The organism is Mesorhizobium sp. LSJC285A00 (assembly GCF_000503155.1).
In the GTDB taxonomy this organism is placed as follows: Bacteria; Pseudomonadota; Alphaproteobacteria; order Rhizobiales; family Rhizobiaceae; genus Mesorhizobium.
Genome location: NZ_AYVK01000048.1, coordinates 1 through 45988, shown reverse-complemented (window position 1 = coordinate 45988; position 45988 = coordinate 1). Strand labels below are relative to the sequence as shown.

Genomic DNA, 45988 nt, shown 5'->3' with positions numbered 1-45988 from the left:
GTTGGGTGGCCGCCGGCCGAGCCGGCCGCGCCCGTCCTGGCGGGCTCGCCGACGGCTGTGGTGCGGCCATTTTACGATCAGGTGGGACTGGAGATCGATCCGGCGCAGCGCAGCCACTTCATCGACCCGGCAAAAACCGTTCTCGACAAGAGCGACGCGTTGCGCACATCCGGGCAGGGAGAATGTCTCGACCCCAACATGGCGCTCGACAATGCCGACTATGACAAGACCGAGATCGATAAGAGCCTGAAGACACTCGAAGCGATCAATGGCGACCAGGCCAAGGTCATTGTCGCCTTCGTCGTCGCCGGCAACCCGCATCGCCTTGAATGGAAATTCAGGAAAGTCGACGGCGACTGGAAGATATCCGATCTGCTTTCGGTGACCGGTGAATGGGCGCTCAGCCAGTACCAGTGCGAATAATGTTGATTGAGGATCCGCGCCTGCGATCCTTCGCGCCCCTCTCTGTCCTGCCGGACATCTCCCCCACGGGTGGGGAGATCAGCAGTTCCAGCGTCTCGCCCGCTCCGCATCATTTGAGATTAGCTAAAGCCGGCGTAGCGGCCAATCTCCCCCCGTGTGGGGGAGATGTCCGGCAGGACAGAGGGGGGCGCTGTCCCGCTAAAGTTCCGCAAAATAGCTTCAGCCCCTTCCGCGATAGGGGGCAACGCCGGTGTCGGGCAACCAGGCGCCTTCGGGCGGAGCGCCGGTCTGCCAGAAGACATCGATCGGAATGCCGCCGCGCGGATACCAATAGCCGCCTATGCGCAACCACAGCGGCTTCGTTGCCGCCACAATGCGGCGGCCGATCATCACCGTGCAGTCTTCATGGAAAGCGCCATGGTTGCGAAACGAGGTCATGAACAGTTTGAGCGACTTCGATTCCACGAGCGTGGTATCGGGTGCGTAGTCGATGACGATATGGGCGAAATCCGGCTGTCCGGTGACCGGGCAGAGCGAGGTGAATTCCGGGCAGGTGAAGCGCACGATCGCCGGCGGTCCGTCGCCGCGCTGGAACGGCACGGTCTCCAGGACCGCGGTCTCCGGGCTCTGTGGCGTCTCGACGTGGGCGCCGAGCTGGGTGAGGGTTTTGGTATCGATCATCGCGGTTTTCCTGGGGATTTTCCGCGCTCATTAGCACCGGACCGAAAAGTGTGCAGCGATTTTCGAATAAATTCGATGCTTAAGACAAGAACTGGAGCAGCACGCGCTGCTCCGACACAAACTGGAATGGCAGGAAGATGATGACCAGCAACGACCCGCTTCTCCAGCCTTACCAGCTCAAACACCTGACGCTGAAAAACAGGGTGATGTCGACCAGCCACGAGCCGGCCTATTCCGAGGACGGCATGCCGAAACAGCGCTACCGGCTCTACCACGCCGAAAAGGCCAAGGGCGGCATGGCGCTGACCATGACGGCGGGCTCGGCGATCGTCTCGCGCGACAGCCCGGCCGCCTTTGGCAATCTGCATGTCTATGACGACCGCATCGTGCCGTGGCTGGCCGAACTGGCGGACGCCTGCCATGAGTATGACTGCAAGGTGATGATCCAGATCACCCATCTTGGTCGCCGCACCGGCTGGAACAAGGCCGACTGGCTGCCGGTGCTGTCGGCCTCGCCGGTGCGTGAGCCGGCGCACCGCGCGTTCCCGAAAACCATCGAGGACTGGGACATCGAGCGCATCGTGGCCGACTATGCGTCCGCTGCGCAGCGCTGCCAGGCGGCCGGCCTCGACGGCATCGAGTTCGAATCCTACGGCCATCTGATGGACGGGTTCTGGTCGCCGGCCACCAACCATCGCGACGACGAGTTCGGCGGTTCGCTCGACAACCGGCTGCGCTTCACCGACATGGTGCTGGATGCCGTGCGGGCGGCGGTCGGCGAAAAATTCGTCGTCGGCATCCGTATGGTCGCCGATGAGGATTTTGACAAAGGCCTGTCGAAGGAGGAGGGCGTTGAGATCGCCCGGCGATTGGCCGGTTCCGGCAAGGTCGATTTCCTCAACATCATTCGCGGCTCGATCGAGAGCGATGCGGCACTAACCAAGGTCATCCCGGTCGCCGGCATGCGCTCTTCGCCGCATCTCGATTTTGCCGGCGAGGTGAGGGCGGCGACGAAGTTCCCGACCTTCCATGCGGCGCGGATTTCCGATGTCGCCACGGCGCGCCACGCCATCGCCACCGGCAAGCTCGATATGGTCGGCATGACCCGCGCCCATATCGCCGATCCGCACATCATCAAGAAGGTCATGGAAGGCCGCGAGCACGAGATCCGGCCTTGCGTCGGCGCCACCTATTGCCTCGATCGTATCTATGAAGGCGGCGAGGCGCTGTGCGTCCACAATGCCGCGACCGGCCGCGAGGCCGAGATTCCGCATATCATCGTCATGACCGAAGGGCCTAGGCGGAAAGTCGTCGTCGTTGGCGCTGGCGCCGGCGGGCTCGAGGCAGCTCGCGTCATGGCCGAACGCGGCCACCATGTCACGGTGCTCGAAGCCTCCGGTCAGGCCGGCGGCCAGATTCGGCTGGCGACGCAGAACCCGCGCCGCAAGGAGCTGATCGGCATCATCGACTGGCGGCTGGCGGAACTCGACCGGCTCGGCGTCCAGATCCGCTACGACACATGGGCCGAGCAGGACGATGTGCTGGCGCTGTCGCCCGATGTGGTGGTGATCGCCACCGGCGGCCTGCCGCAGAACCCGCCGCTGACATCGGGCGACAATCTCGTCACGTCGAGCTGGGACATCATGGCCGGCAGCGTCAAGCCGGCGGAGAACGTGCTGCTCTTCGACGACAATGGCGGCCATCAGGGCATGGGCGCGGCGGAGCTGATCGCCAATGCCGGTTCGAAGCTGGACCTGGTTTCGCCGGAGCGCTTCTTCGCCCCCGAAATGGGCGGCATGAACCACGTGCCCTATATGCGCGCCTTCCAGGAGAAGGGCGTCACCATCACCATCAACACCAGGCTGCGCTCGGTACGGCGCGAGGGCAACCAGCTGGTCGCCGAACTCGCCTCCGACTTTGCCGACGGCTGGCGCGGCGAGAGGCGGGTCGACCAGGTGGTGGTCGAGCACGGCACGGCGCCGCTCGACGATCTCTATCTCCAGCTGAAACCGCTGTCGAAGAATGGTGGCGCGGTCGACTATGAGCGGCTGGTCGGCGGCGGCGATATTTTTCCTTCACGCAATCCCGAAGGCGGCTTCGTGCTGTTGCGCATCGGCGATGCAGTCGCCTCGCGCAACATCCATGCCGCCATCTATGACGGCATCAGGTTCGGCTTGCGGGTTTGAGCCTACAAGCCGGCCTACGGCTTGTTCCAAAGCTCGATCTCACCCTTCCGGCGGGCGCATCTCGATCGATCAAAGTGATGGGTGGCGCGCAGCCAAACCTCTGTGCGGAGAGCCACCTTGCACATCCGTCCGAACTGCGCGCCGCGTACGCCACCAGCCGAGAGCCAGGCGACGCACGATGCGGAATGGTCTTCAACCGGGAGGCGACGCGCGGCAGGGCTCAAATCATCCTGGCGGTCGCCATGCAAAGCACGGTGAGCACCAGCAGCCAGGCGGCGATGCGCTCGCCGCGGGCCATTTTGGTGCGCAGCGCCGCTTCCGTTGCGACGTCCGCGCCGGCAAGCTGCCGGCTGGTCTTGCGGACGACGACGCTGAGAACGCCGGCAGCGGCGAAGGCGGCCAGGATGCCTAGCGCCAGCACCATTTCCATCGAGCCGAAATAGGCGCCGTGGAAGAAATACCAGAGCAGGGCGCCGGTCACGAACACCATGCCGGCCGAGCCCATTTGCGGTCCGATAAAGCGCTCCGCCCTGATCTCGGGGTCGCGGGCAAGCGTGATGGTGGTGCCGGCCCAGAACACACCGGCCATGACGTGAAGGCCGATAACGACGATGTAGACATATTGCATGACCGCTTCCTCCTTGCCCGCCGCCCGTCCTCGGATCCCTGTCGAATGCAGGATGATACGAACTCGGTAGATCGACACCCATGATAGTTAGGTATCAAATGGTTCGATGTCAATGTATAATGCCGCGTTCCATCGCTCGGCGCCTTGTTCTACTGTCGGCGCATGACTCCCTTTGACCGTCCGCCAATCGGCATGAATCTCGCGCGCACCTCCAAGCTGGTGGCGCAGGCATTTGACGCCGCTTTGGTCGAGGCCGGGGGCACGCTGCCGGTGTGGCTGACCTTGCTTTCGGTCAAGTCGAGCGAGCTTGCCAACCAACGCGAACTTGCCGGCATGATCGGCATCCAGGGCGCCACGCTCACCCACCATCTCAACGCCATGGAGGCGCAAGGCTTGCTGACGCGCCGCCGCGATCCGGACAACCGCCGGGTTCATCTGGTCGAGCTGACGCAGGCGGGCGAAACGATGTTCCTGAAGCTGCGGGCGGCGGCTCTCATCTTCGACAAGCGGCTGCGCGCGGGATTGCCGGACGACAGGCTGGCGGAGTTCGCCGAGGTGCTGGCGGCATTGCGGGCGAATGTCGCGCCGGCCAAATGACCGGCACCGGTGGGCAATAGTCTAGGCTAAATTGCCCTGAAGCACCTTCAGCTTGGCTTTCTTCGGGCTGCGCGCCAGCAGCCATTCGCGCGCTTTGTCCTGCGGCATCGGGAAGGCGATGGAATAGCCCTGCACCTGATCGCAGCCGATTGCCATCAGCGAATCGAGCTCGGCTTCGGTTTCCGCGCCCTCGGCGACGATCGAAATGCCGAGACCGCGCGCCAGCTCGGTGATGGCGCGCACGATCTTGGTGTTGTCGCCATTCTCGTTGATGTTCTGGACGAAGCGGCGGTCGATCTTCAGCCGGTCGATCTCGTTGGGATTGACGTGGCTGAGCGAGGCATAGCCGGTGCCGAAATCGTCGAGCTCAAGATGGACGCCGGCAGCGCGGATGTGGCGCAGCTTCGCCGCGATGCCCGTCTTCTCGTCGTCGAGAATGACGGATTCGACGATTTCCAGCGACAGTTTCTGCGGAGCAAGGCCGGCCTTTTCCAGCGTCGCGAACAGGAAGCGGTCGAAGTCGGGTTCGCGCAGCTCGGTGCCGGACACGTTGACGGCAAGCCGGCCGAAAGCGATGCCGGCGCGATCCCATTCGGCTGCTTGCTCGATCGCCTTGGTAAAGACGATGCGGCCGATCTCGGGCATGAAGCCGCATTTTTCGGCGACCGGAATGAACTCGCCCGGCGCAATCATGCCGCGCTCGGCATGCTTCCAGCGCACCAGCGCCTCGATGCCGCTGATGGCGCCGTTGCTCAGCGACACCTGCGGCTGGAAATAGACTTGGAAGGCGTTCTCCGAAATCGCGACCTTGATGTCGTGCTCGAGCTGCTTGCGGTAGTCTAGCTCGCGCCTGAGTTCCTCGGAGAAGAACGAGAAGCTGCCGCCGCCGAGCTTTTTGGCGGAATAGAGCGCGAGGTCGGCGTGGACGAGCAGATCCTCGGCATTGTCGGCGTCGATGGGATAGACGGCAATGCCGGCGCTGGCCCCTGGAAGGATGGTCGTGCCCTGGAAGGTAATCGGCTCGTTGATCTCCTCCAGGATGCGCCGGGCCAGCATGTTGATGTCCTCAGGGCCGCCGGCGCCATTGAGGATCATCACGAATTCGTCGCCGCCAAGGCGCGCGCAGAGATCCGACGCACGGCAGGAATCGCGCATGCGCTGCGCGGTGACGACCAGCACATAGTCGCCGGCGGCGTGGCCGAGTGTGTCGTTGATCTGCTTGAACCGGTCGAGGTCGAGCTGGATGACCGCCAGCCTCTCGCGCCGGCGATGCGCGCCCTTGATCAGCGTTTCGAAGTGGTCGGTCAGGAAGGTGCGGTTGTGCAGGCCGGTCAGCCCGTCATGTACGGCGATGAAGGCCATCGAGTTGCGGGCATCGACAAGCTCGTGCGTCTTGCGCAGGATCGCCTTCGACATCGGCCGGAAGATGAAAAGCGCCACCAGGACGATGACGCCGATGGTGGCGTAGAACAAGGTGCGATGGAGATCGAGGAGCTTTTCCGACCGCTCGTCTGCGAATGCGGCGATGCGTTGGCCGAGCGCGGCATAACCCGACAGCGTCGCATTGGCGACGGAAGCATCGAGATTGACGCGCTCGCCGCCGCCCTTGTAGGCGGCATTGCCGGAGAGCTGGGATTCGAAGGACGAGATCAGCCTTTCGCCATTGGCGACCAGCCCGACCGAGAAATAGTCGAGGTGGAACGGCTTGCCGTAAAGGACGCTCTCGATCGACTTTGGATCGGACAATGCTGGCGACAGTGGGTCGGCTCCCGTCTGTTTGAGCAGCAGGTCGTAGTTCGTCTCGAACTCGGCGGTCGCCTGTTTCAGCGCGGCAACCAGGGCCGGCTGCTTGTCACGCGCGGCGGAGCCGGTTGCGCTGGTCAAAAAGACAATGCGCTGCGACAGCGCCTTCTGGGTGCTGACGATGTCGAGCAGAGTATGGTTGTGCTGTTGCGCCGCCATCATCTGCTGCAGCAGGATGAAGGAGGCCATCACCATGGCGGCGATGATCAGCAGCGCCAGCCAGTAGCCGCTCTTGATCAGCAGGATGAGTTTGCCCGAGACGGTTTGCGCCGGCTGCTGCGACATATTCTAGGTGACCCCTCGGTCGACGGATTTCTGCCACCGATTCGTGGCAAGAACACCATTGCCTTGAAAGGGTTAACAGGTTTGGAAGCCGGCGGAACTGCTGCTTCCGCAGTAAACGAAAGCTGCCGAGATGGTTATCATGTTCTTTCGCGGCATGGCCGTATTCGCGTGCCTGCTACTCTAGCATGCTGGCCATGCGATCGGATCGCGCCAGGGTTGAGGCAGCCGCGCCACCGAAGCGGTCGCTTTTGCGGTGGATTTTTAGTGCGCGTAGCGCGACAGTCGCGCCAATCTCAACAGGACCTGATCATGAGCGCGGCATTCCTCTCCCATATCGACAACGAACTGCAAGGGCTGAAATCCGCCGGGCTCTACAAATCCGAGCGGGTGATCACCTCGACCCAGTCGGCTGAGATCGAAGTCGGCGGCGACAAGGTGCTGAACTTCTGCGCCAACAACTATCTCGGCCTCGCCGACAGCGCCGAGTTGCGCACCGCGGCCAAAGGCGCGCTCGACCGCTACGGTTACGGCATGGCCTCGGTGCGCTTCATCTGCGGCACGCAGGAAGAGCACAAGCAGCTTGAATCAACGATTTCATCCTTCCTCGGCCTGGACGACACCATCCTTTACGGCTCCTGCTTCGACGCCAATGGCGGCCTGTTCGAAACGCTGCTCGGCGAGGAGGATGCGATCATCTCCGATGCGCTGAACCATGCCTCGATCATCGACGGCGTGCGGCTGTCGAAGGCCAAGCGTTTCCGCTATGCCAACAACGACATGGCCGACCTCGAAGCGCGGCTGAAAGAGGCGAAAGACTGCCGCTTCCGCCTGATCGCCACCGACGGCGTGTTCTCCATGGACGGCATCATCGCCAATCTGAAAGGCGTCTGCGACCTCGCGGAAAAGTACGGCGCCATGGTGATGGTCGACGACAGCCATGCCGTCGGCTTCGTCGGCAAGAACGGCCGCGGCTCGGCCGAGCATTGCGGCGTCGAGGGCAGGGTGGATATCATCACCGGCACGCTCGGCAAGGCGCTCGGCGGCGCCTCCGGCGGCTACACCTCCGGCAAAAGCCAGGTCGTCGACTGGCTGCGCCAGCGTTCGCGGCCTTATCTCTTCTCCAACACGCTGATGCCGGCGATTGCCGGCGCTTCCATCAAGGTGTTCGAGCTGATCCGCAATGGCGACGCCCTGCGCGAACGCCTCTATGCCAATGCGGCGCGCTTTCGCTCCGAAATGGGCAAGCTCGGCTTCACGCTGGCCGGCGCCGATCATCCGATCATTCCGGTGATGCTGGGCGATGCCAGCCTGGCGCAGGAAGTGGCGGCGCGCATGCTGAAGCGCGGCATCTATGTCATCGGCTTTTCCTTCCCGGTGGTGCCGAAAGGCCAGGCGCGCATCCGCACGCAGATGTCGGCGGCGCATTCCAGCGCCGACATCGACCGCGCCGTGGCAGCGTTCGCGGCGGTCGGCAAGGAACTGGGCGTGATTGGCTGAGAGTTTTACCCTCCCCCTTTGTGGGGAGGGTCGACTTTCGACCGCTTGCGAAGCAAGCGGGCGGGAGGCGGGGTGGGGGTCTGCAGGGTCACGACCTCCGCCAGTTTTTGACCCCCACCCGGCCCTTCGGGCCACCCTCCCCACAAGGGGGAGGGTAAGGAGTTGTAGCATGTCGAACATGATGAAGGCGCTGGTGAAGGCCAAGGCTGAACCGGGCATCTGGATGGAAGAGGTGCCGGTGCCGGAGATCGGCCCCAACGACGTGCTGATCAAGGTCAAGAAGACGGCGATCTGCGGCACCGACGTCCACATCTACAATTGGGACCAGTGGGCGCAGAAGACCGTGCCGGTGCCGATGGTGACCGGCCATGAATTCGTCGGCACGGTGGCCGATTTCGGCGCTGCGGTCACCGAATACAAGGTCGGCCAGCGTGTCTCCGGCGAAGGTCACATCGTCTGCGGCCATTGCCGCAATTGCCGCGCCGGCAGGGGGCATCTCTGCCGTAACACGCTCGGCGTCGGCGTCAACCGCCCCGGCGCCTTCGGCGAATATCTGGCGATCCCGCAGCACAATGTCGTGCCGATCCCCGACGATGTGCCCGACGAGATCGCCGCGATCTTCGATCCCCTGGGCAATGCCGTCCACACCGCTCTGTCCTTCGACCTGGTCGGTGAAGACGTTCTGGTCACCGGCGCCGGGCCGATCGGCATCATGGGCGCGCTCGTTGCCCAATGTGTGGGGGCGCGAAAAGTCGTCATCACCGACATCAACCCGGTGCGGCTGGCGCTGGCCAAAAAGCTCGGCGTCCAGCATGTCGTCGATGCCTCGAAGGAAAAACTGCGCGACGTTATGCCGGCGCTGGGCATGACCGAGGGTTTTGACGTCGGCCTCGAAATGTCGGGCGCCGCGCCCGCCTTTCGCGACATGATCGACACCATGAACAATGGCGGCAAGATCGCCATTCTGGGCATCGCGCCGACCGGCTTCGAAATCGACTGGAACAAGGTCATCTTCAAGATGCTGCACTTGAAGGGCATCTACGGCCGCGAAATGTTCGAGACTTGGTACAAGATGATCGCCCTGGTGCAGGGGCCGCTGGATGTGTCGGGTCTGATTACGCACCGCATTGGGATCGACGATTTCCAGACGGGGTTTGACGCGATGCGGAGCGGCAGTTCGGGCAAGGTGGTGATGGATTGGTGAGGCACGTGTGGGTGCAAGATGGCGGACAATGAGCACGGTCGTATCATTGCCTCGCAGGCAAAGCTCGTACTGAAGCCGGCCGGATTTCGACGCAAAGGGCAGTCCCGAATCTGGATCGCCGATCGCGGCTTCTGGCTAAGTGTAGTCGAGTTCCAGCCCAGTTCCTGGTCCAAGGGCACTTACCTTAACGTAGCAGTCCACTGGCTCTGGGGTTCGCTTCCGGAAACGATTACCTTCGATCGCGTTGAGCGCATTGGACAGTTCGTTCCGTTCGAGAGCCCGCCACAGTTTCTTCTCGCGGTTGATCAAATGGCCAAGAAGGTCGTCGAAATCGATCAGGTTCACCGATCGATGTTCCCTTCCGTCCAGGCGACAGCGAAAATCCTCGTGAGTGAATTGCAGCCGGGCGCCTACGGCGAGTGGGCGGCCTTCCACGCCGGGGTGGCGGCTGGTTTGGCCGGTGGTTTTGAAACGGCAAGGCGACTGTTTGAAAGCGCTCAAAGACACGCGGCTTCGCAAGCGCAGGCGCTTCTAGCCTACATTGATGATCCGGTGGCATTTCGAAGCCGTGTCAGAGGCTTCATTGAAGCCGAACGCGCCTATTACGGTCTAGGGGCGTTGCCTGCCGCATTCGCGATCTGATTTCAGCGACGGTCGAACTTATGGGAAGATCTCAACCCAAGGTGAGTTTTGCCTCCAGCGCCGCCACCCCATTCACAATCGCCGCCCGCTCTTCCGTACCAAGCCTCGCCAGCAACTGCCGTTCAAAGGCTTTCGCCAGCGGCACCATCTCGCGATAGGCGGCCAGTCCCGCCTTGGTCAGCGCCAAATGCTCCACACGCCGATCATTCTCGTCCGGCGTGCGCGTCAGCCAGCGCCGCCGCTCAAGCTCCGCCACCGCCCGCGAAACCTTGGTCTTGTGCATGGCCGACTGCTCGCCGAGCGCCGTCGCGGTCATCGTGCCGCGCTGTCCGAGCCCAGAGAGTGTGCGCCATTCCGGCCGCGTCAGACCGTGACGGTCGCGGTAGATTTTTGAAAATTCTCGGCTGACGGCATCGGCCAGCCGGTACAGCCGGTAAGGCAGGAAGCTTTCGAGTTCCAGAATCTCCGGTTCCATCTGCACCATGGATGCGGCATTCGCCCGTTGATAGTTACATTTTCGATGGTTACAAATGAAACCAGTTTGGTCAACATCGCCGGCAGGCCGCGCTTCGCGGCGGTCGGGATCAGGGAGGATCGGATGGAATTTTCCTACATGCCGGGCTTCGGCAATGATTTTGAGACCGAAACGCTGCCCGGCTCGCTGCCGCAAGGGCGCAATTCCCCGCAGCGGCCGGCTTACGGACTTTATGCCGAGCAGCTCTCGGGCTCGCCCTTCACCGCCCCGCGCGGCACCAATGAGCGCTCCTGGCTCTACCGCATCCGGCCGAGCGTAAAACACACCGGCCGCTTCAAGGCGGCGAGCTATCCCCTGTGGAAGACCGCTCCCAATGTCGGCGACCACGAGCTGGCGCTCGGCCAGTACCGCTGGAACCCGGTGCCGATGCCGAAGGAGCCGACCGATTTCATTCAAGGGATGCGCACCATCACCACCGCCGGCGACGTGCTGGGCCAAAGCGGCATGGCGGCGCATGTCTATGTCGCCAACCGCTCGATGGTCGACGATCATTTCTTCAACGCCGACGGCGAGTTGCTGGTCGTCCCCCAGGTCGGCGCCTTGCGCTTCGTCACCGAGATGGGCGTCATCGAGCTGCGGCCCGGCGAGATCGCCGTTTTGCCGCGCGGGCTGGTGTTCAAGGTCGAGCTCATCGACAAGGAAGTGCGCGGCTATGTCTGCGAAAACTATGGTGCCAAGCTGACGCTGCCCGACCGCGGTCCGATCGGCGCCAATTGCCTCGCCAATCCGCGCGACTTCAAGACGCCCTGCGCCTGGTTTGAGGAGAAGGAGACGCCGTGCCGGCTGACGGTGAAATGGTGCGGCAATTTCCATGTCACCGAGATTGGCCATTCGCCGCTCGACGTCGTCGCCTGGCACGGCAACTACGCGCCCTACAAGTATGATCTGGCGACGTTTTCTCCGGTCGGCGCCATCCTGTTCGACCATCCCGATCCGTCGATCTTCACCGTGCTGACGGCGCCGAGCGGCGAGGAAGGCACTGCCAACATCGACTTCGTCATCTTTCCGCCGCGCTGGCTGGTGGCGGAGGATACGTTCCGGCCGCCCTGGTACCACCGCAACATCATGAGCGAGTTCATGGGCCTGATCCACGGCCAGTATGACGCCAAGGAGGAAGGTTTCGTGCCCGGCGGCATCAGCCTGCACAATCTGATGCTGGCCCACGGCCCAGACGCGCCTGGCTTCGAAAAGGCCTCGCGCTCCGAGCTGAAACCGGTCAAGCTCGACAACACCATGGCCTTCATGTTCGAGACCCGATTCCCGCAAATGCTCACCCGCTACGGCGCCGAGCTTGAAACAAGGCAGGACAATTACATCGATTGCTGGACCGATCTGAAGAAGCGTTTCAACGGCACGCCGGAGGGCGACTGGTCTTGAGATCAGCCCGATGAACGACCGGCTGGTGCTTCTCGGCTCCAAGGGCGGCCCGGCGCTGCGGCCGGGCGGGCCGTGGCCGAGTTCGTCGCTGCTGGAACTGGGCGGGCGAACCATCGTCGTCGATTGCGGGCTCGGCGTCACGCGCGGCCTGGTCGATTCCGCCGTCAGCCTGAAGGCGCTCGACCTGGTCTTCATCACCCATCTGCATTCCGACCATGTGCTGGAACTGGGTCCGTTGCTCCACACCGCCTGGACCGCCGGCCTCGCCAGCCCGGTGACGCTGTTCGGACCGCCCGGCACCGGCCAATACTGGCGCCGCTTCTGCCAGGCGATGGAGTTCGACATTGAAATTCGCATCGTCGATGAGGGCAGGCCGGACATTCGCGAAATGGCTTCGATCGTGGAATTCGGCGAGGGCGAGATTTTTGCGCAGCGCGGCCTGAAGGTCTCGGCACTGCGCGTCGACCATCCGCCGGTCACGGACTGTTTCGCGCTGCGTTTCGACCACGCTGGCAAAAGCATCGTCTTCTCGGCCGACACAGCCTTCTTTCCGCCGCTCGCAGGCTTTGCCCGAAATGCCGACATTCTCGTCCATGAGGCCATGCTGGAAGAAGGCATCGAGCGGCTGGTCGCCAGGACCGGCAACGGGGCGCGGCTGAAAGAGCATCTGCTTGCCAGCCACTCATTTGCCGAGCAGGCAGGTCGCATCGCCAGCGATGCCGGGGTGAAGAGGCTGGTGCTCAACCACCTCATTCCGGCCGATGATGCCGCGATCGGCGAGGCCGACTGGGAGGCGGCCGTCAGGAAATCGTGGGCGGGTGACTTGACGATTGCCCGCGACGGCCTTGTTGTGAACTTAGACGGCGCCAAAGCCGCATCAGGAGAGGAAACCGCATGAAGCTTGCCACATTGAGGGACGGGACGCGCGACGGAAAGCTTGTCGTCGTCTCGCGCGACCTGACGCGCTTCACCGACGCCTCGTTCCTGGCGCGCACGCTGCAGGCGGCACTCGACGACTGGCAGCGGATTTCGCCGCACCTGGCGACGATCGCCGAATCGCTGGAGAACAATGCGGTGCCGTCGGCACGCTTCCATGAGCATGACGCCCATTCGCCGCTGCCGCGCGCCTATCAATGGGCCGATGGTTCTGCCTATGTGAACCACGTCGAGCTGGTGCGCAAAGCCCGCGGCGCCGAGATGCCGGCAAGCTTCTGGACCGATCCGCTGATCTACCAGGGTGGCTCGGATTCCTTCATCGCGCCGCGCGAGCCGATCCGCACGGCGGACGAAGCCTTCGGCATCGACATGGAGGCGGAAGTCTCCGTCATCGTCGACGATGTGCCGATGGGCGCCAGCCTCGACCAGGCGCGCGCCGCCATCCGGCTGGTCATGCTGGTCAATGATGTGACGTTGCGCGCGCTCACCGGACCCGAGCTCGCCAAGGGGTTTGGCTTCTTCCAGTCGAAGCCGTCCTCGGCTTTTTCGCCGGTGGCGGTGACGCCGGACGAACTCGGCGACGCCTGGGATGGCGGCAAGGTCAACCTGCCTCTGCTCGCCGACGTCAACGGCAAGCCGTTCGGCCGTGCCAATGCCGGCGTCGACATGACCTTCGACTTCCCGGCGCTGATTGCCCATGCCGCAAAGACACGGCCGCTGGTTGCCGGCACCATCATCGGCTCCGGCACCGTCTCCAACAAGCTGGATGGCGGGCCGGGCAAACCGGTGGCGGCCGGCGGCGCCGGCTATTCCTGCATCGCTGAACTGCGCATGATCGAGACCATTGAGTCTGGCGAGCCCAAGACGCCGTTCCTGCGCTTTGGCGATACAGTGCGTATCGAGATGAAGAATAAAAGCGGAAACTCGATCTTCGGCGCCATCGAGCAGAAGGTCGAGAAGTCCCAGGCATAAGAGGGGCAATGCAATGACGGGCGAGGCGTTCTACCTGCTGGCCGTCGTCTGGGCGTTGGCCATTCTGGTGGTCTTCATCCAGGCGATCCGGCTGAGCTACCGCATCGAGGCGCGCTCGCCCGATCTGACCAACCACAGTGGCTACCCGCGCAAGGCGATGATGTTTCACACCATCACCAACACCAACGTGGCGCGCGACGAGGAGACACAGGCCATGCGCCGGCGCATGAACCGGCTGCTGCTGATCGTCGTCGCCGGCTTCGCGGTGATGGCGGCAGGCATTGGCCTGATCAGACGAATGAACGCGTGACCCTGCTCGAGCATTTCAGCCGCATGGCCGGCAACAATCTCTGGTCGAACGACCGGCTCTATCGCGCCGTGCTGCAGCTAAACCCCGGCGAATTCGAAGCCGAACGCACCAACTTCTTCCCGTCGATCAAGGCAACGCTCAACCACATCCTTGCGGTCGATCATCTCTATCTCGATTTTCTCGAAGAAGGCGGCGTCGGTGCGGCCGCCTATGACGACTACGTGCCGTTCGATGTGCCGCAGGCGCTGTTTGCCGCCCAGGTCGCAGCAGATCGACGCCTGATCGCCTTTTGCGAGAAGCTGTCGGAGGCGGATCTCGACCGTCAGGTCATCACCGACCGGCGCGAGGATGGCATGATCCCCGAAAAAATCGGCGACATTCTCGCCCATGTCTTCCTGCACGACATCCACCATCGCGGCCAGGTGCACGCGATGCTCTCCGGCACGTCAGTCGCGCCGCCGCAACTGGACGAGTTCTTGCTCGATTATGATTTGAAGGTGAGGAGGGAAGAGGTCGTGCGGCTGGGCCTCTGACCTTTATCTGGTGTACTCGTTCCATTCAGGGCCGAGTTTGTCGAAATCGTCAGAAATCCAAATCTTGCCCTTCAGGGCACCTATGCGCGACAACAAGTCTTCTCGAACTGGTGGCACGAGCCGCGCCGCGATCTTGCCGTGATGAGTGATGACTATCTCCTCGCCGGCCTCCGCGCGGCCGACGAGTTCCGATAGTTTGGCCTTTGCTTCGGTTATGGAGACGTTCACGGCTTGACCCTTGTGATCGAAATTTAGATCAAAGCCGATCGAGCCGCAAACGGGGTTTCAGGCCGCTTTCCCGTCGACCTTGATCACGCCGCGCTTGATCTGGTCCTGCTCGATCGACTCGAACAGCGCGCGGAAATTGCCTTCGCCAAAACCTTCGTCGCCCTTCCTCTGGATGAATTCGAAGAAGATCGGGCCGATCACGGTTTTGGAGAATATCTGCAGCAGGATCTTGGTCATGCCGCCGTCGACCACGCCTTCGCCGTCGATCAGGATGCCGTGCTTCTTCATCCGCTCGATCGGCTCGTCATGCCCGTTCACCCTGTTGTACGACATGTCGTAGTAGGTCTCCGGCGGACCGGGCATGAACTTCAGCCCATTGTCGGCAAGCTTGTCGGTGGCGGCGTAGATCTCGTCGGTGCCGACAGCGATATGCTGGATGCCTTCGCCATTGTACTTCTTCAGATACTCGGCGATCTGGCTGGTGTCGTCCTTGGACTCGTTCAGCGGGATACGGATCTTGCCGCAGGGCGAGGTGATGGCGCGGCTGACGAGGCCGGTGATCTTGCCGTCGATGTCGAAGAAATGGATCTGCTTGAAGCCGAACAATTCGCGATAAAAGTCCCACCATTTGTCCATCTGGCCGCGATAGACATTGTGGGTGAGGTGGTCGAGGAAATAGAAGCCGACGCCTTGGGGCCGCGGGTCGCGTTCGCCCAGCCACTCGAACTCGGCATCATAGGCCGAGCCCTTCTTGCCATAGGCTTCGATGAAATAGAGCAGTGAGCCGCCAATGCCGACAATGGCCGGCACGTCGAGCGCCTTGTCGTTGCCGTCGTAGGGCGTGGCGCCTTTCGATACCGCATGCTCGAACGCATGCTTTGCATCGACCACGCGCCAGGCCATCGAGGCGGCGCAGGGGCCGTGCTTGTCGACGAATTTCATCGCATGCGAGCCGGGCTCGGCATTGACGACATAGTTGATGTCGCCCTGGCGCCAGATGGTGATGTCCTTCGTGCGGTGCTTGGCCACCGCGACATAGCCCATGCGGGTGAACAGCTCGGCGAGCTTCTGCGGCTCCGCATGGGCGAACTCGACGAACTCGAAACCGTCGGTGCCGGCGGGGTTTTCCTTGCTGATCTTGGCGGGCGGGGCGTCGTGCGGAAAGGGACCCATGGCATTCCTCCAAACGGATGGTGGCCGCATCGGACCACGAGATGACGCATGATAGTGCGAAGCAACCGCACGGTGCTTGCATTCAAACGCTTGAAATGATCATCTCGTGCGCAATTCATGCATGATTGGAGATGAATCGATGAATGAAGCGCGCATCGATCAATTTGACCGCAAGATAATGGCTCTCTTGCAGGGCGACGCGCGGCTCACCAACAACGATCTCTCGGAGCGCGTGAACCTGTCGGCATCGCAATGCTCGCGCCGCCGCCAACGGCTGGAGGAGGACGGCTTCATCACGGGCTATCGCGCGGTGCTCGACCGCGACAAGCTTGGATTCTCGCTGGTCAACGTCATCTCGGTGACGCTCGCCACCCACAACCGCGACAATGCGCGGCGCTTCGGCGAATTGCTGGCGCGGCTGCCGGAAGTGCAGGAGGCGCACGCGCTGACCGGTGAGATGGACTACATCTTGAAAGTGGTGACCCCCGATCTGAAATCGCTGTCGGAATTCGTCAACGGCGTGCTGTTGCCGCACGACTCCGTGCAGCATGTAAAGACGGCGATCGTGCTGGAGACGCTGAAGGAGACCGGGGCGCTGCCGATCTAGTTTGAGAGAGTTTCAGTTGATACGTCGGCGGGACAGCACCCCCCTGGCCTGCCGGCCATCTCCCCCGCAAGGAGGGAGATCAGCAGCTTTGTCGACAGCGCTCATCCTGCAACGTCGGCGATTGGCGAAAAGCGAAGGCGACATCCGATCTCCCCCCTTGCGGGGGAGATGTCCGGCAGGACAGAGGGGGGTGTGAGGGATCGCCAGCGCCTCAGGATGCTCACCCCTTGGACTGCTGAATCAGCCCATAAAGATTGGTACACCGCGCGCCGGAGCGGCAATAGGCAAACACCGGGCCTTCGAGCGCGTCGAGCGCTTCGGCCTGGTCCTCGACATTCTCGGCCGTGATCTGGCCGCTGATTACCGGGATGTAGCGGAAGGCCAGCCCCGCGGCTTCGACCGCCGCCTTGACGCTGTCGGCCGAAGGCTGGTCGGGCTGCTCGTCATCCGGCCGGTTGCAGATCACGCTCTTGAAACCGGCTTCCTTGATGGCGGCGGCATCTTCGGGCTGGATCTGGCCCGAGACCGAATAGTCCTCGCTGATTTCGCGATATTCCATGGCTCTCATCCTCCAATCTGGTTTGGCGCAAAGTCTTGCCACTCTCACACGAGGTCGGCAATCCGCGCCGGAAAGAAATCCCTCGGCGCAGATAGACATTTGCGGTCTAAGATCCAACCCAGGCTCAAGAGGTTTCGCGCTGTTGGCCTTGCCCGGAGGCGGCAGCGACTCTAAACAGGCGCACCGACAAACGAAGGAACCATCCCATGAGCATTCGTCGCATCGATGTTGGCCCGCGCATGAGCCAGATCGTCATCCACGGCAACACCGTCTATCTCGCCGGCCAGGTCGGAACGCCCGGCGCCAGCGTTGGCGAACAGACCAGGTCGATCCTCGCATCTATCGACGAACTGCTGGCCAAGGCCGGCACCGACAAGACCAAGATCCTGCAGGCGATCATCTGGCTGGCCGATATGGGCACCTTCGCCGAGATGAACAAGGAATGGGACAAGTGGGTCCCGCAAGGCAACACGCCCGCCCGCGCCACGGGTGAGGCCAAGCTTGCAGGGCCGGAATACACCGTCGAGATTATCGTTACGGCGGCGATTTAGAGCGCGGCGCCTTACCCTCCCCCTCGAGGGGAGGGTCGGCGAGTAGTCGAAGCGAAGCGGAGACCTGCGAGACGGGGTGGGGTCGGCGAGGCTGCACCGACCCCACCCCGCGTCACCAGTGCCGCCTTGCGGCACTTGCTCCGCGACCCTCCCCTCGAGGGGGAGGGTAATCACCCCTGCGAAGGCTTGAACCTCGCCACCAACGTGTGGCTCTCCGCGGCGTAGGTGAACCTCACCTGCGTCACCGGGTGCTCGGCGCTCCAGGTCCGGCGCTCGACCACCAGGCAGGGCGCGCCGGTTGCGATGTCGAGCGCTTCGGCAATATGCCTGTCGGCCGCCACCGCGCGGATACGGTGCTCTGCCTCGCTCCATGGCACGCGGCCGATCAGCCAAGGGCCGGGGGCGATGTCGAGAAACTCCTCCTCGGCGGCTTCCGCGACGGCGGCGAGATTGATCAGCCGCTGTTCGTGCGCGAACGGCCGCTTGCCGGCGAAATGCCGGCATTCCAGCGCCAGCACCTGTCCAGCCGCTCCCAATTCCAGCAAGGCGCGATCCTCGGCGCTGCTGCGCCTTTTCTGCCGCGCCACGCGCTCGTAGCGATAGGCCAGCCCAAGCGCCTCGACCTCGATCCTGATGTCGTGGATTTCCAGCACCGCGGCCTGCGATTGCGGCTGGCGCACGAAACTGCCCGAACGGCGGCGGCGCTCGATCAGCCCGGCCTTGGCCAGTTGCGACAGCGCCTTGTTCACCGTCATGCGCGAGCAATGATACTGCGCCGTCAGCTCGTGCTCGAACGGGATGCGGTGGCCCGGCGCCCAGGCGCCGGACATTATTTTCTCGCTGATGTCGGACAGGATGCGCTGGTGCAGCGAGCCGCCTTCTACCACCGCTGTCTCTGAAATGCTCATGCCGAAAGCGCTGTCATCACCTGACGAAAGCGCTCGGCGATCGTCTCACGCGCTACATGCCGGCCGCCGCTGACTTGTTTTTTTCCGTGCACCCAGACGCAATCGACCTTGCCGCCATTGGCAAAGATCCAGGCGTCGAGGATCGCATCGCCACTTTTTCCGGCCAGCGAAGGATGGTTTTCGTCGAGGGAGACGAAATCAGCCGCGGCGCCGGCGGCGATCCGCGACGGGCCGGTGCCGAGTGCGGTGCTGCCGCCATCGAGGGCGGCGTCGAACAGAGCCCGCCCGGTCGAGCCGCCGGCCACCGCCAGCACATTGCGGGCGCGGTGTGCGAGGCGCTGCGAATATTCGAGCTGGCGCAATTCATCCGGCAGGCCGATCAGCACGTTGGAATCCGAGCCGACGCCGAAGCGGCCGCCATGTTCGATGAACAGAGGTGCTGAAAAGGTGCCGTCGCCGAGATTGGCCTCGGTGATCGGGCAAAGCCCGGCAATGGCGCCGCTTCTGGCCATGCCGGTTGTCTCAGCCTCGGTCATGTGGGTGGCGTGGATCAGGGACCAACGCTTGTCGATCCCGGCATTGGCGAGCAGCCATTCGACCGGTCGCGCACCCGACCACGCCAGGCAATCCTCGACCTCCTTCACCTGCTCGGCGACGTGGATGTGGATCGGTCCGTCCGGCGCAATGGCGGCAACAGCGCTGAGTTCCTCCGGCGTCGCGGCGCGCAGGCTGTGCGGGGCGACGCCAACGACAGCCTGATTCAACGCACGAACCGATTCGCGGCTTTTCTCAAGCAAGCGTTCGAACCGATTCACATCGTTGATGAATCGCCGCTGGCCTTCGTTGGGCGCAGCGCCGCTGAAGGAGGAATGGGCATAAAACACCGGCAGCAGCGTCAGGCCGATCCCGGTTTCGCCGGCGGCCGCGGCAATACGTTCGGCCATCTCGGCAAGGTTGGCATAGGGTTTTCCGTCGCGATCGTGGTGGAGATAATGAAATTCGCCGACGCGCGAGAATCCGGCCTCCAGCATTTCGACATAAAGCTGGGCGGCGACCGCCTCGACCTGGTCCGGCGTCATCGACAGCGCAAAGCGGTACATCACCTCGCGCCAGCTCCAGAAGCTGTCGGCGGAGGGACCGCGCAGTTCGGCAAGCCCGGCCATGCCGCGCTGGAAGGCGTGGCTGTGCAGGTTCGGCATGCCGGGCACCAGAATGGCGTGGCGTTCGTCGTCGGCTTGCTGCGAAGAGCCCGGCTCGACTGCCGTGATGCGACTATCGGTCAACGAAATCCGCACCTTGTCATGCCAGCCATCGGCCAGCAGCGCCTGTTCCGCAAAGATCGCCGTCACGTTTTTCTCCGCGTTCCATGAACAATGCACTTGCAGTGCGTTTCAATATGTATATACATAATCGCCATCCAAGCAACGGAAAAAGATGATGGCGGCACAAGACAAAAGCCGGGCAGGGGGCCTTCAGCTTTGGCGCAATGCGCGCCTGGCAACCATGGCGGAAGGCGTTGCCGGACTGGGCATCGTCGAAAAGGGCGCGATCATCGCCCGTGACGGCGTCATCGTCTATGCCGGTCCGGAAGCCGAGATGCCGTCAGCGTTGGCTCAGGGCAGCGAGACTACGGATTGCGAAGGCCGCTGGATTACGCCCGGCCTCGTCGACTGCCACACCCATCTCGTCCATGCCGGCAACCGCGCCAACGAATTCGAGATGCGGCTGGCCGGCGCCAGCTATGAGGAAGTCGCCCGTGCCGGCGGCGGCATCGTCTCCTCGGTCAAATCCCTGCGTGCCGCGAGCGAAGACGAACTGGTTGCGCAGACTCTCCCGCGCCTTGACGCGCTGATGGCCGAGGGCGTCACCACGGTAGAGGTAAAGTCGGGTTACGGGCTCGATCTCGGAAATGAACGGAAGTCGCTTCGCGCCGCGCGGCAACTGGACAAGCAACGCCCGGTCACGGTCCGCACCACCTTCCTCGGCGCGCATGCGCTGCCGCCGGAAGCAAAAGGCGACAAGGACGCTTTTGTCGATCTCGTCGCCAACACCATCCTCCCCGCAATCGCCGCCGAGGGCCTGGCTGACGCCGTAGACGGCTTTTGCGAGGGCATTGCCTTTTCGCCGGAACAGATTGCCCGCGTCTTCGACAAGGCCAAGGCGCTTGGCCTGCCGGTCAAACTCCATGCCGACCAGCTGTCCAATTTGCATGGCGCCGAACTCGCCGCCCGTTATGGTGCGCTGTCGGCAGACCATCTCGAATACACCGACGAGGCCGGCGCCGCAGCGATGGCCAAGGCCGGCACCGTGGCGACCATCCTGCCCGGCGCCTACTATTTCATCCGCGAAACCAGGAAGCCGCCGATCGGCCTGTTTCGCCAGCACGGCGTCAAGATGGCGGTCGCCACCGACAACAATCCCGGGACGTCGCCGCTGACCTCGCTGCTTCTGACCATGAACATGGCCGCCACCCTGTTTGGCCTGACCGTCGAGGAGTGCCTGGCCGGCACCACTCGCGAGGCTGCCCGTGCGCTTGGGCTGCTTGGCAAGACCGGCACGCTTGAGGCAGGAAAATCCGCCGACCTGGCGATCTGGGACATCGAGCGTCCGGCCGAACTCGTCTACCGCATGGGCTTCAACCCGCTCCATGCCCGCATCTGGAGAGGACAATGACCGAACTTAACCTGAAGCCCGGAAATGCGACGCTGGCCGACTGGCGCGCTATCTATCGTGGCGCCATGCCGAAGCTCGACGCCTCCTGCCGGCCAAAAATCAAGGCCAGCGCCGAGGCAGTCGCCCGCATCGTCGCCAAGGGTGAGCCGGTCTACGGCATCAACACCGGCTTCGGCAAACTGGCCAGCGTCCGCATTCCGGCCGAGGATCTAGAGACCCTGCAACGCAACATCGTTTTGTCGCATGCCGCCGGTGTCGGCGAGCCGATGCCGGTTTCGGTGGTTCGGCTGATGATGGCGCTGAAGCTCGCCAGCCTTGCGCAGGGCGCGTCGGGCGTACGGCCGCAAACCATCGAGTTGCTGGAAGCGATGCTGGCCAACGACGTCATCCCCATGGTGCCGGCGCAGGGCTCGGTCGGCGCCTCCGGCGATCTCGCGCCGCTGTCGCACATGACGGCGGTGATGATCGGCGTCGGCGAATGCTTTACACCGCATGGCCGCTTCCCGGCCAAGGTCGCTTTCGTCTCGCACGGCCTGGAGCCCGTGACGCTCGGCGCCAAGGAAGGTCTGGCGCTGCTCAACGGCACGCAGTTTTCCACCGCCTACGCGCTGGCCGCTCTGTTCGAGGCCGAAGTGCTGTATCAGTCGGCGCTGGTCGCCGGGGCGCTGTCGACCGACGCTGCCAAGGGCTCGGACGCGCCCTTCGATCGGCGCATCCATCTCCTGCGCAAACATCCCGGCCAGATCGAGACGGCGGAAGCGCTGCGCAACCTGATGGCCGGCAGCGCCATTCGTGAATCGCACCGCGTCGGCGATGAGCGCGTGCAGGATCCGTACTGCCTGCGCTGCCAGCCGCAGGTGATGGGTGCGGCGCTCAACGTGCTGCGCCAGGTCGCCGATACGCTCGGCACCGAGGCCAATGGCGTCACCGACAATCCGCTGATCTTCGCCGAGGTCGATACTGCGCTGTCCGGCGGCAATTTCCACGCCGAGCCGGTGGCTTTCGCTGCCGACATGATCGCGCTTGCCGTCTGCGAGATCGGCTCGCTGTCGGAGCGCCGCATCGCCATGCTGGTAGACCCCGCGCTGTCCGGCATGCCGGCCTTCCTGACGCCGAAGCCCGGCCTGAACTCCGGCTTCATGATCCCGCAGGTGACGGCGGCGGCGCTCGTCTCTGAGAACAAGCAGAAGGCCTATCCGGCAAGTGTCGATTCCATCCCGACCTCGGCCAACCAGGAAGACCATGTCTCGATGGCCGCACACGGCGCTCGCCGGCTGATCGGCATGATCGAAAACGCCACGGCCGTCATCGGCATCGAACTCCTGGCCGCCGCGCAAGGCTGCGATTTCCATGCGCCGCTGGCGTCGAGTGCAGCTCTGGAAGCGGTTCGCAAGCTGGTCCGCGCCGAGGTGCCGCATCTCGACAATGACCGGCATTTCCACCCTGACATGGAAAAAGCCATCGCCATGGTGCGCAGCGGCGCTGCCATCAAGGCTGCGAGCGCGGTGACATTGCCTTCGATCTCGGGAGTCTGACATGACCGACTGGCTGACAGCGACGGAAGGCACGGCACCCCTGTTGGTGTCCATCCCGCACACGGGTATCGATCTCGCCGGCATCGACAATCGGCTGGTCTCGCCCTGGCTCGGCCGCCGCGATTGCGACTGGTGGATCGACAATCTCTACGATTTTGCCGCCGGCCTTGGCGCGACTGTCGTGCACACGTCGATCTCGCGCACCGTCATCGATGTCAACCGCGATCCTTCCGGCGCCTCGCTCTATCCCGGGCAGACGACAACGACGCTATGCCCGACCGAGACCTTCGACGGCGATCCGCTGTATCTGCCCGGCGCGGAACCGACGCCATCGGAGATAGACCAGCGCCGCATAGCGTATTTCGTGCCCTACCATGAAATGCTGGCGGCTCAGTCCGTCAGGCTGCGCGGCCTGCATGAGAAGGTCGTCATTTACGATTGCCACTCGATCCGGTCGGTGCTGCCGCGCCTGTTCTACGGCACGCTGCCGGTGTTCAATCTCGGCACCAATGACGGCCAGACCGCGGATCCTACGCTGCAGGCGCTGGTTGGCCAGATCATGGCCGAGAGCGGTGAAAGCAATGTCATCAACGGCCGTTTCAAGGGTGGCTGGATCACCCGCTATTTCGGCAATCCGCAAGGCGGCTACCATGCGCTGCAGATGGAACTTGCCGATCGCGGCTATTTGCGCGAGCCCGAGGGCAAGGGCGAACCGGACAATTGGCCGGTGCCTTATGATGCCGAGTTCGCCGCGCCGATGCGCGCCACACTGACGAAAATCCTCCAATCCGCCATTGACTGGGCCGGGCGCTGAGACGCCGCCTTACTCCAAAGGGACAATGATGAACAATCCTCGCCACAACATCCGCGAAGTGCGCGCGCCCCGCGGCGACAAGCTCAACGCCAAATACTGGACGACCGAAGCGCCGCTGCGCATGCTGATGAACAACCTCGATCCCGATGTCGCCGAAAACCCCAATGAGCTCGTCGTCTATGGCGGCATCGGCCGGGCCGCGCGCACCTGGAACGATTTCGACAGCATCGTCGCCTCGTTGAAGACCCTCAATGAAGACGAGACGCTGCTGGTCCAGTCCGGCAAGCCGGTCGGCGTCTTCCGGACGCACACCGATGCGCCGCGCGTGCTGATCGCCAACTCCAACATCGTGCCGCATTGGGCGACCTGGGATAAATTCAACGAGCTCGATAAAAAAGGCCTGATGATGTACGGCCAGATGACGGCCGGCTCCTGGATCTATATCGGCACGCAAGGCATCGTGCAGGGCACCTACGAGACCTTCGTCGAGGCCGGCCGCCAGCACTACAATGGCAACCTTACGGGCAAATGGATCCTGACCGGCGGCCTCGGCGGCATGGGCGGCGCCCAGCCGCTTGCCGCCGTCATGGCCGGCGCCTGCTGCCTCGCCATCGAATGCAATCCGGACTCGATCGATTTCCGGCTGCGCACCCGCTATGTCGACGAGAAGGCCGAGACGCTCGACGAAGCGATGGAAATGATCGAGCGCTGGACCAAGGCCGGCGAGGCGAAGTCGGTCGGCCTGCTCGGCAATGCGGCCGACATCGTGCCGGAAATGTTCAAGCGGGGCATCCGCCCCGACATGGTCACCGACCAGACCTCGGCGCATGACCCGATTAACGGCTATCTGCCCAAGGGCTGGACGATGGCTGAGTGGCGCGAGAAGCGCGTCTCCGATCCCAAGGCTGTCGAGAAGGCCGCCCGCGCCTCGATGCGCGAGCATGTCGAGGCGATGGTCGCGTTCTGGAATGCCGGCGTGCCGACGCTCGACTATGGCAACAACATCCGCCAGGTCGCCAAGGACGAAGGCTTCGAGAACGCCTTTGCCTTCCCGGGCTTCGTGCCGGCCTATATAAGGCCGCTGTTCTGCCGCGGCATCGGCCCGTTCCGCTGGGCTGCTCTTTCGGGCGATCCCGAGGATATCTACAAGACGGACGCCAAGGTGCGCGAACTCACCCCCGGCAACACCCATCTGCACAACTGGCTGGACATGGCACGTGAGCGCATCGCCTTCCAGGGCCTGCCGGCGCGCATCTGCTGGGTCGGCCTCGGCGACCGCCACAGGCTGGGGCTCGCCTTCAACGAGATGGTGGCCAGGGGCGAACTCAAGGCGCCCGTCGTCATCGGCCGCGACCACCTCGATTCCGGCTCGGTGGCTTCGCCCAACCGCGAGACGGAAGCGATGAAGGACGGCTCCGACGCCGTCTCCGACTGGCCGCTGCTCAATGCGTTGCTCAACACCGCGTCGGGCGCAACCTGGGTGTCGCTGCATCATGGCGGTGGCGTCGGCATGGGCTTCTCGCAGCATGCCGGCATGGTCATCGTCGCCGACGGCACGCCGGACGCCGCAAGGCGCCTGCAGCGCGTGTTGTGGAACGATCCGGCGACAGGCGTCATGCGCCACGCCGATGCCGGCTACGACATCGCCATCGAGTGCGCGAAGGAGCACCAGCTCAATCTGCCCGGTATTTTAGGCTGATTGGCTTAAATGATGCGCATCCTACGGGCCGCCGACTACCGGGTCATGCCGTGGAAGAATGGCGGCGGCACGACCACCGAGATCGCCGTCTCGCCGGACGGCGCCGGCCTGGACGATTTCGACTGGCGCGTTTCGATGGCGCGAGTCGAGGATAGCGGGCCGTTCTCGGGCTTTGCCGGCGTCGACCGCACGCTGGCCGTGCTGGAAGGCGAGGGCATCGTCCTCGACATTGCTGGCCGGCGGCCGGCCGAAGTGACGGCGGCTTCCGCCCCGCTGTCCTTCCCGGCCGATGTGCCGACCTCGGCGGCGCTGATCTCCGGTCCGATCACCGACCTCAACGTTATGACCCGCCGCGGGCGGGCCATGCACACGGTCGAGCGCCTGGTGGTCTCGGTTCCGACCGATATCCGGCCGACCAGCGCTATGACCCTGATCCTGCCGTTCGACGGCGAGGTCGGCCTCAGCGGCCCGACATCGTCTCGTCTTGGACCCCTCGACACGCTGTTGCTCGGTCCGCAGGCGAAACTACGGGTTGAACCGGTACGGCCGACGACCGTGTTCGTCGTCCGGATAGCCAGGCTGGGCCAGCCGCACCGCCAGCACAACGATTAACGCCTGTTGCCAAACATGATCGCACGCCGGAGAAATCTGGCGTAAGCTGTTGTCTGGATCACGAAAAAGCCCGAATCCTTCCGTCGTTCCAAGGCGGACGGGAGGGCAGGGGTGCTCGTCCTTGAGTTGTCGAAAGCCCCACTTAAAATGTCGAAGGGATAACGCCTCTGGCGTGGTGCGAAGCAAAACTTTCGGCCAGTGTAATCATGCAACCAATTGCATTTGAATCGGTTTTAGGGACATTGCCGTGGCGGTGGCGCCGCATCGCGTCCCCCATGCGGAATTTTCAATGAATATCCAGACAAATCCTGCCCATATCGAAAAGTCCAGCGCCGGCTTCCCGGTCATCACCGAAGAGCCGATACGCTCCAATTTCCTGCCCGAAGAGCGGCTGCGCGCGCTGGGCGAAAGCCTTGCCAAGGGCGACATCAAGGACCTGTTCGGCCTGACGCCGTTCGATTTCCAGGCCCGCATCCGCGACAGCGCCAAGAAAATCCTCGAAGTCTACCGCTCGACCAATGCCGCCCAGGCCAAGGGCGAAACCATCACGCCTGCCGCCCAATGGCTGCTCGACAACAATTATCTCGTCGAGGAGACCATTTTTCAGGTGAAGCGCGACCTGCCGCGCCGTTTCTACCGGCAGTTGCCGACCCTGAAAGTGGCCGATCGCGCCGCGGTGCCGCGCGCGCTGGCCCTGGCCTGGAGCTATGTCGCCCATTCCGACAGTTCGGTTTCGGCGACCATGTTCAAATCCATCGTCGAGGGTTTTCAGTCGGTCGAGCCGCTCAAGATCGGCGAGCTCTGGGCGCTGCCGTCGCTGCTGCGCTTCGTTTTGATCGAGAATCTGCGCCGCATCGCCGTGCGCGTCGACCGCACCAGGCAGATGCGCCATATCGCCAACGAGGTCGCCGACCGCGTGCTGGCGACCGACGACAATGCAGACCGCCGGAAGATCCTGTCGGGCTACGGCGCGCATGCGCAGGACACCACCTTCGCCACCCAGTTGCTCTACCGCCTGCGCGACGGCTCGCAGAATGCCGGCAGGGCGCTGGAATGGCTGGAGGTCGAGCTCGAGAAAACCGGCTCCGACGCCGAGGAAATCATCATTTCCGAGCATCGCACGCTGTCCAGCGGCAATGTCACCACCGGCAATATCATCCGCGGCCTGCGCCTCATCAACGACGTCGACTGGACGGTGTGGTTCGAGGGCGTCAGCCGCATCGACACGCTGTTGCGCGAGCGCACCGATTTCGCCGCGCTCGATTTCTTTTCGCGCGACCAGTACCGCACGTCGATCGAGCAACTGGCGCGCCGCTCCGACCTGTCCGAATTCCGTGTCGCCGAAAAGGCCATCGAGCTGGCCAGCCATGTTCCCGGGGTCACCGATGCCTCCGGCGTGCCGGATGCATCAGCCGATCCGGCCATGCATACCGATGTCGGCTTCTTCCTGGTCGGCCCGCGCCGGCCGGATCTGGAAAAGGCGATCGGCTATCGGCCGCCCTTCCATGTGACTTTCAAGCGCGCCTTCACCGCCACGGGCTGGCTCGGCATCGTTGTGCCGGTCTTCCTGCTGACGGTGCTGCTGCTGGTTGTCTCCGGCAATGCGCTTGCCCATCTCGGACTGTCGGTGGAATCCATCACGCTGATGCTGGCGCTGTTTGCGGTGCCTGCCAGCGAAGGCGCGCTCGCCTTCTTCAACACCGTTGTTTCACTGTTCCTGAAGCCGACGCGGCTCGTCGGCTATGATTACAAGCACGGCATTCCGGCGGCATCACGCACCTTGGTCGTGGTGCCGTCGCTGATCGGCTCGCGCGATGATGTCGAGGAAAACATCCGCAACATCGAGGTGCATCACCTCGCCAACACGGCCGAAGAAATCCATTTCGCGCTGCTGTCCGACTGGCCGGATTCCAAGACCGAGATCGACGCCGCCGACATCGAGATCCTGCAATATGCGCGCGACGAGATCGCCAGGCTCAATGCCCGTTATCCCTCGGAAGGCGCGCCGCGTTTCTATATCCTGCATCGCCGCCGGCTCTACAACCAGGCGCAGGGCGCCTGGATGGGCTGGGAGCGCAAGCGCGGCAAGCTGCATGAGCTGAACCTTCTCTTGCGCGGCGACAGCGACACCACCTTCCTGCCGCTCGACGTGCCGCTGCCGGAAAAGGTCGTCTATGTCATGACGCTCGACGCCGACACGCGCACCACGCGCGACGCCGTGTCGTCACTGGTCGGCAAGCTCGCCCATCCGCTCAACCGCCCGCATTTTGACGCGACAAAGCGCGTCGTTACCGCCGGCTACACCATTCTGCAGCCGCGCATCACAGCCTCGCTCACCAGCGGCGACGACGCTTCTTTCTTCCAGCGCGTCTTCTCGTCCAACAGCGGTCTCGATCCTTACGTCTTTGCCGTCTCGGATCTCTACCAGGACGTCTTCAGCGACGGCTCCTTCACCGGCAAGGGCCTTTATCACGTCGACGCTTTCGAGGCGGCGCTGCAGGGCCGCATCGAGGAAAACACCGTCCTCAGCCACGATCTGCTCGAAGGTGCGCTGGCGCGCGCAGCACTTGTCACCGACGTCGAACTGGTCGAGGACTATCCTACCCGCTACTCGGTCGACGCCTCGCGCCACCACCGCTGGGCGCGCGGCGACTGGCAGCTGCTGCGCTTCATCTTCTCGCCGCGTTCCGGCGTGCCGGCGCTGTCGCGCTGGAAGATGGTCGACAATCTGCGCCGCTCGCTGACCCCGATCTTCTGGGTGATGGCGGCGATCGCCGGCTGGACGCTGCTGCCCTTCACGCAGGCCGCGCAGTGGCAGGCGCTGCTGATCCTGTCGCTGTTCATGGCGCCGACCTTCGATGTCGTCAACGCCATCCTGCCCAAGAGCGGCGACCAGACGCCGCGCGGCCATTTCTCCGCACTGGCGCACGACACCGTCTTCGGCACGGCCCTTGTGGCGCTGAAAGTGCTGTTGATGGCGCACAATGCCTGGATGATGGGCGACGCCATCGTGCGCACGCTCTACCGCCTGTTCGTCAGCCGCCAGAACCTGCTGGAATGGCGCACCGCGTCGCAGGCGCACAAGGGCGGCGACAACGATATCGGCTCCTATTACAGCATGATGTATGGCGCCGTGATCATCGGCGTCGTCGGTCTCGCTATCCCCGTGCTGGCCGATTCCACCGGTGCCTTCGTCGCCTTCTTCTTCGCTCTGTTCTGGATCGGTTCGCCGGCGGTTGCCTGCTGGATCAGCCGCTCGGCCGAGACCGAGGACCGCCTGCGCATATCGCAAGCCGACATCCACGCGCTGCGCACCGTGGCGCGCCGCACCTGGCATTATTTCGAAACCTTCGTCACGGCCGAGCACCACAATCTGCCGCCCGACAATTTCCAGGAAAGCCCGGCGCCGGTTGTGGCGCCGCGGACGTCGCCGACCAATATCGGCGTCTACCTGCTGTCGGTGGTGTCGGCACGCGATTTCGGCTGGATTGCGCTCTCCGACGCCATCACTCGCATCGACGCCACGATGACGACCATCGAGAGCATGCCGCGCAACCGCGGCCACCTCTTCAACTGGTACGACACCACGACGCTCAAGCCGCTCTATCCGCTCTACATCTCGGCCGTCGACAGCGGCAATCTGGCCGGACATCTGGTCGCGGTGGCGGCGGCCTGTGCCGAGTGGGCGGAAGCCCCGTCCGTTCACCTGCAGGGCGATTTCGAAGGCGTCCTCGACACGGTGAGTATCCTCGACGAGAGCCTCGAGGAATTGCCTGACGACCGCCGGCAACTGCGGCCGTTGCGCCAGCGTCTGGCCGATCGCCTCGATGGCATGCGGCGCGCCGTCATGACCATCAAGGCGCAGCCGGAGATGGCCTCGATCCGCACGATTAACCTGGCCGTGCTTGCCGGCGAGATCCGCAAGCTCGCCACCGCCATCCACACCGAGGCCGGATCGCAGCGGAGCGACATTATCGCCGACTGGGCGGCACGGCTGGAAGCGACCTGCGAGGCGCATGTGCATGACTCGCACAGCGACGAAAACGCCGTCGAAGCCTTGCGCGCCAAGCTGCTGGCGCTGCGCGAACGCTGCCGCCGCTATGCCTTCGAGATGGATTTCTCTTTCCTGATGCGTCAGGAGCGCAAACTGCTGTCAATCGGCTACCGGGTCGAGGAGCATCAGCTCGATGAGAGCTGCTACGATCTGCTCGCCTCCGAGGCGCGGCTGACCAGCCTGTTCGCCATCGCCAAGGGTGACCTGCCCACGGAGCATTGGTTCCGGCTTGGAAGGCCGATCGTCGAGATCGGCTTCCAGGGTGCGCTGATGTCCTGGTCGGGCTCGATGTTCGAGTATCTGATGCCGCCTTTGGTGATGAAGGAGCCGCAGGGATCGATCCTCAACCAGACCAGCAAGCTGATCATCAAGCGCCAGATCCAGTACGCGCGTTCGAAGAACGTGCCCTGGGGTATTTCGGAAGCGGCCTACAATGCCCGCGACCGCGAACTGACCTACCAGTATACCAATTTCGGCGTGCCCGGACTTGGTCTCAAGCGCGGCCTTGGCCAGAACACGGTGATCGCGCCTTACGCCACGATCCTCGCGGCGCAGTTCACACCGCGCGAATCCGTCCAGAATCTGGCCAGGCTGCGCTCCATCGGCGCGCTCGGCCGGCATGGCTTTTATGACGCCGTCGACTTCACGCCGCAGCGCGTGCCGGAAGGCACCGACCATGCCGTTGTCCTGAACTACATGGCGCATCACTCCGGCATGTCGATCGCCGCCGTTGCCGACGCCATCTTCGAGGGCAGGCTGCGCGACCGCTTCCACAGCGATCCGGTGATCGAGTCTGCCGAACTCCTGCTTCAGGAGAGGGCGCCGCGCGACATCCCGACCGCCACGGTCAGGACCGAAGCCGACGAGCGCTCGAAGGACGAGACCGAGGTCGAGAGCCCGGATTCGCGCATCGTCCTCGACCCGCTGAGGGCGTTGCGCGCCACCAGCGTCATGTCCAATGGCCGCTACTCCGTCATGGTCTCGGCCACCGGTTCCGGTTACAGCCGCTGGGGCGAACTCGCCGTCACCCGTTGGCAGCCCGACCCGACCGAAGACCGGCTCGGCTCCTACATCTTCCTGCGCGACGCCGGCAGCGGCGACTGGTGGTCGGCCACCGCAGAGCCGAAGCAGGCGACCGGCGAGAGAGTGCAAACGCTGTTTTCCGACGACAAGGCGAGCTTCGTCAAAACAGTGGGCTCGCTGCGTTCGGAGGTCGAATGCATCGTCATCTCGGAAGGCAATGGCGAGGGACGGCGCGTCACGCTCTACAACGACGGCGCCACTGACCGGCATATCGAGGTGACCTCCTTTGCCGAGCTGGTGCTGGGCAACGAAGCCTCCGACAATGCCCATCCTGCGTTCTCGAAAATGTTTATCGAGACCGAGATCGCTGCCAATAACGGCGCCATCTTTGCCACCAGGCGCAAGCGCGAGAAGAACGAGCCTGACGTCACCATGGTGCATTTCGTCACCGATCCGTCCGGGTCGGCGCGCGATGCCGAGGCCGAAACCGACCGCCGTGCCTTCATCGGCCGTGGCCGTACCATCGCGGAAGCGGCGGCCTTCGATCCCGGCGCCAAGCTTGGCGGTCACCACGGCTTCACCCTCGATCCGGTAGCGGCCCTGCGCCGCCAGGTGCGGGTGCCGGCCAACAAGAAGATATCGCTGACCTTCTGGACCGCCGTCGGCGCCAACCGCGCCGAACTGGACGAGGCCATCGCCAGGCTCGACCATCCCGAAAGTTTTGCTCGCCAGGCGATGCTTGCCTGGACGCGTTCGCAGGTGCAGACCCGCCATCTTGGTCTCAGCCTGACCGACGCCGCCAACGTGCAGAAGCTGGCGCGCTTCCTGATCTATCCCGATCCGTTCCTGCGCCTTCCCGGCGAATCCATCGCTTCGGGGCTGGGCAAGCAGTCCAGCCTGTGGCCGACCAGCATTTCGGGCGATTTCCCGATCTTCCTGGTCCGCATCGGCGACGTGGCCGACCTCGAAATTGTCGCCCAGGCGCTGCGCTTCCAGGAGTATATGCGCGCCCGCGGCATGATGATCGACTTCGTGGTCGTCAACGAGCAGGCATCGTCCTATGTCCAGGACCTGCAGCGCGCGGTCGAGACGCTGTGCGAAAACAGCCGCCTGCGCGGCAAGGAACTCGGGCCGCGCCAGCACATCTTCGCCGTGCGCCGCGACCTGATGGACGAGGCGACGTACAAGACGCTGCTGGCGGTTGCCCGCGTGGTTCTGCACACGCGCAACGGCACCATCTTCGACCAGATCGAACGCGCCGAGGCGGCAGCCTTGCAAGCACGCGATGCCCTGCAGCCGGTGGCCCCCGCGTCGCTGCGCGAGCCGTCTCTGCCGGTGCCGGCGGCGCCTGCATACCATGCCGCGTCCGACAGCAGCGCCGACGGCAGCGGCCTCAGCCAATGGAACGGCTTTGGCGGTTTCGAGGGCGACGGCCGCCACTATGTCACCCGCCTTGCCGGGCGGCGCTCGACGCCGCAGCCCTGGATCAACGTCGTCTCGAACGCCTCGTTCGGATTCCATGTCTCGGCCGAAGGCGCTGCCTTCACCTGGAGCCGCAACAGCCGCGATTACCAGCTGACGCCATGGTCGAACGATCCGGTCACCAACCGGCCGGGCGAGGGCATCTACATCTACGATCAGGCCAGCGGCAAGGCATTCTCGCCGCTGGCTGCCGTGGTCCGCGATCCCTCGATGACCTATGAGACATGGCACGGCCAGGGCTTCTCCACCTTCCGGTCCAAACGCGGCCCGCTGTCGATGGATCTGACGCACGTCGTCGATCCCGTCGATCCAGTGAAGATCACGCGGCTGCGCATCCAGAACTCAGGCTCGGCGCCGGCGCGGCTGCGCGTCTATGCCTATGCCGAATGGGTCCTCGGCAGCCATCGCTCGAGCACGGCTGCGACCATCATCCCGTCCAGGGATCCAGCGACTGGCGCGCTTCTGGCGCAAAACCCCTACGGTCTCGATTTCGGCGACCGGGTGGCCTTCCTGGCCGCCACTGGTCCGGTGCATTCGGTGACAGCCGATCGCGGCGAGTTCATCGGCAGGCATGGCACCAGCGCCTTCCCGCACGCCGTCGTCAGCGGCGCCGGCCTGTCGGGCCGCGTCGAGGCCGGCGACGATCCGTGCGCAGCTGTCGCCAGCGACATCGACATCCCCGCCGGCGGCGACGTCACGCTGGTCTGGCTGCTTGGCGACGCCGCCACATCAGCCGAGGCGAGCGCGTTGGTGCAGACCCATTCGGGCAAGGATTTCGACCAGCGGCTGGCCGACAATGAACGCGTCTGGCGCGGCTTCCTCGACACCATCCAGGTCGAGACGCCCGACAAGGCGCTCGACGCCATGGTCAATCACTGGCTGCCCTATCAGAGCCTGGCCTGCCGCATCCGCGCCCGCTCGGCCTTTTATCAGGCAAGCGGCGCCTTCGGCTTCCGCGACCAGCTGCAGGACACGCTGGCCCTGCTTGCGCATGATCCGAAACTGGCGCGCGACCAGATCCTCAATGCGGCGCGCCGGCAGTTCCCCGAAGGCGATGTCCAGCATTGGTGGTTGCCGCGCACCGACGCCGGCGTGCGCACCATGATCTCCGACGATGTGGTCTGGCTGGCGCATGCCACCAATCGCTACATCGAGGTGACCGGCGATACAGGGATCCTGAAGGAGCAGCTGCCTTTCATCGACGGGCAGGTGCTGGGCGAGGGCGAGCACGACGCCTTCTTCACGCCGGAAATCTCCAAGACGAACGCTTCGCTCTACGACCATTGCGCGCGCGCGCTCGACCTTGCGGTCAAGCGCAGCAGCCCGGCCGGGCTGCCGCTGATCCTCGGCGGCGACTGGAACGACGGCATGAACCGCGTCGGCGAAGCCGGCAAGGGGGAGAGTGTCTGGCTCGGCTGGTTCCTTTTGAAGACGCTGGGCGACTTTACCACCGTGGCCAAGGGGCAGGGCGACACCAAGCGGGCGCAGGCCTGGACAAAACACGCCGATGTGCTGAAGCGGGCGCTGGAAAGCACCGCCTGGGACGGCCAGTGGTATCGCCGCGGCAGCTACGATGACGGCACGCCGCTTGGCTCGCACAATTCGGACGAGTGCAAGATCGACTCCATCGCGCAGTCGTGGAGCGTGCTCTCCGGCGAGGGCGACCCCGCGCGCTCGACCACGGCGATGCAGCAGGCGACGAACCTGCTGGTCGACGACAAGCTCAAGATCGTCAAACTGTTTACCCCGGCCTTCCAGAACACGAGAAAGGACCCTGGTTACATCAAGAGTTATCCGCCGGGCGTGCGCGAGAACGGCGGCCAGTACACCCATGCGGCGACCTGGTTCGTGATCGCGCTCGCCGAAATGGGCCGCACCGACGATGCCTATCGCTGCTTCTCGATGCTGAACCCGGTCAACCATGCGCTCGACGATGCATCGGCCGAGCATTATCGCGTCGAGCCGTACGTCGTCGCCGCCGACATCTATTCCGGTGAGGACAAGGGCGGTCGCGGCGGCTGGACCTGGTATACGGGCTCAGCGGGATGGCTCTACCGTGCTGCGGTCGAAGGCATTCTGGGCATTGAGCGGCGGGGCAAGCAGATCACGTTCCGGCCGAAACTGCCCAGCCATTGGGACGGCTATTCTGCAACGCTGAAGATGCTGGGGGCGGAGGTCAAGGTTCGCGTCATCCGCGACAAAAAGGCCAAATCCATCTCGCTCGAAGTCAATGGAACCAAGACAAAGTCTTCCGGTTTTCAGCCGAAGGCCGGCGACAAGACCGAGGTGGTCGTCAAGATACCCGCGTAAAATCAAGGGCTTCAGATTGTTGACGCGCGCCTTTCGAGGCGCGCGTTTTCTACTTGGGCATGCTCGTGGCGCAGTACGGCGTGCCTTCCCGGATACCGGCGGGCCAAGCGTGCAGTGACTAAAAATGTGGCAGCGCCAGATGCTGCCATGATTTTGCCGCAAGACTGACATTTCACCTTTTATCTCAAACCGTTAGGTGATCACGGCAGATTTCGCAACGTCGTCATCTTTTGTTCGCAGAATGGGAACGGAAGAGGTAGACGGGCATTGTTTTGCGACCCGTTAACCGGTACGTGTCAAGAAATGGTGCGGTGCACAATAATGTTTTGGGCGGAGTAGCTGAAGTGTCACTTCTGCAAATCTACTGGAGAGCGCTGGGTTATCTCGCAGCCGACAGGAAGCGCGTTGCGTTTATCTGCGGTGCGAATGTCGCGCTCGCCATTATCGCCATCCTCGAGCCGATCATGTTCGGCCGGGTGATCGACGCCATCTCCGATAAGGGTTCGGTGTTTTCGACCCTGGCGCTGTGGGCCGGTCTCGGCGCCTTTAACATCGTCGCCTTCGTGCTGGTGGCGCGCGGCGCCGACCGTTTTGCCCACAAGCGGCGCAGCGAGGTGCTGTGCCAGTCGTTCGAGCGCGTGATCACCATGCCGCTCGCCTGGCACCACCAGCGCGGCACCTCCAACGCGCTGCACACGCTGTTGCGCGCCGTCGAGACGCTGTTCAGCCTGTGGCTTGAATTCATGCGCCAGCATCTGTCGACGGCGGTTGCGCTGGCTCTGCTGATTCCGACCGCGATAAGCATGGATCTGCGCATGTCGCTGGTGCTGATGGCGCTGGGCGTTCTCTATGTCGGCATCGGCCGGCTTGTGATGAAGCGCACCAAGGCAGGCCAGGCCGCCGTCGAGCGCCACTATCATCAGGTGTTCGCGCATGTGACCGACTCGGTCAGCAACGTCGCCGTGCTGCAGAGCTACAACCGTCTCGGCCACGAGGCCGATACGCTGCGCCGCTATGTCAAGAACCTGCTCGACGCGCAGAACCCGGTGCTCGACTGGTGGGCGATGGCCAATGCGCTGCACCGCCTGTCGTCGACCATTTCGATGATGGTTGTGCTTTTGATCGGCGCCTATCTGGTCACCCATGGCCAGCTCAAGATCGGCGACGTCATCGCCTTCACCGGCTTTGCCACGCTGCTGATTGCCCGCCTCGACCAGATGTCGGCTTTCGCCAACCAGATTTCCGAAGCCCGCGCCAAGCTCGAGGACTTCTATCACCTCGAGGATTCGGCCGCCGACTCCGCCGAGCCGGACGGCTTGCGCGACCTCACCAACGTCACCGGCCATGTCCGCTTCGAGAATGTCGGCTTCGAGTTTGCCAATTCGCGGCAGGGCGTCGACGACGTCTCCTTCGAGGTCCAGGCCGGGCAGACGGTTGCCATCGTCGGCCCGACCGGCGCCGGCAAGACGACGCTGATCAACCTCTTGCAGCGCGTCTTCTCGCCGTCTCATGGCCGTATCCTGATCGACGGCATCGACACCCGCACGGTGACCCGCAAGTCGCTGCGTCATTCGATCGCCACCGTCTTCCAGGATGCCGGCCTGCTCAACCGCTCGATCGAGGACAACATCCGCGTCGGTCGTGCCGAGGCGACTTATGACGAGGTTCACGCCGCCGCCAACGCGGCTGCCGCGCAGGATTTCATCCTTGCCAAGAGCGCCGGTTACGACACCGTCGTTGGCGAGCGCGGCGGCCAGCTTTCGGGCGGCGAGCGTCAGCGCATCGCCATTGCCCGCGCCGTGCTCAAGGACGCACCGATCCTGGTGCTCGACGAGGCGACGAGCGCGCTCGACGTCGAGACCGAGGACCGCGTCAAGGAAGCCATCGACGAACTGAGGCGCAACCGCACCACCTTCATCATCGCCCACCGCCTGACCACCGTTCGCGACGCCGACCTGGTCGTGTTCATGGACAAGGGCAAGGTGGTCGAGATGGGCGGCTTCGCCGAACTGTCGCTGCGCAATGGCCGTTTCGCCAGCCTGTTGCGCGCCGGCGGCCTGCTCAACGACGAGGAAGTCCGCCGTCTCAGCCGCACGGTGAATATCGAAGCGGCGTAGGCTTTTTTACCTCCCCCATGTGGGGAGGTCGGACCCGTAGGGTCCGGGTGGAGGTAGTGCCCCACCACCCCCACCCCGCTGCTTTGCAGCGACCTCCCCACAAGGGAGAGGGTAAGCACTGCGACAACCGCTCGATTGCCCCGAACGCGCCGCCGGTCTATCTAGACCTTATGAGCGACACCTCCTCACGCCTCGCCGGCTGGACCGACCTCGCCAACCCGACGCGCTTTGTCGGGCTGGCCGACAGGCTGGTGCCGTGGCTGGCGTCGATCGCCGCGATCCTGCTAGCCATCGGTCTCTATATGAGCTTTGCCGCGCCTGAGGATTTCCAGCAGGGCATCACGGTGCGCATCATGTACATCCACGTGCCTTTCGCCTGGCTCGCCATGATGTGCTACACGGTGATGGCGGTCGCCGCGCTCGGTACGCTGGTCTGGCGCCATCCGCTGGCCGACGTCGCGCTGAAATCTGCAGCCCCGATCGGCGCCACCTTCACCGCGCTTGCGCTGGTCACCGGCTCCATCTGGGGCAAGCCGATGTGGGGCACCTGGTGGGTGTGGGATGCCCGCCTGACCTCAGTCTTCATCCTCTTCCTGATGTATCTCGGCATCATCGCGCTGACGCGCGCGCTGGATGACGCCAGCCGTGCCGCCTGGGCCGCCGCCATCATCACGCTGGTCGGCTTCATCAACATCCCGATCATCAAATTCTCGGTCGACTGGTGGAACACGCTGCACCAGCCGGCCTCGGTGTTCCGGCTCGGCGGACCGACGATCGATCCCAGCCTGCTATGGCCGCTGCTGGTGATGGCGCTCGGCTTCACCGTGCTGTTCTTCGCGCTGCACCTGACGGTGATGCGCACCGAGATCCGCCGCCGGCGGGTGATCTCCATGCGCAGGGTGGCGGCAAGGCAGGCCGACTAGCGCGATTTCAAACGGAAGGGACAGCCATGCGCCTGCCGCCAGAAACATTAGCATGTGCTGCTATGTTGCGGTGCGGCAACAAGAATTCTCAAAAGATCGTTCCCGACCTCGCTTTGCTCCTTGATCTCGTTTGCGTTCTTGACAGCTCGGCCGCCAAGCAAGAGTGATATTAGTCACTAGTTGTTGCGAGGGGATTCGACGATGAAACTGTGCCTGCTGGCTGGCGTTTCGACATTTGCATTGGCGCTTGGCTGGAGTTCGGCCTACGCCGCAGACGCGCTTGTCGACGTGCCGAGGGCGGAGGATCTCTGGTACGTCACGCTCTTCGGCGGCGCCAGCTTTGCCAACAATGTGAAGACGGACTACGATAGTGGTCGGTATTCCGTGGATCTTGACAGTGGGTTCGTGATCGGCGGCGCTGTCGGTCGGCGGATCAACGACACGTTCCGCGTGGAAGGCGAACTGTCCTACGCGCGCTACAAGGCAAGCGAGTACAGCTTCAGCTTCCCTCCTGCCGACCAAGGTTCCGGCCCAGCTTCCGGCAATCTGTCGGCCACCTATCTTCTCGCCAACGTCTGGGCCGATGTTGCGCATTTTGGTGATGCCAAACTCTATGTCGGCGGCGGTCTCGGCGCGGCCTATGTTACCGCCGATACTCATTTTGATGGCCACGCCTATGGATACGGGCCTGGCGGCTGGGGTTTCGCCGGCCAGGTGGGCGCCGGTGTTACCTACGCGGTAACGCAGAATGTCGACCTCGATTTCGGTTACCGCTTCAAGGCCGTGACAAGCGTGGATCTAGACGACAATGATGGCGGCGGCACATACGAGAACGCCAAATTGTACTCCCACAATCTCCAGCTTGGCGTTACCCTGAAGTTCTGATTGGTTCGTCGCAGGTCGCGACCGGGATCTGACGGATGCCGCTCTTGCCACGCCGGCAACCCCTGGGTCTGCCGGCAATGATCTCAGCCTCGCTGCCGACCGCCGGTGAGCCGGCGGAAAAGACATTGCAGCGCGGCATCGACCTGCAACGGCGCAAGCGTTTTCGCGAGGCCGAGTTCTGCTACCAGACGGTGCTTCGCACGCAGCCCAAAAATGCCATGGCGCTGAACCTGATGGGCACGCTCGCCATCGAGGCCGAGCATCATGACGCCGCCATTGCCTATATGGAAAGGGCGGTCAAGCTCGAACCGGACAACGCCATCTTCCGCAACAATCTCGGCAATGCCTACAATGTCACCGGCAACGTCGACAAGGCGCGCAGACATCTGAGAAAGGCGATCGAGCTCGACGGAGGGCTCATCGAAGCGCTGTGCAATCTCGGCCGCTCCTATCGTAGCCAGCTCGAGGGCGACATTGCCGAAGGGTTCTATCGCCAGGCGCTGGCTATCGACGGCCAGTCGGTGATGGCACTTGCCGGTATGGGCGATTTGCTCACCGACATTGGCCGGCCGGCCGAGGCGGTCGAATGCTTCAGCAAGGCCCTTGCCATCGACCCGGGCCATGTCGAGGCGCTGGCTGGAATGGCGCTTGCGCGCCGGGCGGTCAAGGACGATCCGACGTTGCCTTTGGTGCTGAAACGCCTGGAATTGCCGACAACCACCGATCGCGAGCGGGTAGTGCTGCACCACGCCGCCGGCAAGATGCTCAATGATCAGCGCGAGTATAGCCCGGCCATCCGCCATTTCGCGAGGGCCAAGGCGATTTCCGGCAATGATTTCGACATCGACCGGCACACCCAGCTTTACGACAGCTTCATCGACACTTTCGACGCCGGCTTCTTCGAGGCGCGAGCCAATTTGGGAAATCCATCCAGACGCCCGGTCTTCATCGTCGGCATGCCACGGTCGGGAACGACGCTGACCGAGCAGATATGCGCCAGTCATCGCGATATCCATGGCGCCGGGGAGTTGTCGACCATGCGTTCACTTGCCGGCGAACTTGGGTTCGACAAGCTCGACCCAGCCATTTTCACCAAGGCCATGGCGGCGCTCACTGCAGCCAAGGCCAAGGAGCTTGGATCGAAATATCTCGACGATCTCAAAAAGCGCAACAACACGGTGCGGCTTGTCGTCGACAAGATGCCGCATAATTTCGAGCTGCTGGCCTTCATCAGCCTGATCTTGCCGAATGCCCGCATCATCCATTGCCGGCGTGACCCGATGGACAATTGCGCGTCCTGTTTCATGCATAATTTTTCCGAGGCGCACGGCTATAATGCCGATCTGACCAAGCTTGGGCAGTATTACCGGCAGTATGACCGCCTGATGCGCCATTGGGCCAAGGTCATCCCGCTGGATATCCACGACATGCCCTACGAAGAAACGGTCGCCGATTTCGAAAATCGCGCCCGCGGATTGATCGGATTCCTCGGCATCGAGTGGGACGATGCCTGCTTGCGTTTCAACGAAACCGAGCGCACGGTGCGGACGCCGAGCCGCTGGCAGGTGCGCCAGCCGATCTATTCATCCTCGGTCGAGCGCTGGAAGCTGTATGGCGACGCGCTGGATCCGCTGAAGGCGGCGCTGGGTCCGGTTTATCAGTCCTGATTTCAGTTGGCCCGAACAACCTCGCGCTCGACGCGCGCTGGCGTAGATTAGACCTGAGTTGCATCGTGCTTTGGGGCCAAATGAAAGCCGAATGCTTTCATGACCGCCAGTGTGGTTTCCAGCGTAGGATTACCGTTTTCGCTGAGCGAGGTATAAAGATGCTCGCGAGCCAAGCCGGTCTTTCTGGCAATGTTGCTCATCCCCTTGGCGCGGGCAACGACACCGAGGGCGGACGCGACGAATTTGGCGTCTCCGGTTTCCATTGCCTCTGCCAGAAACGCCTCGATTGCCGTATCGGAATCGAGCATTTCGGCGGGATCGAAATCATAGATTTTTTCAACCATTGTCGTCACTCCATTCTACGGCCAGGCGCTTGCTGTCCGTATGTCGGTTTCTTGTGAACTTTTATCCCCGCCGCACAGGAGCAGGATGACCGTTTCACCGCGCTTGTGAAATAAACGCGATAGCCGGGCCCACAGTGAATGCGCAATTCACTGATGCCTTCACCCACTGGGGCCACGTCGCCGGGATTTCCTACAATCAAACGTTGCAGCCGAACGGCAATTGCCGCCTTGGCTCTTCCGTCTTTCAGCTTTTGGTGCCACCTCCGAAAGGTGGCTGTCTGCTTCAGGATTGCCATGGGGGCTAGTAAGTTATAAATTACAATTCGTCAATGTCGAAATAGGGCGAGCCTCCAAAACGAAAAGCCTCACCCCATCCGCCCACGCGCTTCCACCTTCAGCGTTTCCAGCACCTTGTCACCGTCGATCAGATGCACCTGGTCGAACAGGTTGGTCACGACGCAGCAATGATCAGGCACCACGCGCACGCGCTCGCCAATGCGAAGCTTCGCACCATTTCCAAGCGTGACCGTGCCATGTTCCTCGCTCAAGCTGGTGACGCGGGCGCCGGGCATGCCGAGCAGCTCGCCAAAATCGGCGAGCCCCAGCGTGTCGCTGGACAGCGCCTTGCTGCCGCTGTCCAGGATGGCGCGGGCCGGCGTCGGATGGCTGACCACGGTGGCGAGCACCGTCAGCGCACAATCGTCGAGCGTGCCGACGCCTTTGGCGACCTGGTAGCGGTCGAGGTAGATGTAGGTGCCGGGGCGGTATTCGGTCACCACGCTGTCCTCGCCCGAGCGCCACATGTCAGGCGTGCCGCCGCTGGAGATGCGTTCACAGGCGAGACCCGAGGCCGCGAGCGTTTGTTTGGCGCCGGCCAGCCACGATTCAGCCTCGGCGGCGCGGCCGGCCGCGGGGTAGGTCATCAGCCCGCCGAAGGTGAGCCCCTTGGCTTGGTCGATCAACTTCGCCAGTGCCAGCGCCTCGGCGGCGCTTTGCACACCACAACGGCCCATGCCGGTGTCGCATTCGACCAGGACGGGCAGGGGGTGCCCTGCATCGGTGAAGGTGGCGGCGAGCCCCTCCAGCGTTTCGAGGCTGTCGGCCGTCACTGACAGTGTCACGCGGCCATGCAGCGCCTTGAGGCGCTCCAGCTTGGCGCGGCCAAGGATGTTGTAGGGCAGGAAAATATCGGTCAGCCCGGCATCGGCCATCACTTCGGCCTCGCCGATCTTCTGGCAGGTGATGCCGACCGCGCCGGCCGCCATCTGCTTCTTCGCCCAATAAGGCAGTTTGTGCGTCTTGATGTGCGGCCTGAGTTTCAGCCCGTGGCGGTCGGCATGCGCCTGCGCTCGTGTGATGTTGGCTTCGGCGCGGGCCGCGTCGATGAGGATCGCCGGCGTGTCGAGGTCGTCTATGCCTTGCATGAATGTCACCCTGGGAAATCTGGCTGGACTTATGGCCCCGATCCGCATGGATGTCATGGGGCCAGCATGCAGTTTGCGTCGACACCGCAGCGCTGTTCGGCTATGCGCTTCAGATAACTCCAGGGAACGCGACGCGAAGGGATCACGATCATGAAACGCTCCACCGTCAACGACATCATCCGCGATGCAGACGCCTTCATCCGCTCGTTCGGCTACATCATGCCGCCCTTCGCCTACTGGAGCCCGGAAGAGATGAAGGCGCGCAAGGCCGACTCCGGCGCCATTTTCACCTCGCGGCTCGGTTGGGACATCACCGATTACGGCCAGGAAAAATTCGACGAACTCGGCCTGTTCCTGTTCACCGTTCGCAACGGCGTCTACGCCGACATGAAGAAGGGCATGGGCATGCTCTATGCCGAGAAGATCATGATCTCGCGCAAGGATCAGCTGTCGCCGATGCACCGCCACAACATCAAGGCCGAGGACATCATCAACCGCGGCGGCGGGAAGCTGGTGCTCGAACTGTTCATGCACGATCGCGACGGCGGCATCGATCCGAAGGCCGAAGTGTCGGTGCCGGTCGACGGCACCATCCACAGGCTGCCGGCAGGCGGGCTGCTGAAGCTCGACCCGGGCCAGAGCGTGACGCTGATGCCCGGCGTCTGGCACGCCTTCTGGGCCGAGGGCAAGGATGTGCTGATCGGCGAGGTCTCGACCGTCAATGACGACCTTACCGACAACGTCTTCCGCGAGCCGATCGGCCGCTTCTCCAACATCGACGAGGACGTCGCCCCGGTGCACCTGCTGGTGTCCGACTACGAGAAGTGGGTGGGGTAGGCGAGAGGCACTCCATATCCATCGGCTGGTGCTGCCCCTCATCTGCCTGCCGGCATCTTCTCCCCGTATAGTGACGGGGAGAAGGGGCTGACCGCAAACCTCGGCGTCCATTCTGCCGAGCTGGCAAAATCCTCGGCAACAGCCTCTTTCTCCCCGTCACTACGGGGCGAAATGCCCGGCAGGGCAATGAGGGGCGGCGCCGACGGTTGGACTCACCCATCGCAGCAGTGGGCCCTCTTTCTACCGCTGGTACTTATCCGCCTTGCGCGTCCCCAGCAAAAGCTTGCGCTCAAGCTGTGCCCGCAGCTCGCCATAATAGGCGGTGAGGAAGGCCCTGGAATCGACCGGCTCGATTGTCATGCCGATTTTGCGCCCGATCGTCTCGGCCACGGCTTTCAGGGCGAAATAGTCGTCGCGGCGCAGCACCTCTTCCAGCTTGTGCAGTTCGGCGATGCCATAGGCATCGAGCTGCGCCTGGGTGAAGCGGAAGGCGCGGGTGGTGGTGTCCTGGCGTTGCGACAGGTCTTCGACCAGCGCCAGTTTCGGCGCCTCGACCACCCAGGTTCCGGCCAACAGGTCGCCGACGCGCATGCGGTCGCGGTTGAACAGCGGGAAGAGCGCAAACAGCAGCGTCCACACCAGTCCGAAGATCGTCGTCAGCGTGTCGGCGAGCCCCATCTCGCTGCGGCCGAGGATGATCGATAGCGGCAGGAAGATCTCGATCTCGCGCATCAGGTTGCGGGCAATGACCTGATCGACCGACAGGCCGGCGCCGCTGCGCGATGCCACCCGGATGCCGAGCATCCGTTTGCCGGGTGTGGCGGCGCGGCGGCCGGCTTCGAAGACGATGAAATAGGCGTTGCGCAGGAAGAAGATCAGGATGATCCAGACGATGAACAGCGGCTGCGCGCCTTCGCCTTTGAGGCCGGCCAGCCCGAACAGTGCGACGATCGAGATCACGATCGCCGTGACGATGATGATGACAAAGTCGAGCAGGAAGGCGGCGGCGCGGGTGCCGGCATCGGCGAGCTTGATCCGGAGATCGACGCCTTCCGGCGTGACCAGCGGCCGTATTGTCGAGACGGCAGCACGCCTAGCGGTTGCCATGCCGCACCACCCTGAACACATAGAAATAGCAAAGCCACAGCGTCAGCATGACGCCGCCAATGGCATAGCGTGTCACGTCGCTGGTGATCACCTGCCTGCCGATGCCTTCGAGCAGGCCGGCAAACAAAAGCATGATCGTCACCCCGACCATGGTGGTGGCGGCCACGCGCCCGGCATAGGCAGCAGCCGTCATCCGCGTCAGTTCGCCGGGGAAGGCGATGCGCGTGCCGATGCGCATGCCGGCGGCGCCCGCCAAGGCGATCGCGAAGATCTCGGTGGTGCCATGGATGGACAGCCAGCCGCCCAGCTCCAGCCCGAGCCCCTTGGCGATGTAGATCTGGAACATCGCGCCAAGCAGGCAGCCATTCATCAGGATCAGGAGCACGCTCGGCACCGCGAAGGCAAAGCCGAGCGCGAAGGCAAGGATCGCCACCTGGACATTGTGCGTGAACAGATAGGCGGCGAAGCCCGACAGGAAATTGCTGTCGGCGCCGTCATAAAGCACCTGTCGCAGGACTTCGACTGAGGCATCCGGGTTGCGCCCGCCGGCCAGGCTCGGCGGAATGATGGCGTCGAACCAGCCCTTGTCTTTGGCCACCAGCCAGTAGCCGGCGCCGGCGCCGACAAAGGTCAGGACGACCGACAGCAAGGTCTCGCGCCACAAATCGCGAATGGCATGCGGCCAGTCATGCAGAAAGAAATCGCCGATGCGCTGCCGCAAGCCGCGACGCGCGCCATAGAGGTAGAAGTAGCCGCGCAGGCACAGCGCTTCGAGATAGCTGACCAGCGCATTGTCGAGCGACGTCGCCCGCGCCACCGAAAGCGAGGACAGCGCCGAGCGGTAGAGCAGCGGCAGCGACAAAAGCTCGTCTTCCGACAGCGTGCGCGGCGCACGTTTCTCGACCCGGGCAAGCAGCGCCTCGAACGCCTTCCAGTCGGCCTCGCGCTCCGAACGGAAGCTCGCCAGCGACTGGCGCACCGCATCCTTGCCGACCAGCGCGTTCACAACAGATCCTCTCGCTTGAGTTCGAGATAGCGCTCGACCAGTGCCGGCCCGAGCCTCTGATGGTCGGCTTCGATGACATGCGCGCCGAGCAGCCTGAGCCTGCCGATGACGACCTGCCTTTCGCGCAGCAGCCCGCCGGCGACAACCGAGCGCGCCACATCCTCCGGTGCGTCCGGCGGCATGTCGGCCAGTGTCTCCAGTTCGACATCCTTCATCATCATGAACAGCACCAGATGCCGTTCGGTGAGCCGGCCGACCGTGCGCAGCATCAGTTCGGCGCTGATCGGATCGACGAAGTCGGTGAAGATGATCACCAGCGAACGCCGGTCGAGCCGCGCCGCCAGCGTCGTCAGCGCCAAAGTGAAATTGGTCTCTTCGGTGGAATAGTCGATTTCCGCGGCCCGCTTCTGGATCATGGCGAAGCTGGCGGAGCCGCGCACGGCGCCGCTGGAAACGCGCGGCCTCGCGTCGAAGCCGAACAGGGAGACCATGTCGCCGCCCTTCAGCGCAATGAACGCCGACAGCAAGGCTGCGGTGACGGCGCGGTCGACCTTCGGCACGCCGCCGACGGGCTCGCACATCAGCCGGCCGCTATCGATGGCCAGCACGATGTTGTTGTTCTCCTCGATGCGGAATTCGCGCGCCAGAAGCCTGCCGTGGCGGGCGCTGCGCTTCCAGTCGATCATGCGCCGGCCCATGCCGGGCTGGTAGTCCTTGAGCGCCTCGAATTCGCGGCCCTGGCCGGCGCGGCGCTGCGCATGGCCGTCGGGCAGCGCCTGGCGCTGCAGAAGCGTGATCGCCTCGTCGCGGGCGCTGCTGACGTTGGGCAGCACCGCCACCT

Annotated in this window: 38 protein-coding genes and 1 pseudogene; 24 read left to right on the top strand and 15 right to left on the bottom strand. The window is 63.6% G+C overall.

Annotation, left to right across the window (positions count from 1 at the left end; genetic code table 11):
• Window positions 1–423: hypothetical protein (locus X726_RS141575; protein ID WP_023672925.1), on the top strand; the 423-nt coding region annotated here is incomplete at its 5' end.
• Between the two features lie 219 nt (window positions 424–642).
• Here X726_RS141575 and queF read toward each other — a convergent pair.
• Window positions 643–1104 (bottom strand): preQ(1) synthase, encoded by a 462-nt coding sequence (queF, locus tag X726_RS141580; RefSeq protein ID WP_023672924.1) that lies wholly within the window; start codon window positions 1102–1104, stop codon window positions 643–645.
• Between the two features lie 140 nt (window positions 1105–1244).
• Here queF and X726_RS141585 point away from each other — a divergent pair, with 140 nt between their 5' ends.
• Window positions 1245–3290, top strand: coding sequence for an NADH:flavin oxidoreductase (locus X726_RS141585; RefSeq protein ID WP_031215469.1), 2046 nt, complete (start codon window positions 1245–1247; stop codon window positions 3288–3290).
• Window positions 3291–3510: 220 nt separating this feature from the next.
• Here X726_RS141585 and X726_RS141590 read toward each other — a convergent pair whose 3' ends face one another.
• Window positions 3511–3918 (bottom strand): hypothetical protein, encoded by a 408-nt coding sequence (locus tag X726_RS141590; protein ID WP_023682929.1) that lies wholly within the window; start codon window positions 3916–3918, stop codon window positions 3511–3513.
• Between the two features lie 162 nt (window positions 3919–4080).
• Between X726_RS141590 and X726_RS141595 the strand changes: the two genes are divergently transcribed.
• The gene (locus X726_RS141595) at window positions 4081–4515 is read left to right on the top strand and encodes a MarR family winged helix-turn-helix transcriptional regulator (RefSeq protein WP_023682928.1); all 435 of its coding nucleotides are present in this window, start codon (window positions 4081–4083) and stop codon (window positions 4513–4515) included.
• 21 nt (window positions 4516–4536) lie between these two features.
• Here the strand turns inward: X726_RS141595 and X726_RS141600 are convergent, their stop codons facing one another.
• Window positions 4537–6603: an EAL domain-containing protein gene (locus X726_RS141600; RefSeq protein WP_023672920.1), complete on the bottom strand. Its 2067-nt coding sequence runs from the start codon at window positions 6601–6603 to the stop codon at window positions 4537–4539.
• A gap of 309 nt (window positions 6604–6912) precedes the next feature.
• Here X726_RS141600 and X726_RS141605 point away from each other — a divergent pair, with 309 nt between their 5' ends.
• From X726_RS141605 to X726_RS141615, 3 genes are all read left to right on the top strand, one after another.
• The gene (locus X726_RS141605) at window positions 6913–8100 is read left to right on the top strand and encodes a glycine C-acetyltransferase (protein WP_023672919.1); all 1188 of its coding nucleotides are present in this window, start codon (window positions 6913–6915) and stop codon (window positions 8098–8100) included.
• A 169-nt stretch (window positions 8101–8269) separates the two neighbouring features.
• The gene (gene tdh / locus X726_RS141610; RefSeq protein ID WP_023672918.1) at window positions 8270–9304 is read left to right on the top strand and encodes an L-threonine 3-dehydrogenase; all 1035 of its coding nucleotides are present in this window, start codon (window positions 8270–8272) and stop codon (window positions 9302–9304) included.
• A gap of 18 nt (window positions 9305–9322) precedes the next feature.
• A complete protein-coding gene (locus X726_RS141615) occupies window positions 9323–9946 on the top strand; it encodes a DUF4304 domain-containing protein (RefSeq protein WP_023672917.1) in 624 nt (207 codons plus the stop codon).
• A gap of 31 nt (window positions 9947–9977) precedes the next feature.
• On the opposite strand, the gene X726_RS141620 is transcribed toward X726_RS141615, so the two are convergent.
• On the bottom strand, window positions 9978–10421 hold the full coding sequence (locus tag X726_RS141620; RefSeq protein ID WP_031215467.1) for a MarR family transcriptional regulator: 444 nt from the start codon (window positions 10419–10421) through the stop codon (window positions 9978–9980).
• Window positions 10422–10544: 123 nt separating this feature from the next.
• On the opposite strand from X726_RS141620, the gene hmgA reads away from it, so the two are divergent.
• From hmgA to X726_RS141645, 5 genes are read left to right on the top strand one after another with little or no spacing between them, the layout of a single operon-like run.
• Window positions 10545–11858, top strand: coding sequence for a homogentisate 1,2-dioxygenase (gene hmgA, locus X726_RS141625; protein WP_031215466.1), 1314 nt, complete (start codon window positions 10545–10547; stop codon window positions 11856–11858).
• 10 nt (window positions 11859–11868) lie between these two features.
• Window positions 11869–12756: an MBL fold metallo-hydrolase gene (locus X726_RS141630; RefSeq protein WP_023672914.1), complete on the top strand. Its 888-nt coding sequence runs from the start codon at window positions 11869–11871 to the stop codon at window positions 12754–12756.
• Entirely contained in the window at window positions 12753–13766 is a 1014-nt protein-coding gene (locus tag X726_RS141635) for a fumarylacetoacetate hydrolase family protein (protein ID WP_023672913.1), read from the top strand. The genes X726_RS141630 and X726_RS141635 overlap by 4 nt, the downstream gene beginning before the upstream one ends.
• A 13-nt stretch (window positions 13767–13779) precedes the next feature.
• On the top strand, window positions 13780–14076 hold the full coding sequence (locus X726_RS141640; protein WP_023672912.1) for a hypothetical protein: 297 nt from the start codon (window positions 13780–13782) through the stop codon (window positions 14074–14076).
• Entirely contained in the window at window positions 14073–14609 is a 537-nt protein-coding gene (locus X726_RS141645) for a DinB family protein (RefSeq protein ID WP_023672911.1), read from the top strand. The genes X726_RS141640 and X726_RS141645 overlap by 4 nt, the downstream gene beginning before the upstream one ends.
• A 3-nt stretch (window positions 14610–14612) precedes the next feature.
• On the opposite strand, the gene X726_RS141650 is transcribed toward X726_RS141645, so the two are convergent.
• Window positions 14613–14837 carry a type II toxin-antitoxin system Phd/YefM family antitoxin gene (locus X726_RS141650; RefSeq protein WP_023672910.1) on the bottom strand — a complete coding sequence of 75 codons (225 nt, stop codon included), beginning with the start codon at window positions 14835–14837 and terminating at the stop codon, window positions 14613–14615.
• Between the two features lie 57 nt (window positions 14838–14894).
• Complete coding sequence (gene hppD, locus X726_RS141655) at window positions 14895–16010, bottom strand: 4-hydroxyphenylpyruvate dioxygenase (RefSeq protein ID WP_023672909.1); 1116 nt, start codon at window positions 16008–16010, stop codon at window positions 14895–14897.
• Between the two features lie 139 nt (window positions 16011–16149).
• Between hppD and X726_RS141660 the strand changes: the two genes are divergently transcribed.
• Window positions 16150–16617 carry an Lrp/AsnC family transcriptional regulator gene (locus tag X726_RS141660; protein ID WP_023672908.1) on the top strand — a complete coding sequence of 156 codons (468 nt, stop codon included), beginning with the start codon at window positions 16150–16152 and terminating at the stop codon, window positions 16615–16617.
• 220 nt (window positions 16618–16837) lie between these two features.
• On the opposite strand, the gene X726_RS141665 is transcribed toward X726_RS141660, so the two are convergent.
• Entirely contained in the window at window positions 16838–17176 is a 339-nt protein-coding gene (locus X726_RS141665) for a TIGR01244 family sulfur transferase (protein WP_023672907.1), read from the bottom strand.
• A 206-nt stretch (window positions 17177–17382) separates the two neighbouring features.
• Between X726_RS141665 and X726_RS141670 the strand changes: the two genes are divergently transcribed.
• A complete protein-coding gene (locus X726_RS141670; RefSeq protein WP_023672906.1) occupies window positions 17383–17727 on the top strand; it encodes a RidA family protein in 345 nt (114 codons plus the stop codon).
• A gap of 170 nt (window positions 17728–17897) precedes the next feature.
• Here X726_RS141670 and hutC read toward each other — a convergent pair whose 3' ends face one another.
• Window positions 17898–18635 carry a histidine utilization repressor gene (gene hutC, locus X726_RS141675; RefSeq protein ID WP_023672905.1) on the bottom strand — a complete coding sequence of 246 codons (738 nt, stop codon included), beginning with the start codon at window positions 18633–18635 and terminating at the stop codon, window positions 17898–17900.
• A complete protein-coding gene (locus X726_RS141680; protein ID WP_023672904.1) occupies window positions 18632–19984 on the bottom strand; it encodes a formimidoylglutamate deiminase in 1353 nt (450 codons plus the stop codon). The genes hutC and X726_RS141680 overlap by 4 nt, the downstream gene beginning before the upstream one ends.
• Window positions 19985–20072: 88 nt before the next feature.
• Between X726_RS141680 and hutI the strand changes: the two genes are divergently transcribed.
• From hutI to X726_RS141730, 10 genes are all read left to right on the top strand, one after another.
• Complete coding sequence (hutI, locus tag X726_RS141685) at window positions 20073–21308, top strand: imidazolonepropionase (RefSeq protein ID WP_031215464.1); 1236 nt, start codon at window positions 20073–20075, stop codon at window positions 21306–21308.
• Window positions 21305–22843 carry a histidine ammonia-lyase gene (gene hutH, locus X726_RS141690; protein WP_023672902.1) on the top strand — a complete coding sequence of 513 codons (1539 nt, stop codon included), beginning with the start codon at window positions 21305–21307 and terminating at the stop codon, window positions 22841–22843. The genes hutI and hutH overlap by 4 nt, the downstream gene beginning before the upstream one ends.
• 1 nt (window position 22844) lies before the next feature.
• Window positions 22845–23657, top strand: coding sequence for an N-formylglutamate deformylase (gene hutG, locus X726_RS141695; RefSeq protein ID WP_023672901.1), 813 nt, complete (start codon window positions 22845–22847; stop codon window positions 23655–23657).
• A 25-nt stretch (window positions 23658–23682) separates the two neighbouring features.
• Window positions 23683–25356, top strand: coding sequence for a urocanate hydratase (gene hutU, locus X726_RS141700; RefSeq protein ID WP_023672900.1), 1674 nt, complete (start codon window positions 23683–23685; stop codon window positions 25354–25356).
• A 12-nt stretch (window positions 25357–25368) separates the two neighbouring features.
• The gene (locus tag X726_RS141705; RefSeq protein WP_031215462.1) at window positions 25369–25968 is read left to right on the top strand and encodes a HutD family protein; all 600 of its coding nucleotides are present in this window, start codon (window positions 25369–25371) and stop codon (window positions 25966–25968) included.
• Between the two features lie 289 nt (window positions 25969–26257).
• Window positions 26258–34837: a glucoamylase family protein gene (locus X726_RS141710; RefSeq protein WP_023672898.1), complete on the top strand. Its 8580-nt coding sequence runs from the start codon at window positions 26258–26260 to the stop codon at window positions 34835–34837.
• Window positions 34838–35181: 344 nt separating this feature from the next.
• The gene (locus tag X726_RS141715) at window positions 35182–36954 is read left to right on the top strand and encodes a glucan ABC transporter ATP-binding protein/ permease (protein ID WP_023672897.1); all 1773 of its coding nucleotides are present in this window, start codon (window positions 35182–35184) and stop codon (window positions 36952–36954) included.
• A 170-nt stretch (window positions 36955–37124) separates the two neighbouring features.
• Window positions 37125–37877 carry a heme ABC transporter permease gene (locus X726_RS141720; RefSeq protein WP_023672896.1) on the top strand — a complete coding sequence of 251 codons (753 nt, stop codon included), beginning with the start codon at window positions 37125–37127 and terminating at the stop codon, window positions 37875–37877.
• Between the two features lie 201 nt (window positions 37878–38078).
• Entirely contained in the window at window positions 38079–38762 is a 684-nt protein-coding gene (locus X726_RS141725) for an outer membrane beta-barrel protein (RefSeq protein WP_023672895.1), read from the top strand.
• 35 nt (window positions 38763–38797) lie between these two features.
• Entirely contained in the window at window positions 38798–40429 is a 1632-nt protein-coding gene (locus X726_RS141730; RefSeq protein WP_023672894.1) for a sulfotransferase, read from the top strand.
• A 47-nt stretch (window positions 40430–40476) separates the two neighbouring features.
• Here the strand turns inward: X726_RS141730 and X726_RS141735 are convergent, their stop codons facing one another.
• The 3 genes and pseudogenes from X726_RS141735 to X726_RS141740 form a co-directional block, all read right to left on the bottom strand.
• Window positions 40477–40773: an addiction module antidote protein gene (locus X726_RS141735; RefSeq protein WP_023672893.1), complete on the bottom strand. Its 297-nt coding sequence runs from the start codon at window positions 40771–40773 to the stop codon at window positions 40477–40479.
• Window positions 40766–41069: pseudogene (locus X726_RS1000000169840) on the bottom strand (type II toxin-antitoxin system RelE/ParE family toxin). Before X726_RS1000000169840 ends, X726_RS141735 begins: the two are co-directional and overlap by 8 nt.
• A gap of 69 nt (window positions 41070–41138) precedes the next feature.
• A complete protein-coding gene (locus X726_RS141740) occupies window positions 41139–42197 on the bottom strand; it encodes a D-TA family PLP-dependent enzyme (protein WP_023672892.1) in 1059 nt (352 codons plus the stop codon).
• Window positions 42198–42347: 150 nt separating this feature from the next.
• Between X726_RS141740 and X726_RS141745 the strand changes: the two genes are divergently transcribed.
• Window positions 42348–43034, top strand: coding sequence for a D-lyxose/D-mannose family sugar isomerase (locus X726_RS141745; RefSeq protein ID WP_023672891.1), 687 nt, complete (start codon window positions 42348–42350; stop codon window positions 43032–43034).
• Between the two features lie 240 nt (window positions 43035–43274).
• Here X726_RS141745 and X726_RS141750 read toward each other — a convergent pair whose 3' ends face one another.
• The 3 genes from X726_RS141750 to X726_RS141760 all read right to left on the bottom strand — a co-directional run.
• Window positions 43275–44141, bottom strand: a complete 867-nt coding sequence (locus tag X726_RS141750; RefSeq protein ID WP_023672890.1) for an RDD family protein — start codon at window positions 44139–44141, stop codon at window positions 43275–43277.
• Window positions 44128–45147 carry a stage II sporulation protein M gene (locus X726_RS141755; protein ID WP_023672889.1) on the bottom strand — a complete coding sequence of 340 codons (1020 nt, stop codon included), beginning with the start codon at window positions 45145–45147 and terminating at the stop codon, window positions 44128–44130. Before X726_RS141755 ends, X726_RS141750 begins: the two co-directional genes overlap by 14 nt.
• Window positions 45144–45988 (bottom strand): DUF58 domain-containing protein (locus X726_RS141760; protein ID WP_023672888.1); only part of this gene is annotated, 845 nt, incomplete at its 5' end. The genes X726_RS141755 and X726_RS141760, both read right to left, overlap by 4 nt.

Excerpts from the sequence above, each read along its gene's own strand:
- queF (WP_023672924.1), bottom strand. The coding sequence starts at position 1,104 with ATGATCGATACCAAAACCCTCACCCAGCTCGGCGCCCACGTCGAGACG.
- X726_RS141620 (WP_031215467.1), bottom strand. The coding sequence starts at position 10,421 with ATGGAACCGGAGATTCTGGAACTCGAAAGCTTCCTGCCTTACCGGCTG.
- X726_RS141635 (WP_023672913.1), top strand. The coding sequence starts at position 12,753 with ATGAAGCTTGCCACATTGAGGGACGGGACGCGCGACGGAAAGCTTGTC.
- X726_RS141720 (WP_023672896.1), top strand. The coding sequence starts at position 37,125 with ATGAGCGACACCTCCTCACGCCTCGCCGGCTGGACCGACCTCGCCAAC.
- X726_RS141735 (WP_023672893.1), bottom strand. The coding sequence starts at position 40,773 with ATGGTTGAAAAAATCTATGATTTCGATCCCGCCGAAATGCTCGATTCC.
- X726_RS141750 (WP_023672890.1), bottom strand. The coding sequence starts at position 44,141 with ATGGCAACCGCTAGGCGTGCTGCCGTCTCGACAATACGGCCGCTGGTC.
- X726_RS141705 (WP_031215462.1), top strand. The coding sequence starts at position 25,369 with ATGCGCATCCTACGGGCCGCCGACTACCGGGTCATGCCGTGGAAGAAT.
- hutG (WP_023672901.1), top strand. The coding sequence starts at position 22,845 with ATGACCGACTGGCTGACAGCGACGGAAGGCACGGCACCCCTGTTGGTG.
- hutU (WP_023672900.1), top strand. The coding sequence starts at position 23,683 with ATGATGAACAATCCTCGCCACAACATCCGCGAAGTGCGCGCGCCCCGC.
- tdh (WP_023672918.1), top strand. The coding sequence starts at position 8,270 with ATGTCGAACATGATGAAGGCGCTGGTGAAGGCCAAGGCTGAACCGGGC.
- X726_RS141665 (WP_023672907.1), bottom strand. The coding sequence starts at position 17,176 with ATGGAATATCGCGAAATCAGCGAGGACTATTCGGTCTCGGGCCAGATC.
- hutH (WP_023672902.1), top strand. The coding sequence starts at position 21,305 with ATGACCGAACTTAACCTGAAGCCCGGAAATGCGACGCTGGCCGACTGG.
- X726_RS141595 (WP_023682928.1), top strand. The coding sequence starts at position 4,081 with ATGACTCCCTTTGACCGTCCGCCAATCGGCATGAATCTCGCGCGCACC.
- hutC (WP_023672905.1), bottom strand. The coding sequence starts at position 18,635 with ATGAGCATTTCAGAGACAGCGGTGGTAGAAGGCGGCTCGCTGCACCAG.
- X726_RS141640 (WP_023672912.1), top strand. The coding sequence starts at position 13,780 with ATGACGGGCGAGGCGTTCTACCTGCTGGCCGTCGTCTGGGCGTTGGCC.
- X726_RS141605 (WP_023672919.1), top strand. The coding sequence starts at position 6,913 with ATGAGCGCGGCATTCCTCTCCCATATCGACAACGAACTGCAAGGGCTG.
- X726_RS141710 (WP_023672898.1), top strand. The coding sequence starts at position 26,258 with ATGAATATCCAGACAAATCCTGCCCATATCGAAAAGTCCAGCGCCGGC.
- X726_RS141660 (WP_023672908.1), top strand. The coding sequence starts at position 16,150 with ATGAATGAAGCGCGCATCGATCAATTTGACCGCAAGATAATGGCTCTC.
- hutI (WP_031215464.1), top strand. The coding sequence starts at position 20,073 with ATGGCGGCACAAGACAAAAGCCGGGCAGGGGGCCTTCAGCTTTGGCGC.
- X726_RS141615 (WP_023672917.1), top strand. The coding sequence starts at position 9,323 with ATGGCGGACAATGAGCACGGTCGTATCATTGCCTCGCAGGCAAAGCTC.
- X726_RS141630 (WP_023672914.1), top strand. The coding sequence starts at position 11,869 with ATGAACGACCGGCTGGTGCTTCTCGGCTCCAAGGGCGGCCCGGCGCTG.
- X726_RS141730 (WP_023672894.1), top strand. The coding sequence starts at position 38,798 with ATGCCGCTCTTGCCACGCCGGCAACCCCTGGGTCTGCCGGCAATGATC.
- X726_RS141740 (WP_023672892.1), bottom strand. The coding sequence starts at position 42,197 with ATGCAAGGCATAGACGACCTCGACACGCCGGCGATCCTCATCGACGCG.
- hppD (WP_023672909.1), bottom strand. The coding sequence starts at position 16,010 with ATGGGTCCCTTTCCGCACGACGCCCCGCCCGCCAAGATCAGCAAGGAA.
- hmgA (WP_031215466.1), top strand. The coding sequence starts at position 10,545 with ATGGAATTTTCCTACATGCCGGGCTTCGGCAATGATTTTGAGACCGAA.
- X726_RS141600 (WP_023672920.1), bottom strand. The coding sequence starts at position 6,603 with ATGTCGCAGCAGCCGGCGCAAACCGTCTCGGGCAAACTCATCCTGCTG.
- X726_RS141670 (WP_023672906.1), top strand. The coding sequence starts at position 17,383 with ATGAGCATTCGTCGCATCGATGTTGGCCCGCGCATGAGCCAGATCGTC.
- X726_RS141725 (WP_023672895.1), top strand. The coding sequence starts at position 38,079 with ATGAAACTGTGCCTGCTGGCTGGCGTTTCGACATTTGCATTGGCGCTT.
- X726_RS141745 (WP_023672891.1), top strand. The coding sequence starts at position 42,348 with ATGAAACGCTCCACCGTCAACGACATCATCCGCGATGCAGACGCCTTC.
- X726_RS141590 (WP_023682929.1), bottom strand. The coding sequence starts at position 3,918 with ATGCAATATGTCTACATCGTCGTTATCGGCCTTCACGTCATGGCCGGT.
- X726_RS141585 (WP_031215469.1), top strand. The coding sequence starts at position 1,245 with ATGACCAGCAACGACCCGCTTCTCCAGCCTTACCAGCTCAAACACCTG.